The sequence below is a fragment of the Rhizobium phaseoli genome (assembly GCF_010668805.1).
Taxonomy (GTDB): domain Bacteria; phylum Pseudomonadota; class Alphaproteobacteria; order Rhizobiales; family Rhizobiaceae; genus Rhizobium; species Rhizobium phaseoli_A.
On sequence record NZ_WUFT01000027.1, the window covers coordinates 1 to 57671 of the forward strand.

Below are 57671 nucleotides of genomic sequence, written 5' to 3' on the forward strand. Positions count from 1 at the left end.
GGCCCATGAGCCCAAAACAACGAAGGAGAAACGCAGGACCTTGACCACTACGACCAGCACAAACGATACCTAAAGGCGGGTCACTTCTCGGTGGAAACGCCGGGTCAGCTCTCAGTGGAAATCAACACTGTCCGCTCTTGATCTTGAGATCGAGCGGGTTGACGCTGCTCGCCTTGACGCGGACGAGAACCTCCCCCGCCGCGGGAGCCGGGCAGACCATGCGCGCGCGAACAAGCTCCGAGTTCCTTTCAGTGAGGACGAGTGCGTCCATTTCTATAGGCGTGGTGGTCTTCATCAGTCTGCCCTTCATGCTCCGCTGCCGACAATCCGGCGACGGGCAGAAGATTGCAGAACAGCTTGGTCTCCAGCCAGTGAATCGTGGTGAAATCTTGTGATGGGCGGCGTAACCGCCATGCGCTCCGTCACAAGGCCGTTAAGACATTTCTGCCAACATGGCCCTGGCAGACTTCAGGTCGGCTGTTTCGAAACCCTCGGTGAATCTGAAATAGACGTTCGCCAGAAACTCCCGTGCACCTCGATTGTCGCCCCTTTGGCGAGCCGAGCGTGTCAAACTCATCGCGGCTCTCAGCTCTAGGGAAAGCGCATCCTGGCGCCCTGCCATCTCCATCGACTGAAGATAGCACCGTTCGACGAGGTCCGGCGGCTCACCACAGCCGGAAAGGACGTCACCCTTTAGGCGGTAGAGCTCCGTGATGTACCAAAGTTCATTCTTTTCCTGGCTCGAAGCAATGGCGGTCTCCACGAGTGCGCGCGCTTCGGTGTATTCGCCAAGAGATGCATGGCCTTCTGCCAGTAGGCCTACAAATCTGACGATGTAGAGGTTGAAGAGTTTCACCTGGCGGAGTTCAGCCAATCCGTTCCGGAGAAGCGGAACACCTCGCTCGGGAAGTCCCCTCTGAATGAGAAGGGCCGCTTTCCAGCAACGGCCGAACACCTCCCATGGACCGAGCCCGTTGAGCTTAGCGAGGTCCAGCAGCTCGGTTATCGCCTCATCGGCCGCTGTCAGATCACCGACATGAACCAGGATCGGGCATGACCATCGCGCCAACGCTTCGCAAAGGGAGATTGCGTGTCCGGAGGCGCGCGCCGCAGCTACTGCCGTATCGGCTGCGCGAACAGCCTCATCCGGAAAGCCCTGCATCCAAAGCAGTTGCGCGGGCTGGATTCTCGCAGAGACAGACTGACCGAACCTGAATCTCACCGCTCCCCCCGGGGGAAGGTCAGTGGCGACATCGTGCGAAAGCATGAGATCGGCGTGACGGCGAGCACCACGGAGGTCTCCCATGCAAAACAGCGTCATGCTCAGCATGCGGTCGGCAATGAACTGATCGAGACCGTTTCGGGCAAGCGACATGAAGCGATCCGCGCTTTCCAGCGATGCCCGGTATTCTCCCATACCCACCTGCGCGACCCACAGTCCCCAAACGGCTTCTGCTTGGGCCTCAAGGTCGTCCAGCGCTTCGGCGATCTCCAACGCCTTGGCGAAAGCTGCTGGGGCTTGAGGAGCGAAGCCGACCTTGAACGCCTGCGAGAGACCGAGCGCCCTGTAGAGCTGCATGATTTCACGGGCGTGCGTGTCTCGCCGCTCCCCGGGGTGGATGCCGAGCAATGCGCGCTGAACGCTAGTCAGGCACTCGTCGACAAGAGAGAGCTGGTACCATAGAGGAACTGCGGCGACGGTCACCGCAAGACCTGTTTCGGGATCGCCGCTCTCTGAGTAGGCCCATTCAAGGACGAAGCGCACGTCGTTGATGTGGGTGCCATATTTGAACAACCAATCGTCACTGGACAGGGTCTCGACTTCCGCCTGGGAATTCCCGAGTGCGTCGCGAAGAAAGGACGCAAGACGTCTTGCGCTGAGGTCAAGCTCACCGCTCTCCTGAAGTTTTTTCAGAACGAAGGCCCGCGTCGTATCCAGCAGACGGTAACGCGCCGCTTTGCCCTGTGCATCGACCGCCACCAGCGATTTCGCCACTAGACGAGCCAGCAGCCCGGGAACGTCGTCTTCGGAGGCCTCTGCGCCAAAAGCGACGGCAGCCGCAGCTTCTCGGTCGAAAACACCCGAGAACACCGCGAGCCGGCGCAGAACCTCCTGCTCAACCGAAGGAAGCGCCCCGTAGCTCCAGTCGATCATTGCCGCCAGAGTCTGATGGCGAGGCAGTGCCGTGCGGCGTCCGCCCGTGAGCAACCTTAACCGATCATTCAGAAGTTCCGCGATGCCACGGGTGCCGAAAGCTTCCACCCTCCCCGCGGCAAGCTCGATCGCGAGCGCGATCCCGTCAAGTTGACGGCATATATGCGTGACGATCGGAGCCTCGTCGTCATCGAACGTGTACTCGCTCCCGAACGGGCGGCGGTCGTACGGTCTGGTGCTGCAGGCTTTACCATCGGAACGGCGGCTTTCAATGGCGCTTTTTCTGGCAGTTCCGATCTGCGGTCGGAGATCGAGGCGGAGATCAACGTTCTCGAGCGGATTTACGCTGACGCGGATGGTATTGCACCATCAGTATTAACCCGCACCTGAATCGGAGCTTCACCGATCATTAATTGCCGACTTTACGATTTGGCGACAAGGTGAGTTTCTAATTTGGAGACCCGACAAATGGATTTAGCGACATTCGCCCCCTCCCCTGGCTTGGCAGCCACCACCACTCTTGAGATGCTGGAAACGCCCTGTCTGGTTCTGGATGCGGACCGGATGGACCGCAATATCAAGCGGCTCAGAACCCGGCTCGATGACCTCGGCGTGTCGCTGCGACCGCATCTGAAGACGGCGAAGTCGATTGACGTGGCCCGGCGGTTCATGGGTGCGCCAGAGGGACCGGCGACCGTCTCGACACTGAAGGAAGCCGAGCAGTTCGCGGCCGCAGGCGTTCGCGACATGATTTATGCGGTTGGTATCTCCCCGGCAAAGCTCGCGCGTGTCGTCGATCTGCTCGCCAAGGGTGTCGATCTCGTCGTCATCCTGGATACGGTCGAGCAGGCGCAGGCGGTCGCCGAGGCATCCCGGAACGCCGGGATGCCCATCCCGGCCATGATCGAGATCGACTGCGACGGCCACCGCTCGGGTGTGCGACCCACTGACCGAGCCCAGCTCTTAGAGATCGGGCAGGTGTTGGCGGCAGGTGCCGATCTGCGTGGCGTTCTGACCCATGCCGGCGACAGCTATAAGGGTGGGGGCGTCAAGGCCCAGCAGCTTTATGCGGAAGCGGAGCGATTGGCAGTTGTGGAAGCCGCGCAGCTTCTGCGCAGTGGGGGCCTGCCATGCCCGGTCGTCAGTGTCGGTTCGACGCCGACGGCCCATCACGCGAAGGATCTTGCCGGCGTGACTGAAGTCCGCGCCGGCGTGTTCGTGTTCTTCGATCTGGTGATGGCAGGCATCGGCATTTGCCAGGTCGATGACATCGCGCTCAGTGTTCTTGCGACAGTTATCGGACACCAGCGCGAGAAGGGCTGGATCATCACCGATGGCGGATGGATGTCGCTGTCGCGGGACCGTGGTACCAGCAAGCAGGCTGTCGATCACGGCTATGGTCTGGTCTGCGACATTGACGGGAATGTCTATGGTGACATCATCGTTGCCGATGCGAACCAGGAGCATGGAATTATCGCCGTACGGCCAGGGTCGGACGCGCCCCTGCCCGAACTTGCGGTTGGAGACCGGGTGCGGATCCTGCCGAACCATGCGTGCGCGACCGCTGCGCAGCACGCAGCCTATCATGTGGTGCGCGGCGGCTCGCATGCCGTTGAGGCCTGCTGGCCGCGTTTCGGAGGCTGGTGATGTCCAAATCAATTACTGTGAGTACCGATCGTGCGCCCAGCCCTGCGGGTCATTACGTCCAAGCGAAGCTGGCCGGTCAGCATCTTTATATTTCCGGGCAGCTCCCGATCCGGGCCGGTGGGGAGCCGCTTGCCGACGACAGTTTCGAGACCCAGGCGGGGCAGGCCATCGACAACATGCTGGCGGTCCTGGAAGCCGCAGGCGGAACAACGGCCGATCTCGTCAGGGTGACGGCCTATATCGTCGGCGTTGGCAACTGGCCACGCTTCAACCAGGTCTATGCAGCACGGCTGGGGGATGCCCGTCCGGCGCGCACCGTCGTTCCGGTGCCCGAACTCCACTACGGCTATCTCGTCGAAGTCGATGCGATCGCCGTGCTCGCCCAAAATGCTCCTGCAAGACAGGCAGAAAACAGCTCCGACTAATCAACTCAGGTCAGCCACGATGTCACCACTCCTCAAACGCATACCGAGCGATCAAGAGCTTCCCACTAAGGCGGACGTCGTCGTCATCGGTGGCGGCATTATCGGCGCGTCGGCGGCATTTTTTCTCGCAGAGCGGGGGCTCTCCGTTGCTTTGGTCGAGAAGGGCTATATCGGTGGTGAGCAGTCCAGCCGAAACTGGGGCTGGTGCCGCCGGCAGAACCGCGATGAGCGCGAACTGCCGCTCTCGGGAATTTCCATGCAGGCGTGGGACCAGTTTGCAGCCAAAATCGAGGAAGACGTCGGCTTCCGCCAATGTGGTCTGTTCTATGCGACAGACAACCCGGAGCAGCTGGCGGAATGGGAACAATGGCTCGATCTTGCCCGGCAATTCAACGTCAATACTAAGATGCTAACTGCCCGGGAGGCGCATGACAGAATTCCCGCGCAAGGCCGCCGCTGGCTGGGCGGCGTCCATTCAGTCGATGATGGCAAAGGTGAACCCGCCATTGCGGCGCCGACCATCGCGAATGGTGCCCGAAAGTTCGGAGCGACTATCCACCAGGAATGCGCGGCCCGCGGCCTTGATATCGTCAATGGCGCAGTTGCTGGCGTGATCACGGAAAAAGGGCTTATCAAGTCGCATGCCGTTCTCAACGCCGGCGGTGCGTGGACATCCTTGTTCTGCCGCCAGCACGGCGTTCACTTCCCGCAGGCAAGTGTGCGCCAGACCGCGATCCGTACGCGGCCCACAACCAATCTCGGCGAGGCGATCTATACGCCGGTGTGCTCGTTGACCCGCAGGTTGGATGGCAGCTACACGCTTGCTATCAGCGGCAGGGCGACGCTCGATATCACGCCGCAGGGCGTCCGCTATGCGCGCTGGTTCATGCCGATGTTTCTGAAGCGGCTAAAAGCTGTCCAGATCGGCGTGGGGAGATCCATGTTCAAAGGACCGGAAGCGTTCGCGAGCTGGAACAAGGATACGCTTTCGCCTTTCGAGCGGATCCGTGTTCTCGACCCAACACCAAGCCGCCGGACGATCGCGGCTATTTTGAAGGGTGTCACCGAGCAGTTCCCGGCGCTGGCGGGCATCGAGATTGCCGACAGTTGGGGTGCCTATGTGGATTGCACACCGGACGCGGTACCAGTGATCTCGCCATCCGATCATGTGAAAGGCCTTTATTTGGCTGCTGGCGGCTCCGGCCATGGCTTTGGGATTGGCCCAGGCATCGGCCGCCTTGCCGCTGATCTGGTTGCTAACGATAAGCCTTGCGTTGATCCTACGCCCTTCCGTCTGTCGCGCTTCTTTGACGGCTCCAGAGTCGAGGTAGGCGGGCTCTGATTGTAACGGATAGGCGGGGATGTGGGACAGAAGTGCCTAGCCGACACTGTCCAGCATCTTGTAATACATTCCGACCAGCGGCAGGAACCACGGGGTTCCGAAGTGTCCCGGGACGGCTGGCCATTCGAGCCCCGCTATTGGATTGCGGTCCGGCCGGCCGAGGATCGCGTCGGCGATCAGCATTCCGAGATGGGTCGAAAGCTGGGCGCCATGGCCGGAGTAACCCATGGCGTACCAGACGCCGTCATGACAGCCTGCGCGCGGGAACCGATCCTTGGTTATGTCGACGAGCCCGCCCCAGCAATAGTCGATCCCGACACTGGCGAGTTGCGGGAAGATTTCTGCGAGGCTTGTCTTTAGGGTCGCTCCAATCTTGGCGTCCGAACCGTGGTCGGAAGTTGCCGAGAAGCGCGCGCGGCCTCCGAAGATCAGCCGGTTGTCGGGCGAGAGCCGAAAATAGTTGCCGATATTCGTGGACGTAACGCAGGTGCGGTTGCCGGGCATGGTCGCCGCGATCTCCGCTTCGGTAAGCGGCCGCGTGGCAATGATGAAGCTGCCTACCGCAATGATCCGTCGCCGGAAATAGCCAAATGTCGAAGGTGTATAGGCGCCGGTGGCAACAAGCACCGCATCGGCAGTGACGCTGCCGCGACCGGTTTTCAGATGATGACGGCGGTCCGCCTGCCGATGGCCCATGACGGCCGCGTTCTCGAAGATCGTCGCGCCATGACGCTTCGCTGCTTCGGCGAGCCCTATGACGTAGCGACCCATATGCACCATCGCGCTCTTCTTCGAGAGCATCGCGCCGTGGAAGGGCGAGCCGATTTCCTGCTTCAGGTCGTCTGCGCTAAGCAACGCCGTGTCCGGATCGACTTCGGCGTGCACGGCTTCGAAGTTGCGCGCGATCGCTTGGAAATGCTGGGGCTTGGAGGCGAGCTTCAGCTTACCGGTGCGGCGGAAGCTGCAATCAATTTTCTCCTCTTCGATTAGAGTCTCGATGGTGTCGATCGAGTCGTCCAGCGCCTTGTAAAGCGCAATCGCGCGCTCCTTGCCAAGCTCCGCCTTTGCCGCCAGATAGCTGTGCGCAAGTCCGTTGTTCAAGTGACCGCCATTGCGGCCGGACGCGCCCCAGCCCACCGCCTCGGCTTCCAGAACGACGACTTTGGCACCTGCCTTTGCTAACTGCCGGGCGGCGCCAAGACCGGTGAAGCCGCCGCCGACCACCGCAACGTCGTAATGGCCATCGATCGGACCCTCATCGGCCCCGGCAAAAGCCGGAGCAGTGTCGTGCCAGTAGGATAAAAACTTCATGGTAGCGCGCCTTGTCTCTAGAGATTGGATCGCCCGGAGAAGGGGCGAGGAGCTTATCAGAGCCTATGGTTGAAACAGCTTCGTCAGCGGCAGTTGCGCCCTGCGGATCGGCGATTTCAGCACGACGTAGCTGAAATACTTGTCAATACCGACGTCCAGCTCGATCAGCCGCTCCATGATCTCCTGATATTCGTCTATGCCGGTAGTCACGAATTTCACGAGATAATCGTAGCCACCGGAAATCACATGGCACTCGATGAGCTGCTCAATCTTCTCAATAGCAGCCAGGAAGCGTGCAAAGTCGGTCTGCCGGTGGTTCTTCAGCGTGACCTCGGTGAATACCGTTAGCGCCTGCCCCAACTTGGCGACATTGATCTGCGCTGTGTAGCCCTCTATATAGCCCTCCGACTGCAGTTTCTTGACGCGCATGAGGCAGGGGCTCGGCGATAGATTGACCACCTCCGCAAGCTCGACATTTGACATTCGGCCATTCTGCTGCAGCACGTGCAGGATCTTGATGTCGGTCCGATCGAGTTTCATGGACTTAGCTTTCGCTGATGAACATGGCGCAAGCATATTCGGCTGCCGAGGCAGCCGATGTCACGCCTATGAAACGGTCTTGAGTGCGGCTTCCATGGTTTCGAGAAACCGATCCACATGCTCCGCCTGGCAAATCAGTGGGGGCCGAACTTTCAGCGTATCCTCGTTGGCGCCAGTCGTGCTGATAAGAACGCCATCGTCACGCACCAGGTTTACAATCTCCAATGCCATGGCACGCCGGCTGGCCTCTCCCGTTCCATCCAGCCCGATGTCGATGCCGAAGAACAGACCGGCATTTCGAATGCCGCGGATACCGTCGTGCAGCTTAGCAAGATGCTCCAACCCCATTTTCAGGCGTTCACCCATAGCATGCGCATGCTCAAGCATGCGATCTCGGTACAAAATGGTCAGGACGGCGTCAGCGGCCGCGATCCCGACGGTGTTGCCGCCGAAAGTGTTTGAGTACCGCGCAGTTGCGCCAAAGCGATCCATCGGTGCCTTGCGGCCAACAACCGCGCCGATTGGAAATCCATTGCCCATAGGCTTGCCGAGAGTGACGAGGTCAGGCACAACTTCGTGACGCCCAAAACCCCACATGTGTGTGCCCGTCCGTCCAAATCCTGGCTGAACTTCATCGGCAATCACGAGGCCACCTGCTTCCCGCACCGCTCTAACTCCACCGGCGATGAAGCCAGGAGGGTCAACCCAGACGCCGTCGCTGGAGAAAATCGTGTCGATGAGAAGGGCCGCGATGCCAATCCCACGCCGGTTCAAATCAGCGATTGCGGAGCGAACCTGTTCTTCAAAGAATGCCGCAGCTTGCCGCTCGGGTATGCCCGAGGGACCGTGCAACGACACCATGCGCACGGCAGGGCTGAGCTTGATGGCATCGCCCAGATTAGGCGACACCATTGCGGTGGCCGCACTGGTGCCGTGATAGGCATGGGAAGAGACGATCACGCCCTCGCTGCCGCTGGCCAGCCTTGCAATCCGGAGCGCCAGGTCGTTCGATTCGCTACCCGTGCAGGTAAAGACAACGCGGTTCAGCTCCTGGGGAAAGGTGGCCACGAGCCGTTCGGCATAATCGACCAGCCTCGGTTCAAGATAGCGCGTGTTTGCGCTAATTCGGCTGGCTTGTTCTGCCATGGCAGCGTTGATTTCGGGATGACAATGCCCAAGAGAGGGCACGTTGTTATAGAAATCCAGATAAGGACGTTCGTCCGGATCGTAGAGCCACATGCCCTCGCCCCGAACGAAATGAACCGGCCGGCGGTATTGGAGCCTGTAGGAGGCTCCCAGTACGCTGTCGCGCCTGGCGATCAGCTCAGATTCACGCGGGGGAATTGGGGCCTCCCCTGGGGTAAAGCGGTTGGGCATGAGATCGGTGGACATTGCTTTGATCCTGCTTAAGTTTTCTTTCGCGAGAAAGTTTCGACTTACTAACGCAACGTTTGAGTGCGTCCAGAAACCCGGGCTAAGGCACTGCGCGACGTACAGCCATCTCGGCCTCCCCCACATCCAACCTCGATAGAATAGAGAGTCCGCGTTCGGCCCTGGCCACGTTTTTCTTGATATATGCTGCCTCGGCCGGAAACAGCTTGGCTCGCCAGTAGTTGATAAGGATCAGCGCGCTTTGCCGCGCCGTTATGAGTCCGACGAGCAGTTTCTCCTCAAGCGCGGAAAGTGGAAGCACCGAAGCATAACCAGCGATAAGATTTTCTGCACCTCCCAGAGCCAAAGACGGATCCGTCACCACGTGGCCTGCCGCAATCGCCAAATCCTGGATCCGTGGACCCCAGCAGCCGTCGCCGAAATCAATGAAGGCGATCCCATTATCGGTCAGGAATGTGTTGAACGGGCTAGGGTCATTGTGCGTAACCTGCCAGGCGACCTCGCGCAGTCGTGGCTTGATAAGCTCGATAAAAATGCTCATGGCAGAACGGACGGATTCTGCAACAGGCCCCGAGGGCAGATGCTCCTCCAATTCCATTAGCTTCGGCCAGCATGCGACGTGCCAAAGGACTGGGCGATGCATGGCGGGCAGCTTCAGAGGCTCGAGAGCCAAACTGAGCCTGCCAAGCGCCTGGCCGACCCGGCAAAGGACGTCGGGAGTGGCGGTGGCCTGGTGCAGAGGCACCCCTGAAAGTTGGGTCTGCAGGTAGCCGCAAATCTCCTCCTCTTCGAACATCAGCGTACCGGCGCCGGTACGCACCAGATGAGGTGCTGCGAAACCGGAAGCGCCTTCCAGCCCTGCAAGGGCCGCAACCTGGAAGCGGAAACTGTCTCGTCCTTCCGGCCGCGCTGAAGTTTTGAGGATCAACCGATCGCCGCTCAACAGAGTGACCTCGGCGGTACATTCGACTTCCGAGGACAGAACCCTGATCGTTCCCGTCAAACCGTAGTGGCGCAGTAGCAGCTCACAGGACACGTGCGCCTCGGCAGGGCTCGGCTTAGTCGCCAGAATAGCGGCAGCGCCCCTGAAATATGCTTCGGTGAATGGCTCGCCGACCGACTGGTTGCCGTCGAGATGACCCCCGCCGTCGTCTGGAACCGCATCGTTACAAGCACCCACGATTGAAACCCTCGCACTGTTCGGAGCCGGACGGCGATGGTCAAAAACGACCGTCGGTATGGCATCCAGTCCGCTGCGGCCAACCTCCGAGAAGGATGGCGATGCTACTGAAGGCGCTGGAACCACTGTCCCCGCCTTGAACACGCTTGTCCTGGCCCGGCATTGTTACCTCGCCCGTGCCGGGATCCATGAACGCGCCGCCGAACACGGCGGCACCGCAATGCCTCGGCCCTTTACCCTCCGGCAAACCGCGGTTCGCTGTCGAACCGGTGGAAGAGAGATCTTCAGATGTATCGGGCTCCTAAAGCCCGACAACGCCCGGCAAGTCCGAGATGGCGGCAATCTCGGTGTAGCCGTAATAGGGATTGGCAGGCTCGTGACCGCGATTGACCCAGACCTTGTTCTTGATCCCAAGGTCGTGCGCGGACATAAGATCGTAACGGAACGAAGAAGAGCAATGCAGTATGTCCTCCGGTCCGCAGCCAAGCATATCGAGCATATATTCGAAGGCCCGGAAGTGCGGCTTATAGGCCTGAGCCTCTTCGGCGGTGTAAACCGCGTGGAAAGGCGCGCCGAGCTTCTCGACGTTAGACATGATCTGGGAGTTCATTGCATTCGAAAGGATGACCAGCGGAATTTCCTTTGCCACCTTGGCAAGACCGGCCGGAACGTCGGGATGCGGCCCCCAAGTGGGAACGCGTTCGTAAACCATCTGCGCGTCTTCGTTCTTGAATTGGATGCCGTTGCGTTTGCAGGTCCTCGCCAATGCGTTATGCACCACCTCCGCATAGGGCTTCCAGTCGGCCATGACTTCATCAAGCCGGTACGCAGAGAAGTCGGCGATGAACTGCAGCATTTTCTGCTCGCTCATGCGCTCGGCGTAGAGATCGCGTGCCGCCTCCGCCATCTGAAAGTTGATCAGCGTGCCGTGGCAATCGAACGTGATGTATTTCGGGCGGAAAGTGGTCATGCGCTTCGTCCTTGCTTTGCGGGGAGCTGTTTAAATTATGACCAATCATAGCCCGGCGCTCGCATCCGAATTGCCCGGAGATTGCGGAACATCAGCACAAAATGCTGGAGGGAAACATCATTTCCGCTTGTGAGTGCTGGGTCACAGTGATCCGCGGTCGATATGCCGGACGCGCCACACAGATACTGCTCCAGTCAACCGACTAGCCATGCCGGAAACGGAAGTACACCTGCGGAGTATGGGGGCTTGCATCGCAAAGATCCCGCGTCGCGGAAAGGATTCAATCCCTGGAAAAGCTCGGCATTCGGCATCCTACGCGACATCGAGTAAGTTCGACTGGATCAGCTCCCAATTCTTCGCCGATGTCAGCATTGAAGGTGGCCGGATATTTCCAACACACCGCCCAAGCTCCGAAAGGCGCCTGCCGGTACTCTCTGCCAAAATCGCCATGCGATATAAAACAATCTGCTTGGGGCTACGCGAATACGGCCAATAGACTCACAGCGGGCCCAATATGATTAGTGCGGGTCAGGTCGTGATGCGCCGATGCATCCGACGAATTGAAGTAGAGGTCACGCATGAAAACGCTGCTGCTCAAGAAGAATGACGTAGGACGGCTTATCCGCATGACGGAAGTCATCGGCGCGGTCGAAGAGGCTTACCAGGCCTTCAGCAGCGATCAGGTGGAACAACCCGACTATATCGGGATTCATCTGCCCTCGCTGCGTGGCGAGATCGACTTCAAGCTTGGCTATTATAAGGTCGCTGAAATCATCTCCATGAAGGCGCATTCCGGAGGGTTCACCAACAACCCGGTAGAACACGGCGTGCCGAACAGCATGGGCACCATTCTCCTGTTTGATGCCAAGAGCTGTGCGTTGATTTGTATCATGGATGGTAGTTTGATCACTGGCCTCAGAACCGGGGCGGCGGGAGCCGTCTCCGTCAAAGCACTGGCAAGAAAGAACGCCAGGACGATTGCGTCAATCGGCACAGGCAATCAGGCAAGAATGCAAATCCGTGCGATCAACGAGATCCTGAAGATCGAAGAGATCTATGCCTGGGACAGCACCTACGAAACAAGTTCCAAATACAAGGCGGACATCGAGCGCGAATTCGGCATTCCCGTCACCGTCGCAAGCTCGAAGAAGGAGGCGGTCGAGCGGGCCGACATCTTGATCACAACGACCCGAGGGAAAGGGTCGCTCGTAGAAGCGGAATGGGTAAAACCCGGTACGCACATCGTCGCAATCGGCACGGATCAACGGGGCAAACAGGAGCTGGATCCGGAGCTTTTCCGAAACGCCAAAATCATCGTCGACTCGCTTTCGCAATGCACCGAAAAGGGCGAGACCTGGCACCCGCTGGACAAAAATATCATTACCAAGGACGACATCCACGGTGAAATCGGCGAGGTATTATTGGGTAGGAAGCCGGGACGAGAAAGTGATGCCGAAATCACCATTTTCGACTCCACGGGGATGGCCATACAAGACAATACGACAGCCAACAAAATCTATCAGAACGCAATAGCCAACAACGTCGGCACTTTCTTCCCGTTTTTTGAGTGATGTCCATGCGCAACTACCCCACCATTCAAGACATTCGTGAAGCTCAGGAACGGCTGAAACCGCACATCAGGCACACGCCGCTATTGCGCGCGGAAAAGATGGAAAGCGCCGCTGGGTGTGAGCTCTATCTCAAGCCGGAAACCCTGCAGATTACTGGTGCATTCAAAATTCGCGGCGCCCTGAACAAGGCTCTCTCGCTATCGCGGGAAGAGATCGCAAACGGCATCATCGCAACGTCGTCGGGCAATCATGCCCAAGGGATTGCCTATGCTGCCAGGTTGCTCGGCGTAAAAGCAATTTTGGTGCTTCCGGTCACCACGCCCAAAATTAAAATTGAAAACACAAAGGCACTCGGGGCAGAGGTCATTCTTTTCGACGGCGACACTGCCGCCAGGTGGAAAAGGGTGTATGAAATTGCTGAGGAAAACAAATACGCAGCTGTTCACGCTTTCGAGGACCCGGTAGTGATGGCCGGCCAGGGCACGATCGGTTGTGAAATACTGCAGGATCTCGCCGATGTAGATACGGTCATTGTTCCCATTGGCGGCGGCGGGCTAATCTCGGGAATCGCGACTGCCATCAAAGAATCGAAACCATCGGTGCGCGTCATTGGGGCGGAACCTGCCCTGACGCCGAAGTATTTTCAGAGCCGTATAAACAAGGAGCGCACTTCGCTTCCTTTGAAAAACACTATTGCGGATGGGCTGAGGATAAGCGTTCCGGGCCAGAATCCTTTTCCGATTATCGAAAAGTATGTGGACGAGATTGTTCTTGTTGAAGACGAGCATATCATCGCCGGGATGCGCGCTCTTGCCAAGGACGCGAAACTCATAGCTGAACCCGCCGCTTCCATCGGCGTGGGAGCACTGTTGGCGGGCGCTATGGACGTCAAGCCCGACGAAAAAGTTTGTGTCGTGTTGTCTGGCGGAAACTGGGATCTATGCGACCTTGCCGAGATATACAATGCGGAGAGGTGATCGCTACTCGCGATCACCTCAGAGTACAGACATACTTATTATGTTTCGCCCACAGACATTGGACGTGCTATCAAGGGACTTCCGTCGGTCTCAGCCAATAGCTTGGCTGGCCAGGCAGAAAGTCTGAACCACTGGTGTTTGAGAGCGACCCGCAGCGCCTCGAACCATCGCAACGACTTCACCCTCTTGAGGCATCCCCCAGTCTTCGAGCGACGAGGAAAGGCCTGTCTGTTCAGGGATGTCGATCCGTACGAAGCGACCCTCCTTGCCTGAGAGGATGAATGCCAGCAAGTCCCTCGCCTGTTCGAAGTTTTCCGCAACGACCGGCCCGACGACTTCGCCCTTGCCGAACAACCGCGTCGATGCGAACGCGACGATACGATCACCGTTCCGGATGGCTGCGAACGTTCCCTCCTTCGCCAGGACATCGATTAACCTATCGCGGGAGGCTCCGAATGCGGCACCATCGACCGCTTTGATTTCCGGCAGCGCGTCGGGCGTGACCCACTCGACATTTTCAGGAGCATCGACTTGACTGGCGACCCCTTGGTGGCGGACGATTTGGTGCGTTGCGACGAATCCTATCTTTTCATAAAGAGGCAAGCCGTCACTCGTCGCAGTCAAACGGCATTGGCGATCACCGGCGAGTTCCAACACGGCGGTGGTCAATTTTCTTCCCAATCCCCGGCCGCGCTGGCTTTCGTCGACAATGATCATGTTGATGGCTGAGCAGGTGTCGCCGAAGGGAGTCATGAGAGCGGTTCCCACAACCCGGTCGCCCGCGAGTGCAACGCGCCCTTGGCTCAGCGACCATATCATTTCCCAGTCTTCTCTCCTGTGAGCCCAACCCGCCGCGCGCGACAGCGCCACCGCATCATCCAGATGGTGAGCCTCGAAAGGCGCAAGAACGATCGATTCCGTTTGCATGAGTTCATCCATTTCGTGGGTCTCTGCTTTCACCTCGAAACAACGGCGGCGGGTTTTGGTGAAACAGGTGCGAAAGACAGACGTCTAGGCCGAACCGCGACCTTGGTATACAGGCCTTCGAGTTTGGAAGTGAGCATGGGCGGATAAACCGCCCATCCGATTTCGGGTCGAAGCAATCCAAAGGCCCTGCCTGCTGGATCGCCCCATTTCCGCCCCGAAATCGATAGTTCGCATGATCAGGTGACGGTGACGAAGATTTTTCGCACCGTCTCTATAGTCTTCCAAACGCCGACATAGCCAGGCTTCATCACGAAGCTGTCACCTGCACGATAAGTGACAGGCTCCTTTCCCTTCTCGGTCAGTTCGATGACACCGTGGACGAGATGGCAAAATTCAAAAGTCTCACCCTTGATGGAGTGCGTTTCGCCGGGCGTGGCCTCGAAGACACCGGTATTGACTGTGCCGTCCTTGGCGGTGTCCTGCAACCATGTCTTGAAGGCGGGGCTGCCCGCGATGAGGCGATCCGGCTCGGCAGTTTTATGCTTCGGCTCGAACAATGGATTCGGGTCGATGGTTTTCAGTAGCGACATGTATCTCTCCTAGTTCTGGCTTGAGCCACCCGCGTCACCTTTGGATGGCTTTGAGCCGGCTTGACTTCCGCACGCCATTACCATGGCATGGCGAAGCGTAGCTGCGTTGATCGCGCCCCTACCAGGCGGCGGCGATGTATTTCGTTTCGAGATATTCGAGCATGCCGTGGTGGCTGCCTTCGCGTCCAAGGCCGCTCTGCTTCATGCCGCCGAACGGCGCGGCAGCGTCGGAAACAACACCTCGGTTAATTCCCACCATGCCGCTTTCCAGCCTGCCCGCGACAGCAAGCGCGCGCTTGAGGTCACGGCTAAAGACATAGGACACCAATCCATATTCGGTATCGTTGGCCAGTTCGACGACCTCGTCTTCAGTATCGAACGCAATGATTGGCGCGACCGGACCGAAGATTTCTTCGCGAAGTATCTCAGCGTCTGGAGAGACGTCGGCCAAGACGGTTGGCAGATAATAGAAGCCCTCGCCGCTCAATCTGCTGCCACCGGTAACCAGGCGGGCTCCCTTGGCAATTGCGTCGTCCACGAGGCGCTCGACCTTGGCGACCGCGGCTTCGGTGATCAGTGGGCCAAGCTGCTTATCCGCAGCCAGGCCTGGTCCTACTTTGAGTGCGGCCATCTCTTCCGCGAAACGACGCGTGAAGTCAGCCAGAATCCTCTTTTGCACGTAGAAGCGGTTCGCGGCTGTACAAGCCTCACCGCCATTGCGCATCTTGGCGACCATTGCGCCGGCGACAGCGGTTTCCAGATCGGCATCGTCGAAAACGATGAACGGCGCATTGCCGCCCAGTTCCATTGAACAACTGACGACTTGGTCCGCCGCCTCGTGCAGCAGGATCCTGCCAACGCCTGTCGAGCCGGTGAACGACAGCTTCCGTACCCGCTTGTCATGCAGCATCGCGCTGACAACAGGGCCCGCTTTCTTCGTGGTAACAATGTTGACCACTCCGGCGGGAACACCTGCCTGTCGCATGAGTTCTCCGATCGCCAGCGCTGTAAGAGGGGTCTCGGCTGCGGGTTTCAAGATGCAGGTACAGCCCGCGGCCAACGCAGGAGCAATTTTGCGCGTAGCCATTGCTGCTGGGAAATTCCAAGGCGTTACCAATACGGCGATACCAATCGGTTCATGGCTCACGATGATGTGGTTCGCGCCGGAAGGTGCAGGTCCGAATTCACCGGGAGATCTCACTGCTTCTTCGGCATACCAGCGGAAAAACTCGGCCGCGTAGGCGACTTCCGATCTTGCGTCGGCAAGTGCCTTGCCATTTTCAACTGTGATCAGTTGCGCCAGCCATTCTGCCTGTTCGAGGAGAAGGTGAAAACACTTCATCAAAACATCCGAGCGCCGGCGCGGCGGAGTTGCTTTCCAGGCCGCAGCCGCCTCTGCTGCCGCGTCGACGGCCGCCATTGCGTCCGGGATGTCGGCGTCACAGACGGTGGCGATTGCATCAGCAGTCGAGGGATCGATCACATCAAAGGTCCGGCCGCCTTTCGCGGCGACCCATTGGCCGCCGATGAACAGTTGGCTGGGAGCATCGCATGCTACAGCAGCCGCCTGCGAAGGAGCAACACGGGTTGTTTCAAGTGTTGGAGTTGTTTTCACGTTCACCACCATTCGCTACCAATCAGGATCGTCATGCGATCAATATACAATTGGTTTCACGATTGGTGTCAATATAGATCAAATTGGTTGCGCAGATTATTTTCCAAGTTCGAAAACTGGGGATGCGACGATGGGGCTGGGTTCGTTGAAAGAACCGCGAGCGCCACAGCATTTCACGGTCGATGGCAGCATTAACGCGACAAAGCCCGGCTGCAATCGGGCGGTGACAACAACCGGACGCGGACGTCATGCCGACATTGTTTTGCAGTCGGTTGATAATTCCCTTGTCAGAAAGGGCCGCCACGCTAGCAACGCGTTGCACCAATTTTCCGAGCCGACATCCTCAAGCGTATCCAATCGAGAAACTGCGGATGCCGCTCGAAAAAACGGCCCTGCACGAAAAAGGACGGTCGGCCAAAACGTTCTGTCGCCGGACTGCATTTCTCACCGCCCCCATATCAGGCGCGCTCGACTGGCAAAGATCGCCTGCCATTAACTTTCAAAAAGCGTCCCCGCGCGGTGCGCTTCGGCGCGCGCAAACGCAAGCGTGGCAATGGCCGTGTCCTGAACACCGGTTCCTGTAAGATCGGCAATCGTGATCTCCGAGACACTTTTGCGGCCCGTCTTGGCGCCTGTGACAATCTGGCCCAGTTCTGCAAACTCCGCATCGCCCGAGACTAGGCCGGCTTCAATGGCATGGTGGAGTTCACCCAGTCTCCGCGTTTGTTTGAGGCTGTCGGCCACATAAACATCTGCGCGTTTGATGGCCGTCGGGTCGATTTCGTTCTTATGTTCCGCATCCGAACCCATAGCTGTCAGATGCTGCCCGGGTTCAAGCCAAGAAGCATCGACAATTGGCCGGTTCGCTGGTGTGGTCGTGACGATGATCTGGGAACCGGCAATTGCCTTTTTAGGATCGTCAAACGCGGAAATTGAAAGGTTTCGTTTGCCGGCGAATTGTTCGACGAGCGACTGCGCCTTGCGAGGATCACGCGCCCAAACACGGATCTCTCGAACCGGCCTCACCAACGTGAGGGCTTCAAGTTGCAGCCTCGCCTGAACGCCTGCTCCGAAGACCGTCACGATCGACGCATCCTTCTGCGCCAGATGGTTTGCCGCAACAGCGCCGGCGGCAGCCGTGCGAACATCCGTGAGATAGCCATTATCCAGCAAAAGAGCCTGTACCAGGCCGGTTTTACTCGAAAGCAAAACCATCATCCCATTGGTGCTCGGTAGTCCGATCTTCGGATTGTCGAAGAAGCCGGGACTGATCTTGATGGCAAAGCCGCTTACGCCCCGAATATACGCAGTCTTCACATCGACTTCGCCCCTGCTGTCAGGGACGTCGAGACGCAGAATCGGCGGCATTTTAACTGCATTCTCCATCGCCAGCGCGCGGAAGGCATTTTCAACACAATTAACCGCATCGATGTCGAGCGGCACGATCGACCTGAGCTCCGACTCAGTCAATATTCTTATTGTCGGCATTAGCTTCCCTCACCAATCGTATTGAGCCCGTTGACCACGTTCCTGTGCAACGCCATGTCGATGTTTCCGCCCGAAAGGATTGCCGCGATCGGGCCTTCAACGTGCGCCAATTTCTCTGAGAGCAGCGCAGCAATACCGACCGCGCCAGCACCCTCGACTATCTGACGCTCATATTCATAAGCGTGGCGTATGCCGGCCGCTATTTCACTCTCGTCGACGAGCACCACTTCGTCGAGAAGGATTTTGCACATTTGGAACGTCCAGGCGTTAGCCAATCCAATGCCGCCACCGAGCGAATCGGCGAAGCTTCGATGCTCTTCGACCTGGACCGGGTGGCCCGCATCAATGCTGGCCTTCATCGCCGCTCCCCGCTCCATGGTAATGCCGATCACTTTGATCTCCGGCCGCACCGCCTTGACGGCCGCCGCGACACCTGCTGCCAAACCGCCGCCCGACAGGGGAACAAGAACCGCCGCGACTTGAGGCATCGCCTGGACGATTTCAAGACCAAGGGTACCCTGGCCGGCGATGATCCGGGGGTGGTCGAAGGGCGGGATCATGCTGAGGCCTTCCTCCGCGACCAGCCGATCAACCTCCTCTTGCGCATCATCTTGCGAAGACCCGACGATCCGCACCGATGCACCTAGCCGGCGGATTTCAGACACCTTGTTTTCGGGCACAAGTCGCGACATGCAAATGGTCGCGCGGGAGCCCATCGCCTGAGCGGCGTAGGAAAGCGCGCGTCCGTGATTGCCGGTGGAAGCCGCGATAATGCCTCGATTGCGCTCGGACTGGCTGAGCTGCAGAATGGCATTGGTCGCCCCTCGAAGCTTGAAGCTTCCGGTCAGCTGGTGATGCTCCAGCTTCAGGCTGACTTGCGTTCCGATCAGTTCGGACAGCGCCGCCGACATCACGAGAGGCGTGCTGCGGATATGCTTAACAATGCGCTCGCGCGCTTGCTCGATCGTTTCCAGGCTAATCATGTTTTTTCACTTGAAGCTCGGCCTCACTATCCGTGACCCACTGTGCTACGCTCTGCACCTCAGCTTTTCTGGCGACGGCGCAGCGTCTTTCTGTCGTGACGCTCATACAGCGAGTAAACAATAGGAATGAACCAGGGTTTGCCCTTAAAGAATGGCACGGCCCTAGGAGCTGAGTCGAAATCGAATGCGGAGCGCGACTGTTCCGCGTCGCCCAGGATCTTGAACGCAGCCTTCTTGCCTAGCCATCTGGCCCATACGACACCAGAGCCGCAATAGCCGGTCGCATAGACCGTATTCCCTCGCGAGAACATGCGAGGGATCATGTCGCGGTTCATGGCCACATAGCCGAACCAGCTATGCGTAATGTTTATCCCCGCGAGTTCCGGGAAAAGCCTTGCAAGTTCGGTTTGCAGATGCCTGGTCGGAGCCGCCGGATCTCCCTCGGTCGTGCCATCGCGTCCGCCAAACAAGATTCGGGAACCATCGTGCGACGGCCGATAATAGTAGCTGAGCTTGCGCATGTCGCCATACATCATGCGCGGTGGCATCAGCAGATCCATCATCTCCTTATCCAGCGCTTCAGTTGCAATGATCCTGCTGCGGACAGGAACAAGGCGTCGACGCAGCCACGGGTCGAAACCGTCGGTGTAGCCGTCGGTGCAGACAAGAAGCTTATTGGCGAAAACATCGCCACGCTCGGTTTGAACTCGCACGCCACCAGCCTCGTTGACCGAGCCAAGGACTGCGGTATTTTCATGAATGACCGCGTTCGATGAGCTTATCAGGGCGATCATGGCCGCAAGCAGTTTTGCCGGCTGCAGACCACCAACATCCTTACGTACAAACCCTCCGATATAAAGGTCTGTCCCGATGAACTTCCGGACGTCGGCCCTTTCCACCGGATATGCCTCGACACCGAGGTTCTGTTGCAGGAAGTCTGCCTGACGACGGAGTTCTTCGGCCTCGTCAGTCGTCATGGCGCCGCTGAAGACCCCAGACAGGGAGAAATCGCATTCTATATTTTCCTCTCTCAGGAAGCGCCAAAGATCCTCTCGCGCCGCCTTGCCTTCGAGGAGAATGGCTTGTGCCCTCTCCTGCCCGAACCGCTTGATGAGATCCTTGCGCCCCGGGCGGATACTTCCGCTGGCCATGCCTCCATTTCGGCTGGATGCCGCCTGGCCAAGAGCCTGGCGGTCGAACAGCTGGACATGCTTGCCGGCACGGGCAAGTTCGAGTGCAGCCGACAAACCAGTATACCCGCCGCCAACGATCGCCACATCACATGTCTTTTCCACGTCTCGAGCTGGCAGGGACGGCAAGCGGCAGTCCTCCCACCAGTAGGGCGTTGACTTGATTGGATGTCGTTGAGCTTGGGTCATGAGCAGGTAGGTTCCGGAAAGATGACTTGACGTGGTGATGACTTAATCTCGGGAGACCCAGAGCTTGCGCGTCGTTTCGATGACCCGCCAGGTTCCAACGAAACCCGGATGCATGGCGAAAGCGTCGCCGGCCACGATGCGTCGCGGCACGCAGCCGTCCTCGATCAGGTCGGAAACACCCGAAAGAATGACGCAAAATTCGAAGGTTTCGCCCTTGATCGAGCGGTATGCGCCGGGTGTTGCTTCCCATACGCCGGAGCGAACAACACCATCAGTTGTCTGTGCGATGTCCCAGCTCAGGAACTGCGGGTTGCCCTCGACAAGTCTGTCAGGCGCTGGCTGACCCTTGCGCGGTTCAGGAAGATTGTTCTGATCGTGAGATTGGACATGCTATTTCCTTTTTGGAGGTGATTATCGGACGAGCGACAAGCGTCGTTCGAGAAGTTTCAAAGCGGTGAGAGCAACGACGTTCATGGCGAGATAGAGGGCAGCGGTGATGATGAAGATGTCCATGATCGCGAAGGTCTCGCTCATCAATCTCTTGGCATATCCAGTGACTTCCAGGACAGTGATTGTCGATGCGAGGCTCGATTCCTTGACGATAATGGCCGCCTCGCTGCTGTAGGCAGGCAAAGCCTGGCGCAATGCCAACGGAAATTTCACTCGTGCGAAGACATGCCAGGGGGACATGCCGCAGGCTTCGGCCGCCTCGATAAGCCCCTTGGGAAGAGAGAGGAAACCCGTGCGGAAAATTTCACCGGTGTAGGCGCCGGTATTCAGCACGACGGCGAGGATCGCCGCGTGCAATCCATCACCAATCATCCACCACAGCACCGGGTTTTGACGGATGAAGCTTACCTGCGCCAGTCCGTAGTAAATGACGAATATCTGAACCAACATCGGCGTCCCGCGGAAGATCGCGCAGTAGGCGTCGCAGCTGTTGCGTAAGATCCTGTTCTTCGAGCCGCGGCCAAGACCGACAGCGATACCAAATGGGAATCCGAAGCCAATTCCGAACAGGGCGATCAGCAATGTCGTCTTGGCGCCGAAAAGCAAAAAGGGCACGGCATATTTGACAATCTCGGGATCCATGTCATCACCCTCCGAAGCCGCGATTCAGCGCACGTTCCGCCCGGGAGAACAGGCTTTGGCTGACCGCTGTCATACCGAAGAACAACGCCGCGGCGATGCAATAAAAGAGGAGAGGAGAGCGCGTGATCCCAGCCGCGATCGCTGCCGTTCTCATCAGTTCCTGCAGCCCGACAACCGAGATCAGGGACGTGTCCTTGATCGTCATCTGCCAGACGTTGTTGATCCCTCCGAGCGCCAGTCGTAGAGCCAGTGGAAACGTGATACGGAAGAACGTGACCGTGCCTGGCAAGGCAAGCGACCGCGCGGCTTCAATCAGTCCATGCGGCACCGCCTGAAGTGCACCGCGGATCACCTCGATGGAATAGGCGCACGAGATTGCGGCTATGGCGATCACGCCGATGATATACGGGTAGGCATTGTCGACCGAGTCCTGATAGCCGAAAGCGGTCGTGGCGGTTTTGACCCAGTCGACGGAGCCGAAAAACAGCAGGTAGATCACCAGCAGCCCCGGAACACCACGAACGACGATGCTATACGCATCGACCAATTGCGAAACCACGGCGACTTTCTGCCAACGCAATACAGCCAATGGGGTGGCAATAACGAAACCCAAAGACATTCCGAGAAGACCGATCGCGATCGTGATGGCACTTCCCCGCAGCAGAGCAAGCGCCCAGCCTCGCTCCACCATCAATATCCAGAAATCAGCTAGCATGGACACCATCCCAATGACCTGCCTTGGACCAAGCCAAGACAGGTCTCATCGTCAAAGATCACTTCTTGCAGGGAATGGTATAGTCGTCCTGGAACCAATGCATCGAGGCTTCTTTCACTTTGCCATTGTTAATCATCGTGCAAAGCGCGGCGTCGACCTTCGCCTTTAGTTCAGTGTTGCCCTTGCGCATCCCAACGCCCATCCCGTGTCCAAGAACGTCCGGATCATCCATGGCCATGATCTTCACGTCGATCTTCGTGAAGTTTGCGCCATCGGGCGTGGGAAAAAATCCATCCAGGTCGGCGAATCTCCGAAAGCGACGTCGATACGGCCGCTTGCAAGGTCGGCGGTTTGCTGAGTGACAGCGTCGTATGTCTTCAGGTCAACGCTTGGCATCCGCTTTTCAATGAATTTGGCGTAGGTCGTGCCGGTGACGACGCCCACTCTTTTGCCTTCAATAGCCTTTTCAATTTCCGCCAGGCTCTTGAGACCGGCGAGCGGAGAATCCTTCGCAACGACGAAATAGAGAGGAGTTGTTGCATAGGGGATGGAGTAGTCGATCTTTTTCTGGCGCTCGGCGGTGATCCCGAGGCCGGATATAATGACGTCGAACCGATCGGTATCCATGGACGGGACAAGCGAACTGAACGTCTGCACAACAAACTCACACTTTAACTTGAGCTCGGCGCAGATGCCATTGGCGATGTCTGCGTCAAAGCCGGTGACATTACCGTTCGGATCAGCCATGCTGAACTTCGGCGCATCGCCCTCCGTGCCGATGCGCAGGACCCCGTCCTTAGCCGAAGCGGCCGTGGCCAGAGCGGAGACGAGCAGGCTGGTAGCAAGCGCTGACTTGATGATTTTGCTGATGATCATGTCTGTTACCCTTTTATCGTTGTTGTTGTGGCCTGATGCCTCTAGGCGCAGGCCGGCATGACGCCTGACAGGAAACGCTTGACCCCTTCTGTCGCGGGATTTCGAAGTAGTTCTGTCGGCGTGTCGTCCTGCTCAAGGCGGCCCTCTTGCAGGAATATCATCCGGTTCGATACGTCTCGTGCGAACCGCATTTCGTGTGTGACGAGGAGGATCGTGGCACCCTCTTCGGCCAGTGTTCTAATAACCTTCAGCACTTCCCCGACGAGTTCCGGGTCGAGTGCGGACGTTGGCTCATCGCACAACATCAATTTCGGTCGCATCGCCAGCACACGTGCGAAGGCGACCCGTTGCTGCTGCCCACCAGATAATTGATGTGGGTAGCGCTCGCGGAAATTCGCCATGCCAACCTTCGACAAAGCGGACGACGCAACCTCTTCGGCCTCCTTTTTGCTCATGCTCAGCACGTAAATCAGGGCCTCGGTCACGTTGCCGAGGACGGTGCGGTGGGGCCAGAGGTTGAAGTTCTGAAACACCATGCCGATCCGCTGGCGAAACCCTCTGATATAGGAAGCGTTGACGATCTCGCTCTCACCACCCTTTTTGCAATTGACAGAGATCGCCTGGCCCATGAACTCGATCTGCCCGGATGTCGGCGTCTCTAGGAAGTTGATGCAGCGAAGGGCGGTGCTTTTTCCACACCCAGATGATCCGATTAGAGAAATTACCTCACCTTCACACATGCGGAAGCTGATCCCATCCAGCACCTTCGTGGATCCGAACGTCTTGGTGAGTTTGTGGACCTCCAGGACCTCGCTCATGCGTGATAACTTTCCAGCCAATTGATCATCCACTATCGCGCCACTGCGCCTTGAGCGTCCAATTCCTTCATCACCTCGTCGACGGCGGCTTTCGCGATCGCGACCATTTCATCGATTTCGGCTTCCGTCATGACCAACGGCGGAGCAAAGCCCAAGATGTCCCCGTGTGGCATCGCCCGGGCAATCAGGTTGCGATTGCGGGCCGCTTGGGAAATGCGCGCTCCCACTTTGAGACCCGGATCGAACGAAGACTTGGCGCCACGGTCGGAGACGAACTCGATGGCCGCCAGCATGCCGACACCACGGACTTCCCCGACGATCGGATTCTGCTCGAATTCTGCCCTCAACCGCTGCAAAAGATAAGCGCCTTTGGTCGCGGACTGGCCCGCCAGGTTCTCCCGCTCAACGATATCAAGGACTGCGTTTGCGGCCGCTGCGCCGATCGGATGGCCGGAATAGGTGTAGCCGTGTGAGAAGGATCCCACCCGAGGCGTCGCTTCCTCCATGACCTCATAGACTTTCTGCGAAATGATCGCGGCCGACAGCGGCACATAGGCAGACGTCAAGCCCTTGGCGACGGTGACTAGATCGGGCTCGATGCCATAAAGGTCCGACCCGAACATGGCGCCAGTGCGGCCAAACCCGCAGACGACCTCGTCGGCAATCAGCAACACGTCGTATTTCTTCAGCACCGCCTGGACTTTCATCCAGTATCCCGCCGGCGGCGGTATAATGCCCCCCGTCCCAAGGACCGGCTCCGCTATGAAGGCGCCGATAGTGTCCGGCCCCTCGGCGAGAATAAGCGCTTCCAGCTCTTCGGCGCGGCGCTGTGAAAAGGTTTCTTCGGTCTCCCCAGGCATCGCACCACGATAGAAATGTGGGACGCCGGTGCGCAGAATTCCCGAAACCGGCAGATCCATGTGATCGTGATAGAAGCTCAGGCCCGTCATGGAGCCGGAAACCACTGAACACCCATGATAGCCACGCTCGCGCGAGATGATCTTCTTCTTCTGCGGTTTTCCGCGAAGATTGTTGTAATACCACACGATCTTTGCCTGCGTCTCATTCGCATCCGAACCTGACAGCCCGTAGAAGACCTTCGACATGTTGCCGGGCGCCATTCGCACCAGTCGGTCGGAAAGACGTGCGAGCTCCTCCGTCGTGTGCGCGGCGTAGGAATGATAATAGGCAAGCTTGTAGGCCTGACGGGCGATCGCCTCGGCGACTTCGGTGCGGCCGTAGCCGACATTGACGCAATAGAGGCCTGCAAACCCGTCGAGGTATTCCCGGCCGGACGCGTCCCGGATACGAACGCCTTTTCCAGTCTCGATGATGGTAGGTTCAGTCTCGCCCGCCGCGTAATCCTTGAGGTAGGTGAACGGGTGCAGAACTGTCCTACGGTCCATGTCTGCTAATTCAGCGATATTGGTCATCGTTATTTCCTCATGCGGCCGTCAAAACAAACGCACCGTATTTCATATTGGCCTGCCGGCCTTTGCGGGCGAATCCGGAGCGTGTCCGACCCCAACCGAAACACATCGGTGAAAAACGCTGCGTCCCGCTGGCCAAGTATCGCGACGCCTATTCGCGCGTGGAGCCAAGCTGCGACCGATGAGCGAGATCGCCGCCCCGAGTATGTCGCACTGTCGTCCTCCGCTTGAACATTTTTGTCGCCTCACTCCCTTGCAAAATGAAGCGTAAGGCCATTCGCACGCCGCATTTCCCGATAAATATTGATCTCACGAAGAAATCCTGCTTTGTGAGACGGCCAAACGACGAAATTATGCGGATTTACCCATGCAGCTTGACCGCCTTGATGCTCGCCTGCTCAGCATCGTGCAAAATCACAACAAGCACAGCAGCGAAGAACTAGGCGCGATGGTTGGTCTATCGGCCACTGCGGTGCAGCGCCGCCTCAAGCGGCTGCGTGAGGCGGGTGTGATTGAGGCCGAAGTGTCGATTGTGAAACCCAAATTCATCGGGCGGCCCATCGCGATGCTTGTGCTGGTGACGCTCGAGCGCGAAAGAGCAGACATTGTTGACCGCTTCAAGCAATCGATACGGCAGATGCCGGAAGTCATGAACGGCTATTATGTAACCGGAGACGCAGACTTCGTCCTGATTGTCACTGCTCAAAGCATGGAGGACTATGAGGTCTTTACCCGCAAGTTCTTCTATGAAAATCCCGATATCAAAGGTTTCAAGACAATGGTTGTCATGGATCGGGTCAAGACGGGCTTTTCAGTTCCGATCGACTTTGATCAGTTCTCCTAGAGATCCGGCCCAGAGGCGTCTCTCTGGCTGAAACACAGCTGCCATTTTGACGGATTGCCCCTGAAGCAAAATCGGCTTTCCTCGGCTGGACCATTTTATCCGTTCGAGTTCTCGCGCGGATGGGGCGGCACACGGCAAGACGGCAGCTGAATGAGCAAAATGCACGGCAGATTGGTCTGTTTGTACCGTTCCGACTGAGCGATCCGCATCTGATGATATGCGCACACATCGCTTAACCGGAGGGTACCACGTGAAAATCTACAACATTGCTCTAATCGGATTTGGTGGCGTCAACCGCGCGTTGGCCGAACTCATCACGATGAAGAACACGCGGTGGGAACGGGATCTCGGTTTCCGCCTGAACATCGTTGCTGTCAGCGACCTTTATCTCGGTTCCGTAATTTCGCCGAACGGCCTCGACGCCAAGACACTCATTGAAGCGAATTTCGCAAAGGGCGGTTTGGGCGGGCTTTCTGGAGGAAGCGCGGAAGCCGACAATGAGATGATCATCAAGACAGCGCCTGCCGACATCGTCGTAGAAGCGACATTTACAAACCCTACGGACGGTGAGCCGGCTGTTTCGCACTGCCGCTGGGCTCTCGAATCCGGCAAGCACGTCGTCACCACCAACAAGGGGCCTGTCGCAATCGCGGCTCAGCAACTAAAGGCCCTTGCCAAGGCCAACGGCGTTCATTTCGAATATGAGGGCTCCGTCATGAGCGGAACCCCCGTCTTACGTATGGCAGAGAAGACCCTTTCAGGCGCAGAGATAAAAGGGTTCGAAGGAATCCTGAATGGCACATCAAACTTCGTCCTCGGCCGCATGGAGAATGGTCTCGACTTTGCCAGCGCCGTCGCAGAAGCGCAGGCACTCGGCTTTGCCGAAGCCGATCCGACCGCCGACGTCGAAGGTTTCGACGTCCGCCTCAAGGTGGTGATCCTCGCGAACGAGCTGCTGGGAGCAAACCTCAAGCCGGAGGAAGTCTCCTGTGAAGGCATTTCCAAGCTTTCTCCTTCCGACATCGATGCAGCGGCAAAGGCCAACAGCCGTTGGAAGTTGATCGGATCGGCCCTTCGCAATGCCGACGGAACGATAACCGGCAGCGTTGCTCCCAAGCAGCTGCCGCTCGAGCATCCGCTCGCGGGGGTCAACGGCGCTACCAACGCAGTCTCGCTGAACACCGAACTGCTGGGCTCTGTCACTGTCACGGGTCCCGGCGCCGGCCGGACCGAGACCGCCTATGCGCTGCTGTCCGACATTGTCGCCATCCATAATGCCCGTTCTGACATCCTTGGGAAGGAGGCTGCGTGATGGCAAGCTTCGCCCTGTGCAAAAAGACGTCTCCAGCCGAGATCATCGTCAGCAATCCCTTCGATGGCAGCTTGGTCGGTGTGGTCTCGAAGACTGGTTCGGACGCGGTGAACCTGCTGCTCGAGCGCGCCAATCGCGGCGCGAGGATCGCCCGATTGCTTCCCCGCCACCAGCGCTCCGCAATTCTCGATAAGGCTGCAGCGACCGTTGAAGCCCGCAAGGAGGAATTTGCGCTCCTGATAGTGCGGGAGGCCGGGAAGACAATCACGCAGGCGCGCAAGGAGGTGACACGCTGTGTCAACACTTTGAAGCTCTCGGCGGAAGAGGCCAAGCGAAACGCCGGCGAAGTCATTCCGTTTGACGCCTATGCCGGATCGGAATCCCGTCAAGGCTGGTATACCCGAGAGCCACTGGGCATCATCACGGCGATCACGCCTTATAACGATCCGCTTAATCTCGTGGCCCACAAGCTCGGCCCCGCCATCGCCGGCGGCAATGCGATACTCTTGAAGCCTTCCGAGCTTACCCCTCTGTCGGCCATCAAGCTGGCGGACGTGTTGATTGAAAGCGGTCTGCCGGAAGAAGTCATCACGGTCGCTGTCGGCGGGGCGGACTTGGCAAGGCGCTGGCTTCGGCTAAAGAGGTTCGAATGATCTCCTTCACGGGCGGCTTTGCAACCGGCGAGGCCATCGCAAAATCCGCCGGTATCAAGAAACTCGCGATGGATCTCGGTGGAAATGCACCCGTTATCGTGATGGAAAACAGCGATGTTGACGCCGCTGTTGAAGATTGTGTGTCAGGCGCTTTCTGGGCGGCGGGTCAGAACTGTATCGGTACGCAGAGGATTCTAGTCCAGCGCCCGATCTATGAGCGGTTCAAGACCGCGTTCGTGACTCAGACCCTCGAGCTGAGAACCGGCGACCCGATGGAAGCTGACACTGACATGGGTCCGATGATCACCGAAAAGGCGGTCGACCGCGCCGCTTCCATGGTCGAGCGGGCGATCGCAGCCGGCGCCGCGCTGCTTTGCGGCCACAAGCCCTCCGGTACACTCTATCCTCCGACCATCCTCGAGAATGTGCCGGCGACGTGCGACGTGTTGAATGAGGAAGTCTTCGCACCGGTTGTCATCCTGCAGCCGTTCGACGAATTGGATGAAGCAATACTACTTGCAAACAACCCGGAATATAGCCTGCATGCGGGCATCTTTACCAACGATCTCGATGCCGCCAAGAGGATCGATGCCGGGGGTATAATGATCAATCAGTCATCCGACTACCGATTCGACGCGATGCCCTTTGGAGGTTTCAAATACGGCAGCATGGGGCGCGAAGGCGTGCGCTTCGCTTACGAAGACATGACCCAACCGAAGGTCATCTGCATCACCCGGTTGCAGCGCTGACCGGCCAGCCAGTCCAAGACCATCGTTGCCTCCGGATATTGATATGTTCCAATGATCTATCACCATGCTTGCCCCTTCCCCGATCGTAAAGTCGAGAGGCTGCGTTTGGCAGCCTCATCAGGCAAATCGCGGTCAGGGTTTGCTCTGCGGAACCTCGGGAAAAAGCCCAACGCTTAGCCATGAAAAATACAAGCGCGTCGTCGAAATGGCGATCGAGACTTCATATGGCCGCGTGGGCGGCATACGCGTGCATCGACCGATACTCCCCAGTTCTATTTTCGAATTACGGAAGAGAGTGCAAAAGAAGTCAGTGTGTCGCGCACACCGGGCATCTCGGCTATTAGGTGCCAAATTTGCGTTATGCGGTCTGCCTTGGAAGACTCTACCCTGACAAGGAGATCGAAATCGCCGGTCATCACATCGCAAGCGACCACCTCCGGGATTTTCCGAAGCGCCTGAATAACATCCCCGCCCTTCATGCGATCATGGCGATAGACGAAGACGAGCGCGGTCGTCACGTTTTGGCTAGTTGCTCCATCGCCGGTGACGATCGTATATCCCTTGATGAAGCCTTCTCGCTCAAGTCGCTCTATCCGCACCCGCACGGCGTTGCGCGAAAGATTTACCTTCGCCGACAACTCGGCATGCGAGGTTCGAGCGTTGGCCTTCAATGCGGCTACTATCTGTTCGTCGATCCGATCAAGAAGATTTTTCATGGAGTCGGAGCCGATCAATTACCTAGAATGTCCGAAATTGCCGAACGATAAGCTAACACGGCCATTTCCGGTAGGAAGCTTCTTTCCTTCTGGCTGGCAAACCGTCTAGCTGTGGACGCCATGATGAAGCCTGGTAAGGCTTCCTTTTCGGGGGCGGTCAGTTGTCGAACCCCTTCATAACCCTGAAGCAGCGCACGTGCCCGATCCTCGTTCAGTTCTCCGCCGGATTCCGCCACCCAGCCGACCAGCACATCTGCAATCTCCGATACGAACGCATCGTCGTGGCGAAGCCTGAAGTTAATGATCCCGCTCACGTCATTTCCAACGAAAAAGACATTCGCCTGGGCCAACGCGCCGTGAACGGTCCCGGTTGGAAGGGCTGGCGCCAGACCCTTTGTCTTCCGTTCAAGAACAGAATGGATTTGAGCCATCGTGCGGCCCAGGCTTCGGCACTTCGCCGGGCCTGCAAGGGTGGACGAGGAGCCTTGGACAAAGCTGACGGTAGCAACCAATCGGTCGGCAGCCCGACACGTGGCATGGCCTTGGAGCGTGCGCAGCGGCCTAGGGCACGGCACGCCATTTTGAAAGAGCGCCTCCATGGTCTCGAAGGCTCTTTCCAGATCAAGAGGCTGGACTCCGTTTTCGAAAAGCGTCACGATGAACTCGCCTTCCTGGGCGCGAAACAGGTAGGTCGTATCAGTGTCGCCATCGGCGATGCCGATCACGGACGAGAGCGATGTAAAACCATAGGCTGCTGTGATCGATTGGCGATCACCGTCAGAAAGCTCGGTAAAAACAGCCATTTTCGCTCCCTTGTGATGGCCGATGATTTGGCGCTCGAACGAACTCCCACGAGCCGCGAGAACTCCCGCATTGCTGCGAGCGATTGCCTGGCAAAACGCGCGGCGGAAAATACTCTCTTCCGCTGCGGCGCAGGCGATTGCTCGTTGTCTCCCACGGACGCCCAGCAGTTACATGACCGTCACGTAGATCTTACGGACGGTTTCCACGGTACGCCATGTGCCGACGAAACCGGGCTTCATCACGAAACTGTCACCCGCTTTGTAGGTAACCGGTTCTCCGCCAACCGGCGTGATTTCCACGACTCCCTGAAGGATGTGGCAAAACTCGAAGGTCTCGCCCTTGACGGAATGCGTCAGTCCCGGAGTTGCTTCCCAGACGCCGGTGTGGATCATTTCACCTCTCGCTACGTCCTGGGCCCAGGACTTGAACGACGGATCGCCGGAAATAAGACGCTCCGGCCCGGGCTTGGATTCACGCGGAGCTTCTGTGCTGTTCGGTACGATGGTCTTTAGGAGGGACATGTTTTCTCCTTGCTCTCCTGGTTGCAGCTCAATAACCGCGGTCGCGATCGACGAGCCCGATCAGGTCGAGGCCGTCGCGATGGCGCTTGATGTTGTCGATGACGGCGCGGGCCGCCGTTTCTGGTTGAGTAACGCTTGCGATGTGCGGCGTTAGAATAATCTTTGGATGTCGCCAGAAACCATGCTCGGGAGGCAAGGGCTCAGGTTCCGTGACGTCGATGACCGCGCCCGACAGATGCCCCGCGTCGAGGGCCGCAATGAGCGCGTCGTGATCGAGTTGGGCACCGCGCCCCACGTGGATGAGCGCCGCGCCGGCTGGAAGCGTCTCTAAGAGCGCGGCGTCGAGCAGTCCTTGTGTCTCTTGCGTCAGCGGCAGGAGACAGATCAGGATGTCTGTACGCGCCAGAAACGGGGTGAGGCCGTCCGGACCGTGAAAGCAGTCAACATCCTCCACCTGTCGCTCCGAGCGGCTCCAGGCGGCAAGCGGAAAGCCGAAGGGTTTCAGTCGCTCGACGACGGCCTGGGCGAGCAGGCCGAGGCCAAGGATACCGATCCGCTGCTGGGCGGCTTGGCACGTGGGAAGGGGGAGCCAGGTGGCGTCGGCCTGTTGGCCAATATAGGCCTTCAGCTTTCGGTGAAGAGCGAGCACCGCGAGCGTTACATATTCTTGCATCATCCGGACGATGCCGTCCTCGACCATGCGGACGAGCATGACGTTCGGGGGTAGAGTTTGCGGCTTGAATTGGTCAACACCGGCGCCGATCGAGAAGACGACTTCCAGGTTCTTGAAGCGATGAAGATCGGGCGGCGCCGTCCAGGTCAGGATGTAGCGTATGTCGTCTGGATTGCGTTCCGAGATATCCATGACGAAAGGAAGATCGGGCAGATCGCGCGCAAAAGCATCCGCGAAGACGCGGCCTCTTTCTCGATCCGAATTGAACCAGAAAACCATAGTTCCCTCTCAGTCTCGCAGGGTTTCTGCAAACCGCAAGATCATTTCCTCGCAGGCAATAAGTTCGTCGAGGCGGATGAATTCGTCGGCGCGATGGGCGCGGGCGATGTCCCCCGGCCCGCAGATGATCGCGTCGATGCCAGCGGCCTGATAGAGCCCGGCTTCCGTGCCGTAGCTGACGGCAGCCAAGGCCGGCGTGCAGGTCACCCCCTCGATCAGCCGGGCGAGCGGCGCGTCGGCATCAAGCGAGAGTGCGGGGTAGGTGCTGCTGGTCTCCCATGTTATGCGGAAACCATCTTTCTCCAACGCCTCGGCAACTGCCTTGATAGGTTCCAGCAGAACCGTTGGCGACACGCCAGGCACGGCGCGGGCTTCCAATTCCAGAGCGCAGAGATCAGGGATGATGTTGACGCTGCGGCCGCCCACGATCGTGCCGATTTGCAAGGTGGAATACGGGGGTTCGAAGGTCTGGTCGTAAGGACCGCTCTGCAGAGTCTCGATAGTCTTCATAGCCGCGGTCATCACCGCAGTCATCGCATGAATGGCGTTGAGGCCCCTGTCGGGGCGCGACGAATGGCCGGTCGTGCCATGGATCTCGACGCGGGCGGCCGCCTTTCCCTTGTGACCTCGGATCGCCACCATACTGCTCGGCTCGCCGATAATTGCGCCCAAGGGCGGGGCGCATAGGTTCCCGATCTGCCGTAGCATGTGCGGCACGCCGCGGCAGCCGGCTTCCTCATCATAGGAAAAGGCGAAGTGGATCGGACGGCTCAATGGCATCCGCGCCATTGCGGGAAGTCCCGCAAGGGCGGTGGCAAGAAAGCCCTTCATGTCGCACGCCCCCCTGCCGAAGAGCCGATCGCCCTCTGCCCGCAGGCGGAAGGGATCCGACGTCCAGGTGGGTTCGGACGCGGGAACCACATCCATATGCCCGGAAAGAATGTAGCCGGGCTTGTCTTTCGGGCCGATGGTGGCAAAAAGATTTGCTCGATCTCCCTCCGGTCCTGGCAAGACAGTCACGGTGGCGCCATGACTTTCGAGATAGCCCTTGACCCATGCCACGATGTCGCCGTTCGGAGTCCCGACGACGGATGGAAAGCCGACCAGCTTTTCGAGTATATCCTTAGCATTCATCGCGGGCTCTCCATCATGACTACGCCCCCAGCGGCGGTTTAGCTCTGGAGGGCATTTTCCCGCTCCCCAAGACTGGTCGCCGCGGCCAAACGGGCGGTCGGAGTCGAACGACACTTCATAAATCCGATCTCCAATTCGAAATTCACCTTGTCGCCAAACCCTAAAGATGGCAATTAATGAGCAGTGAAGGTTCCATTAAGGCATGAATTAATGCTCACCTCGGATGATCTCGCCTTCTTTTCGGTCCTTACTGCCTCGAAATCTCTCGCGGAAAGCGCGAGAAAGCTGAATGTGACGCCTCCCGCGGTCACCCAGCGCCTGCGCGCGCTCGAAGAGAAAGCCGGCGTACGGTTGATCGACCGGTCCGGACGCCGGCTGCGCCTCACTGAAGAGGGCTCATTGGTCGCTTCTCACAGCGTTATCGTCAGCGACGCCATAGATTCGCTTGCCGAGGCATTAGCTGATCGCAGGGGTGCAGTTCGCGGACACCTCAGGGTCGCAGCACCACACGGATTCGGAAGGCTTTACGTGGCCCCGGTCGTGGAAGCGTTCGCTAGAGAGCATGGCGGAGCGACGGCTACCCTGCAGTTGTCCGACCATCCCTCGGCTCTAATCGTTGAAAGCTATGAGGTCGTTGTTCACATAGGGGCATCCGCGCATCTAGACCAAATCGTGACGACATTAGCGCCGAACGATCGAATTCTCTGCGCAAGTCCGAAATACCTGGCCTCGGCTCCGCCCATTTCTGCACCCGCCGATCTTGCTCCACATCGCTGTCTTGCTGTTCGAGAGAACGAGGAAGACGTAACGCTCTGGCGCTTCAAGGGACTGCGGCAGGAAAGTGCGACAGTGCGTATTAATCCGGTCATGTCGAGCAACGATGGTGCAGTCATAAGGGACTGGGCGCTGGCTGGTCAGGGTATCATGATGCGTTCCGAATGGAGCGTTGCAGAAGATCTCGCCGAGGGACGACTGCGGCAGATACTTCCCAACTGGAAACTCCCGCCGGCCGATATCGTCGCCATCCTTGGATCGCGGCAGGGGCGAAGCGCGCGGACTGACGCTTTCCTAACGATGCTTCGTCAATCGTTGAAGCCACTGCCCTGGCGAGCCGACCGCGCCGCGTCACCTCGTCAATAACCGAGGATGGACTTCGTCTCGAGATATTCTTCGAGGCCGTATACGCCGTATTCGCGGCCGTTACCCGAGCGCTTGTACCCACCGAACGCGGCCGCTCCGTCCCAAGCTGGATAGTTGATATGAACCTGGCCGGCACGAAGGCGCGCGGCGATCCGCCGTGCCCGCTCCGGATCCGAAGACTGGACATGGGCGCCCAGTCCATAGACGGTGTCGTTGGCAATCGCGATTGCCTCTTCCTCGTCCGTGTAGGGCATGATCGAAAGCACGGGGCCGAAGATCTCCTCACGAGCTATGCGCATGTCGGACGTCACCTCGGAAAAGATCGTCGGCTGTGTGAAGAAGCCGGTTTCGAGACCGGCCGGCCTACCCAATCCACCGCACAGGAGCTTGGCGCCGTCATCGATACCGGCCTGGATCATGATCTGTACCCGCTCGAATTGGGCACGATTGGCAATTGGTCCCATGTTCGTCGCCGGCTCAAGCGGAGCGCCGACGCTGATGGCACGCGCGGTGGTGCTTGCCAGTTCCTCCACTTCGGCCAGCCGATGTGCGGGTACCAGCATGCGCGTTGGGGCGCTGCACGACTGGCCGACGTTACGCATGCCGGCGAGGACGCCCTTCGCGACCGCCTCGCTGAAATCGGCATCGTCAAGCAAAATGTTCGGGGACTTGCCGCCGAGTTCCTGGACCACCCGCTTCACCGTCGGTGCGGCCGCCTGCGCCACGAGTACACCCGCGCGGGTCGATCCAGTGATCGAAACCATGTCAACGTCCGGATGGCTAGCGAGCGCTGAGCCAACGCTCTCGCCAGTGCCGTTGACCAGATTGAATACGCCTGGCGGAGTGCCGGCGTCGTGCATCAACTGGGCAAAGAGCAGAGCGCTATAGGGTGACAGCTCACTGGGCTTTAGTACGATGGTGCAGCCTGCCGCGATTGCGGGGGCGACCTTGGCGGTGATCTGGTAGAGCGGCCAGTTCCATGGCGTGATCAGGGCGCAAACCCCAATCGCCTCCTTGGCGGTCGCGGTGTGCCTATCAATCGTCACAAACCGGTATTTCTCAAGAGTTTCCATCTGGACGCGGATGTGCTCCGCAGCGAAAGGAACCTGGGAAGCCCTCGCGAAGCTGATCGCCGCCCCCATTTCCATAACGAGGGCTTCCGCGAAGCTTTCCGCTCGTTCCTTCAGGAGCGAATGCATCCTGCCGAGCAGAGCGGACCTTTCGGACACAGGCGATTGAGAGAAGGCGGGGAAGGCTTTGCGCGCCGCTCTAACCGCGATGTCGACGTGATGAGCATCGCCCGCAGCAAGATGTCCAACAACCCGTTCCGAGGCGGGATCCACGACCGGCAGATGGGTTGCATCCGCAAATTCCTGCCATTCCCCGCCAAGGTAGAACTGGTTTTCTCGTTCGGTCACCATAGTTTCACCTCGCGTCAAAACGTTGCGGCCATTCCGAGCTGCCAGAGGAAGATGCCCGCAAAGACTAGAAGATGACAATTCATGTCGTCTGAATGGTTGCTTAAGACGCGTGTTAACGAGGAAACGCGTCGTCGGACCTGACGCAGATGGTATCGGCCTTACCGCCCGCATGTCCGTTCAAGCTCGGAGGTGGGCGTGGCGGCACGCTCGGCGTTAGCCGACCGAGTGTTGAGTCCTGTCAACAGGAAAGCAACACCCCTGGCTTGCCGCACAAGTCGACCGCAACAGCTCGGACCTCGACGAGGTCGCCAAATTCTTTGCACCCAGGCGGGGCTTTTCAAGTTGACTGTATTGGCTTCATATAGGCTTACCGATTGGTATGCTTTCGGAAATGGGGGAAACAGACATGATTTCAAAGGGCGCAGAAGAAGCATTCTCCCCGACGGTGTCTGCTTGCGCATCACAGGTCTCTAGTGCGGCTGCTTTCGAACAGAAGATGGCAGACTTCAACTTGGAGCTTCACGCTCGCCCGTCGATTTATTTTACCGGTCCGGCGATCGTCGAGCACGTTGCTTTCATGCCGTTGGATGGCGTGATCAAGGAGTTCCACGATAGTCTCGAAGCCGACGGTAGGATTTCAGTCAGAGTTGAACGGCACACTGAGTTCGTGACGGTCACGCGGGTCCGAAAATTGGCCAGCGAGCCCGAGGGTTGGCCGGAAACTGACCTTTGTGAAGGTGATTTTGCGCGGCTAGCAGGGTTGAGCTCTCCTCTGCTCGTTTGCCACGTGAGTATCCTTGTCCTCGGAAACCCTCCTGATCAGCTGGGAACGGTTCTAAAATCGCTCGACTTCGGCGATACCGCCGCGTCATCAATCGGCGGCGGGGGGGCACAGATTTGCTCCGATTTTCGCGTTCGAGGGGACAATTCAAGCAGAATCATCCTGTTCAACAAGGACCTGAATGCACATCGGCTTGGGCGCATGGTACGGCGGATCTTTGAAATCGAAACCTATAGGTCAATGGCGCTGCTCGGATTGCCGGAGGCGCGTCGTCTTGCCCCGCTTCTGGGCGGATATGACGCGGAACTCGTTCGGCTGACCAATCGAAACTTGAGTACGCCTGCACATCAGCACAAGCAATTGCTCGAGGAAATTACTCTTCTCTCGTCGCATATCATTTCAGCCACCGCGGAGACCAGAAACAGGTTTGGCGCAACCGCTGCCTACGCCAAAATCGTTGAAGAGAGGATCGCCCTTTTACGCGAAACCCATGTCCCCGGCTTTCAACGTTTCGGTACCTTCGTGGAGCGCCGGTTCAAGCCTGCGGTGCGTACCTGCGAAGCAACCGCGTTGAGGCTTGAGCACCTTTCAAGGGCTGCGATGCACCTGCTCGATCTGCTACAAACCCGAATCCAGGTCGAGATTGAGTTCCAGAACGCTACACAGATCCAGGCGATGGCTGATCGGGCCGCGACGCAGGTCAAGATCCAGCGCGCGGTCGAAGGCTTTTCGATGATCGCGATTAGCTACTACTTGCTGAGCTTGCTGAAATTTATATATGAGACAGCAGACCACGCAGGAATTCATTTCGATCCGGTGATCATGCTCGTCGCTGTTCCGGTGGTTGTAGGATCTGTTGTGATTACCATCCTCCGCGTCAAGCATGCCCTAAAGGCAGAGAGCTAGAGATAGCGCAGCCCGACAGTGTGGCAGCATGGACACCTGCGCCTCGATGCAACGCGTCCGACAGGTTACGATCAGGCGTTTCGGAGATAGCCTCTCAGCGGAGTTCACAATAATGGCACGAAAGGCGGTCTAAGGACGACCTCCCGTGGGCGGGTGTGTTTCGGCGTGCAAAGTTGACCCTCTTGGCGGGGTAATTGGCGTCCAATTTTGACCCCGCTCAGATTTCATCTGACCATCCGGCTTTTAGCGGCGGATGGAGTGGGAGTTGAAGCGAGTGGATACGATTGCGCGTGTTCGACGGGCCTTCCATGTGCAGGGCTGGTCGGTGAAGAAGATCGTCCGGGAACTCCACGTGTCGCGCAACACGGTTCGCAAGATACTGCGTTCCGACGAGACCGATTTTGCCTATGAACGCGAGCGACAACCGCTGCCCAAGATCGGAGCCTGGAAGGCCGAGATCGAGCGGTTTCTGGTTGCCAATGAGGGCAAGTCGTCGCGTGAACGGCTAACGCTGATCCGGATTTACGAGGAGGTTCGGGCACTCGGCTACGATGGCAGTTATGACGCGATCCGGCGATATGCCAAGACCTGGGCGAAGAACCGGGGAGCCGTGACCGCGGAAGCCTATGTGCCCCTCTATTACGCGCCAGGCGAAGCCTACCAGTTCGACTGGAGCCACGAGATCATTCTGGTCAACGGGGTGACGACGACCGTGAAGGTCGCGCACGTCCGGCTCTGCCACAGCCGGATGATGTTCGCCCGAGCCTATATGCGCGAGAGCCAGGAGATGGTGTTCGATGCCCATGACAAGGCCTTCGCCTTCTTCCGTGGCACCTGCACGCGCGGCATCTACGATAACATGAAGACGGCCGTCGAGGCCGTGTTCGTCGGCAAGGAGCGGCAATACAATCGACGTTTCCTGCAGATGTGCAGCCACTATCTCGTCCAGCCGGTGGCCTGCACGCCTGCATCGGGATGGGAGAAGGGACAGGTCGAGAACCAGGTTGGTCTGGTGCGAGAACGCTTCTTCACCCCACGCCTACGGGTCAAAAGCCTGGAAGAGCTGAACGTCTGGCTGCTCGATAAGTGCATTGCCTACGCCAAGGCACACCGCCATCCCGAGCAGGCCGAGCGGATGATCTGGCAGATGTTCGAGGAGGAGCGCGGCAGCCTGGTGCATTATGTCGGACCGTTCGACGGTTTCCATTGCGTTCCCGCCTCGGTGTCAAAGACGTGCACGGTCCGCTTCGACAACAACAAATACTCCGTCCTCTCGGACTGCGGTCGGCCGCCCTGTAGAGGTTCACGCCTATGCCGAGAAGATCGTCATCAGGCAGGACGGCGTGACAGTCGGTGAACATCCTCGTTGCTTTGGCCGTGGCGAGACGATCTACGATCCCTGGCATTATGTCCCTGTTCTGGCTCGCAAACCCGGTGCTTTGCGCAATGGTGCGCCATTCGAGAATGGGTCCTACCCGCAGCGATGGAGAAAGTGCGCCGGCGGCTGAAGAGCGTCCATGATGGTGATCGGCAAATGGTCACTATCCTCGGCTGTGTTCCCACCGACGGTCTGGTGGCTGTCGATGCTGCCTGCCAGGAGGCTTTGGATCACGGCGTCTGCTCGGCCTCGGTGATCATCAACATTCTCGCCCGCAGCCGTGATCCGGCTCCGGCCGCAACCCTGCAAACCCCGGATGCGTTGCGGCTTACCCATGAACCGGTCGCCGACTGCGCACGCTATGACAGCCTCAGAAGGGCAAGCTGATGGAACGCACACAGGTTCTCGAACTGATGAGCACGCTGAAGCTCTATAGGCATCAAACGGCAGCACGAACCGCCGCGCATCGTTGGCGATCTGTTGCAGTCGGAGATCGCCGAGAAGCAGGCCCGCTCGATCCGCTACCAGCTCAGCATCGCCAAGCTGCCGCTCGCAAAGGACATCGATGACTTCGACTTCGCCGATACGCCCGTCAATGAACCCCTGGTGCGGGAGCTGCCTACCGGTACCTTCGTCGCCGATCAGCGCAATGTCGTTCTCGTCGGCGGCACGGGAACGGGAAAGAGCCACCTTGCCATCGCGATTGCCCGCGCGCTGATCCGCAATGGAACACGCGGGCGCTTCTTCAACGTCGTCGATCTGGTCAATCGGCTAGAGACGGAAACGCGCAGCGGCAAGCAAGGGCGGACGGCCGACTATCTCAACCGTCTCGACTTCATCATCCTCGACGAACTCGGCTATTTGCCATTTGCCCAGGCAGGCGGTCAGCTCCTGTTCCATCTGATCAGCAGGCTCTATGAGCGCACGTCGATCATCGTCACTACGAACCTGGCCTTTGGAGAATGGCCGACGGTGTTCGGTGACGCCAAGATGACGACCGCGCTCCTCGACCGTCTGACCCATCACTGCGAGATTGTCGAGACCGGCAACGAGTCCTGGCGCTTCAAGAACCGCTCTCAAAGCTGAAGTCGAAGAACCCCATCACCCGCGCTTGGCCTACCCTCTGCAACCCCGGCCAGCGCCGGGCAGGCCAAGCGCTGATCTGCACCACCGGGGGGGCAAAATTGAATGCCGATAAGGGGTGAATTTTGGACGCCGATTGACATCCCTGCTGAGCAAACTCTACGAGCGCACAAGCGTCATCATCACCACCGATCTCAGCCTCAGCGATGGGCCGGCGTCTTCGGCGCTGCAAAGATGACCACTGCGCTGCTCGACCGGCTAACCCACCACTGCCACATCCTCGAAACCGGAAACGATAGCTTCCGCTTCAAGACAGCTCGGCGCATGAGCCCAAAACAGCAAACGAGAAAAGTAGGAACACGGGACCAAAATCTTGCACCTTTTTCAAAAAGACATGGCATCAGTATTCACAAGGCAGCGTTCCGGGTCCGACGGATGTACAAGCAGCCTCACAAAGCTCCCTGGCTCGATGCCACCGAAATCGATTCCTCTCAGCTGGACGGGCTTCTCGAAGGTACCGCGGTCTTTGATGAAATAAGAGACGACTGCCGTTGGATACGCGTTTTCGCCGCAGACGATATAGCGCGTGGATAAAACGCTGCCCCGAATGTGATGCCAGCTTTTGCGCCGGAAATGTAACAATGCAGAGTCCACGCCGCAAAGGACAAAATATGCAGCAACGGCTACGCCGATCCCGTGGATTTCCATTCCCCATTGTTCCTCATCGCCGATAAGACGCCAAGGCTATGTATGAACCTTAGCGTCTCGATCCCGGGGCAGACTAACGGACGATCATTTGGCGTTGGTCTTCTTCCACTCTTCGTAGCGCGCCTTGTTTTCAGCATTAGCGGGATAAAGACCGGGAAGTGCCGCACCCTTGTTGACTTCCTGCATGATCCAGCCTTCGAGACGCTCCTGCTCGGTAGCGGCGTCGAGGATGTCGTCGATCATGGCAGCCGGGATGACAACGGCACCGTCGTTGTCGATGACGATGACGTCGTTAGGGAATACGGCTACGCCGCCGCAGCCAACGGGCTGGTCCCAGTCGACGAACGTCAGGCCAGCCACGGACGGAGGAGCGGCCGCGCCAGAGCACCAAACAGGAAGGTTCGTACCGAGTACGCCGTCGAGATCGCGTACCACGCCGTCCGTAACGAGCGCCGCTACGTTCCGCTTAGCCATACGCGCGCAGAGGATGTCGCCGAAAATGCCGGCGTCCTTGATGCCCATGGCGTCGACAACCGCGATGCATCCTTCCGGCATCGCTTCGATAGCGGCGCGGGTGGACTTGGGGGAAGACCAGGATTCCGGGGTAGCTAGGTCTTCGCGGGCCGGGACAAAGCGAAGAGTGAACGCACGGCCGACGATGCGACCTTGACCCGGCTTGATGGGCATCGCTCCGCGCATCCAAACATTGCGCAAGCCCTTCTTCAAAAGGATGGTCGTGAGCGTAGCGGTGGTAACTGTCGCGAGGGTGGATTTGATTTCTGCATCGGTTGCCATTGGCATTACCTCTCGTTTTTTTCGTTGTCAGATACTGGCAATCATGCCGCCGTCGATGCGGACGATGCTTCCGGTGATGAAAGAGGCGCGGTCGCTTGCCAGAAAGGCTACCGTGTCTCCGTATTCTTTCGGCTTGCCGTAGCGACCCACCGGGATGGTCGCAGTGCTTTCGGCAGCAACATCCTCGACTGAACGTCCTTCCCGCTTCGCCTTCTGCTCATCGAGGAAGGTGATCCGTGGAGTTGCTATGCGGCCTGGCAATACGATATTGGCCGTAATGCCTGCGCCGCCGACTTCCTTGGCCAGCGTCTTTGACCAACCGACGAGCGTGCTGCGCAACGCATTAGAAAGCCCAAGGTTCGGGATCGGGGAGACGACCCCCGAAGATGTCGACGTGATGACGCGCCCCCAGCCCGATGACTTCATTCCGGGGAGAACGCGGTCTGTCAGTGCGATTACCGAGAGGACCATGGACTGGAAGAATTTCGACCATTGCTCGGATGCCTGACCCGAAACGGGGGTCGGCGGCGGGCCACCCGTGTTGTTGATCAGGATTGACACGATCCCGAAGCGACTCTCGATAAGAGAGACGTTCTGGTCGATCACGGAGAGATCGCTGATGTCCCACTTGATCGAAAAAGCTTCGCCACCCTTGGAGGTGATCGACCTGGCCGTCTGTTCGGCAGCATCCAGATCAATGTCCGCAACAACGACCTTCGCGCCCTCGCCAGCCAACGCTTCGGCGATCGCGCCACCCAGGCCTCCGCCAGCGCCCAGAACCAGCGCGCACTTACCTGCAATTCCCAAATCCATTTCTCAATCCTCGCTATTTACTTGAGCGACGCGCATGCGTCTGCGATCCTCTCGCAGGCATCGCGAAGTCGATCCGTCGATGTTGCAAAGGAAATTCGAAAATACGGTCCGAGACCGAAGGCGGATCCAGGAACCACGGCAACGCCAACGGACTCCAGAAGGTGTGTTGCGAAATCGACGTCGTTCTCAAGCACCTTGCCGTTTGGAGCTTTCTTGCCGATAACGCCGGAGCATGATGGAAAAAGGTAGAAGGCACCGTCGGGCGTCCTGCAGCTCAAACCGTCAGTGCCGTTGAAAGCGGCTAGGCAGAGATCGCGACGCTCTTGAAAGACAGCGTTGCGTTCGGCCAGGAAGTCCAGGGGTCCGGTGAGCGCGGCGACCGCGGCCGCCTGCGACACCGAACTCGGGTTTGTCGTACTCTGCGACTGGATGGTCGCCATGGCTCTGATCAGATCAACCGGACCGCCGGCGTAACCAATACGCCATCCGGTCATGGCGTATGCCTTGGAGACGCCATTGCACGTGAGGATACGCTCGCGAAGGCGCGGCTCTACTGCGGCGATCGTATTGAATTCCCAGCCGTCATAACGGATATGCTCGTACATATCGTCGGTCATGACCAAAACCCGGGGATAGCGAAGCAAAACCTCGGCGATGGCCTTCAACTCTGCGGCGGAATAACCTGCTCCGGTCGGGTTGCTGGGTGAATTGAGAACCAGCCATTTGGTTTTGGGCGTGATCGCGGCCTCGAGCGCCTCCGCGGTAAGTTTGAATCCCGAGTTTTCGCCGCAAGAAATCGTTATCGGAACACCGCCTGTGAGCAGCACCATATCTGGATACGATACCCAATATGGGGCCGGGATGATAACCTCGTCACCCTGGTCCAGTGTTGCCGACAAAGCGTTGAAAATGACCTGCTTGCCTCCGGTGCCGACGGAAATGTTGGCTGCCTCGTAGTCAAGCCCGTTTTCGTTCTTGAACTTGTCGACGATCGCGCGCTTCAGGGCGGGCGTACCGTCGACGTCGGTGTATTTCGTTTCGCCGTTGTCGATAGCGTTTTTGGCAGCGATCTTGATGTGATCCGGTGTATCGAAGTCGGGCTCGCCCTGTGAAAGCGCGATGACATTCTTTCCGTTTCGACGCAGCTCCGCGGCAAGCCTCGTAATGGCGATTGTCGGCGAAGGTTTTACCGTCTTCAGCCGTGCGGAAAGGCTTTCAGAGTTGAATTGCAGAGTCATCGTATTCCCTCAGGTCGATAGATCGAGGAAAGATTGACATTATCGCTGACATTAGAAAATATGTGTTTTCATGATTTTGAAACACAGGAAATGTTAACTTGGAGACCCGTTTCCTAAAGACGTTCCTCAATGTCGTCGAGCTAACATCGGTTGCTGCCGCCGCTCGATTGGAGTCGTTGACCCCGTCGGCCGTAGTTCAGCGGATCAGGGCCTTGGAGGCTGACGTCGGGGCGGTGCTGCTTCGACGATCCGGACACTCGACGCGGCCGACCGAGGCGGGGGTAGCGATACTCGAAATGGCCCGCACGCTGATCGAAGGAACGGAGAGCCTAAAGGCGATCGCCACCCGCAACGAGGAGGTGGGAACGATACGGGTCGGCGTCATTCATTCGATGATCACGGGGCTTCTGCCGGAAATACTGATCGCTATGAAGGAGGCACGCCCCGGAATCCTGGTCGACGTCCAACCTGGTCAGTCTGTTGATCTCTATCAGAAAGTGCTGGACGGTACGCTCGACGCGGCAATCCTGGTGGAACCCCCTTTCGCCATATCCAAAGAGCACGTCTGGCGGGAACTTCGGCGCGACCGGTTGATCGTTCTCACGAGTTCGACGGAACAGGAGACGGACGTCCTGACCATCTTGCGGCAGGCTCCGTTCATTCGCTACGATCGCAAGCATTGGGGTGGACGCACCGTGGAAGGCTATCTCCGGCGGGAGAAACTTTCTCCCCTGGATCGCTACGAGCTCGATTCCCTGGAGGCGATTGTGGTCCTTGTGGACCGCGGGCTCGGAGTATCGCTGATCCCGGATTGGCTGCCACCCTGGCCTGAGGGACTTCGGTTGCGGAAGATCGCCGTCGACCGGGCCCCGACTCGAAATGTCGGGGTTATCTACAGGCAGCTTTCATCGAAGGACAGGCTGGTCGAGGCCTTTTCACAGGAAGCCTGCAAGGCCGCAAAGGCGAAAGAGCTCACGTTGCGGCTTTGAAACGACGGTGTGGGTTCAGACGACGAGTTTCGTTGCAGAGACAAGGTTGTCGTAGAGGCGTTCGCTTGTCGCGTTGATTTCGCTCATGGCGGCGTATGCCTGCCGGAGGAATTTCTCGTAGGAGCCCTTCCCTTTGCGAGCCTCGAAGAGGTCGATGTAGCCGGGAGTTTGCGTCCACGCCATCAGCGATTGCGCGCCGCACTCCGAATGAAACTGCGTCGACAATGCGTGTTCGCCGACGGCGAGGACCTGTATAGGCGAAACTTCCGAACTGCCGAGAATTTGTGCGCCGGGCGGCGCGTCGGAGACTTCGGCCATATGCCATTGGACGACCTTGTGACGTTGGGAGAGCCCCGCCACCAACGGGTTGGGATGGTGCGGGATATCGATATTGAAGACCCCGTGCTCGCCGACATCCGAAAGGCCGACCTTCCCACCGAGCGAGCTTGCCAAGAGTTGGTGACCGAGGCAAACGCCGAAGTATGGTTTCGCCCGTTCTGAGACCCATTCCCTGATCGCCTGTTTTTCCATGCGCAGCCACGGATATTTATCCTCTTCCCACACATCCTGCGGCCCCCCAAGCACGAACATGAGATCATGGGACGCAAGGTGGGGCACCTCTTGACCCGCCCACAGCCGAACGATGGTTGGCTCGAAGCCGTCTCTCGCGAAGGACTCAAGATACTTGCCGGGAGAGTCCCGGTCCACATGCTGAAGGATGAGAACGCTTTTCATCGGAAACCGGCGGCCTACAGTATCTGCTTCAAAAATAGTCGCGTGCGCTCATGCTGTGGATTGTCAAAGAACTCGGCCGGCGAATTCTCCTCGACGATCTGGCCCTGGTCCATGAAGATGACGCGGTTGGCCACCTGGCGGGCAAAGCCCATTTCATGGGTGACGCAGAGCATGGTCATGCCTTCCTCGGCGAGGCCCACCATGGTGTCGAGCACTTCCTTGATCATCTCGGGATCGAGCGCCGAGGTCGGCTCGTCGAACAGCATGATCTTCGGGTTCATGCACAGCGACCTGGCGATCGCCACGCGCTGCTGCTGGCCGCCGGAAAGCTGTCCCGGATACTTGTTGGCCTGCTCGGGGATCTTGACGCGCTTCAGAAAGTGCATGGCGACCTCTTCCGCCTGCTTCTTCGGCATTTTGCGCACCCAGATCGGCGCCAAAGTGCAGTTTTCGAGGATTGTCAGGTGCGGGAAGAGGTTGAAGTGCTGGAACACCATGCCGACTTCGCGCCGCACCTCGTCGATCTTTTTCAGGTCGTTGGTGAGTTCCGTGCCGTCGACGATAATGCGGCCCCTCTGGTGCTCTTCCAGGCGGTTGATGCAGCGGATCATCGTCGACTTGCCCGAGCCTGACGGGCCGGCGATGACGATGCGCTCGCCGCGCATGACCTTGAGGTTGATGTCGCGCAGCACGTGGAAATAGCCGTACCACTTGTTCATCCCGACGATTTCCACTGCGACATCGGATGCGCCGTCGAGCGCCGCTTGTTTTGGTTCCGCCATAGTCATCGCTTGTGCCCCCTGTGTAGTCTTCTTTCGGTATATTTCGCATAGCGGGACATGCCGAAGCAGAATACCCAATACATTAGCGCCACCGCGAGATAGCCTGTCGCAGCGGATGTCGGCGTGGCCCATTTCGGATCCCGCAACGTGGTCTGTACGATCCCAAGCAGGTCGAAGACCCCGATGATCAGCACCAGCGTCGTGTCCTTGAAGAGACTGATGAAGTTGCTGACGATGTTCGGGATGGAGATTTTGAGAGCCTGGGGCAGGATTATTTTTATCATCATGGGCCAGTACCGAAGACCAAGGGCGGTTGCCCCCTCGTACTGTCCTCGATCGATCGCCTGGATGCCACCGCGAACGACTTCCGCCATGTAGGCCGACGAGAAAAGCGCTACTCCGATCAGCGCGCGGAGGAGCTTGTCGAACGACATGCCCGGCGGAAGGAAAAGCGGCAGCATCACGCTCGACATGAACAGCACAGTTATCAGTGGAACTCCGCGCACGATTTCGATGAAGCCGACCGAAAGCGTCCTCACGAAGGGCATGCTTGACTGCCTGCCGAGCGCCAGCACAATCCCCACCGGCAGCGACGTTATGATCCCAACCACGGCGACGATGAGCGTAACGAGGAGTCCGCCCCACTGGGCGGTGTCTACGGTCGAAAGCCCGAAGTCATGATCCAATGCCGCCATGCCAGCGAATACCGACGCCGACACCGCAAGCAGGGCGAACCCCTGCCCCAGACTCATCTGGCGTCGCATCGCCAAGGCCCCGACGGCAACCGTCACGAACACCGCAATCAGGCCCGAAACGGAACCGAGCACAGCCATCGTCGAACCTGTTGCTGCCAAGACGGCGACACACAGGGCAGCAGCCAGCGCGATCCCGGTGGCAAGTACACAGAGCCGATTTGTTCTCAGAACTTCTTCGATCCCGGTTGACGCGATTGGCACAGCCACGGTCATCAACAACAGACAGACCGCGACGGTGATATATGACCCCGGTCCGAACGCGAGGTTGCCTCCGGAAAGGAGTATCCCCACACTCAGTGGGAGGGCTGTCACCAAAAGCAAAGCGTTTACGCGCTTGAACGGCAACGCCGGGACGAGCATGGGTATGCCCACCGCGACGAGGAGCGCGAAACAGACGTTTGCCCGCCACCGCTGATCGATCGAGTAAAAGCCGTATATCCACTGGCCGATTTTTTCCCTCACCAAAGGCCAGCAAGCGCCCGTCGGGCTGGCAAGACAAGCGTTACGATCAGCGCCGTCCCAGATACCCGCGAGGACCGCGAACTTCAGCACGGTCCAGCCGAACCACAGAATGGTCGCTCCGAACAACAACGTCAGGACGGTCTGGCCCGGTCCTGCGAAGAGATTGAGCCGAAGCCAACCCCAGATACCCGAAGCGCTGGGCGGAGGCGGCAAACGTGGACTATCTTCGGTTCTGACAAAGGCGACCATCAGCGTTCCACCAGTTTGGAGTTCGCGTTGAGCCAGTTCATCAGCAGGGAGGTTGCGAGGCTCAACGATAGATAGACGACCATCCAGATTGTAACGATTTCAATGGCTTTTCCCGTCTGGTTGAGAATCGTGCCCCCGGTGGCAACGAGGTCCGGATAACCTATGGCGACCGCGAGCGAGGAATTCTTGATAAGACCGAGGTAGGTGGTGCTCAACGGTGGAATGATGATGCGCATTGCCTGTGGGACGACGATAAGCCTCGTTGTCCTGAGGGGGCCAAGCCCGAGTGCGGCGGCCGCCTCTACCTGTCCCCGGTTGACGGCCATTACGCCTGCGCGCACCGCTTCGGCGATGTAGGTTGCCATGTATACCGAGAGAGCGAACAGCAAAGCGATCAGCTCGGGAATGATCGTAATGCCGCCGGAGAAGCTGAATGCCGTTTTCGTCGGCGCTTCCAGTTCGAACGGGCGACCCATGACCAGGACCAGCAGCGCTCCGATGGCGAGAAAGAGGAGGGACAGGCGCAATCCCCTTTTCGCTTTCGCACCCTCGTCCGGGTGAACCAGCCGCGAGATGATCAGGATCGCAACCCACACCAGGGCGATTGCCGCCAGGAGCCAGATGACAGCGCCTTTGTCGGGTGCTCCCGAAAGCGACGGGATCATCAGCCCGCGGTTGGAGATGTAGGCATAGCCGAAGACGGTCCAAGCCTCGCGCGGGGACGGAAGCGTCTGGACAATGACGACCGAGTACCAAACGAAAACCTGAAGGAGCAACGGAATATTTCGGAAGAACTCTATGTAGGCAGCCGCCACACGTGACACGATCCAGTTCTTCGAGAGCCCCATGATACCGACTGCAAAGCCAAGGACGGTCGCCGCGACGATACCAAGAACGGAGACCAAAACTGTATTCGCCAGACCCACCACTAACGCACGCCCGTAGGTGGAAACGCTTTTGTACGGGATCAGGGTCTGGGAGATCTCGAATCCCGCGGATCTGCCGAGAAACACGAAGGAGAGCTGTTGGTTCAGCTTTCCCAGGTTCGCGGCGGTATTGGCCGAGATGACACAGGCAACAAGAAACAAGGCCAACCCGAGTGTGATCTGGAAGGCCTGGGCACGGCGCTTGGGATTGCGCCAAAACCCGCGGTCGCTGCGGCTAATCGTTTTTGCGGACGTCACTGGATTCACCTGTGCGTAATGGAGCCCTGCAAGCCCGATGCGGCGGCCCGACAGGGCCGCCGAACTGGCGGTTACCGGATCGGCGGCGCGTACTGCAGCCCGCCGTCCTTCCAGAGCGCGTTCTTGCCACGTGCGATTTTGAGTTCGGACTTGTCGCCCAGGTTCCGGTCAAACATCTCTCCGTAGTTGCCCACGCCCTTCACGATGTGCGCAACCCAGTCTTCGTCGACGCCGATACCGCTACCGAAGCCCGCGGCGGTGCCGTCGGCGTTTTTGGCGCCGAGCAAGCGCTGAATTTCCGGGTTCGTGGACTTCAGCATCTCGTCCACGTTCGAACTTGTGATGCCGTCTTCTTCAGCGGTCAGGAGAGCGAAATAGGTCCACTTGACGATGTTGAACCACTGGTCATCACCTTGACGGGTTGCCGGACCAAGCGGCTCCTTCGAAATGATTTCGGGAAGGACAACGTGATCGTCCGGCGCTTTGAGCTGAAGACGCTCGCTATACAGCACGGACTGGTCGCTCGTCAGCACGTCGCAACGGCCCTCCTCGTACGCCTGGCGCAGTTGGTTGGAGTCGTCGATCGCAACGCTCGTGAACTTCAGGCCTTTGGCATTAAAATAGTCGGAGACGTTCAATTCCGTGGTCGTACCCGTACCAGCGCAAACCGCCGCGCCGTCAAGCTTCAGCGCCGAGTCGACCCCAAGGGACTTCTTCACCATGAAGCCTTGTCCGTCGTAGTAAAGCACGCCCGCAAACAACAGGCCCATCGAGGTATCGCGGCTCATCGTCCACGTAGAGGTGCGCGAAAGTATGTCGACCTCGCCCGACTGAAGGGCCGTAAAGCGTTCTTTCGCGGAGAGAGGGGTGAACTTGACCTTGTTCGGATCGTTGAATACCGCGGCCGCCACCGCGCGGCAAAAATCGACGTCCATTCCGGTCCAGTTGTTCTGCGCATCCGGCAGCGAGAAACCGGGGCTGCCCTGGCTTACGCCGCACTGGACAAAGCCCTTCTGCTTGACGCTCTCCAGCGTTGTGGCGTTGGCTGGCGCGCCCAGCATTGCCGCAAGCGCACCGATCAATAGTCCGGTATTTCCGATAATCTTCATCTGCTGTTCCCTCCGGTTTTTCTATTCGATGTCCAATCCATACGATTGTGCGAGAACCGAGGGTGTGCGTTCGGGTCGCCAAAAAACGTACGACTTGTCACTGTCAAGGAGAGGGCACCGCCTGCTTGAACACCCACCGTCAAAGACCCAGTGCCTCTCGAAGGCGGAATGTGACACAGGAGTGAAAAACGATAAACGTATCCTTCTTCGGCTTCGAAAAGCGAGAAAACTTCACTTCGAGGGAGTCTTCCGGGTTCTGGCGCGCTCGCTTCATGTTCTCGCCGATAATCCCCGGGTGCCTGCGACCGGTCCTGCAGGCGAACAAGCGCGGAGCGCCGGTCTTACGAACCTGACCCGCGTCACCACGATTTCCAAGGATGGCGAGCACTTTCACCTGACTGGTGCCTGATTGAATACCCGAGGGAGCAGGAAGCCGATCTTGACCGTCACCTGGAGAGGGGTAACCTTTTCGGTGCCATTAGCGAGAAGAAGGTCGATGGGTATTACTTCGTGAATGAGTAGTTGCTCCTGGCAGCTTCTGCGAACGATCAGGCGACCATGGGGCGCAGAGTCCAGGATTTATGGGATAGTCCACACGTATGTGGCGCTGCATACTTCCGAGGGCGATCCCGCACTCCGCCGCGAGGCTAAGTGCGGGAGTTGTTTGATAGCGGCTTAGGCCACTTGGCGCATTGGCGCATTTTCGGGAATAATCCCGGCGACCTTCAGATCCGTCCACAGTTCAGCCGGGATCGCGGTTCCCGACGATGCGAGGTTTTGCTTCACCTCTGCAACGTTCTGCGCGCCGAGCACGACCGTCGCAACGGCGGGGTGCATCAAGACGAACTCGATTGCTACCGAGCTCAAGGGAACCCGATATTTCTCGCAGATTTCCTCGATGGTTCTGACTTTGCGCACGACCTCTTCAGGCACGGAACCATAGTCGTAGGTTGCCCCCGCGCCCTTGACGCCCGTCGCGAGAATGCCGGAATTGAAAACGCCGCCCGCGATAACCGAAACGTTGCGCTGCTGAAGCTCGGCGAAATCGCCAGCGAGTGGCCCTTGGTTCAAGAGTGTGTAGCGACCCGCAATGAGCGCGCAGTCGATGTTGAACTCTCGTGCCACAGTTACCACGGCTTCCGTTTCGTTAACGCCGAGGCCGAGCGCGGATACCGCACCGCCGCTCCGAAGTTGGTCGAGCGCCTTGTATCCGCTTTCCCTGATCTGTTTCCAATAAACATCAGCCTCGTCGCCATGCCACGCCCGGCCGAGATCGTGAACAAGGAGCACGTCGATATAGTCCAGGGCCAACCGGACCTGGCTGTCCTCGAACGACCGCATGACACCGTCGTAGGTGTAGTCGTAAGTGTCCAGGAAAGGCAAGGGATCGACCCACTCGATTCCGTAGACGGTATCGAGTTTCTTGACCCTGCTTGCGGCCTTCATAACGCGTCCGACCTTCGTGCTGACGACCACGTCGTTGCGAATGCCGAGTTCCCGCAATGCATGGCCAAGATAATATTCGGCTTTACCGAATCCATACATCGGCGCGCAGTCAAAATATCGCACGCCACCGTCATAGGCGGCTTTGATAACGGCCTCGAATTCCGCATAGGATGCCTTGGCTTTGAACCCAGCCAACGGCACGGTGCCGAAGCCTACCGGCGTAACTGCGACTTTTGACTTCCCCAGTTGCCGGGTCGGATATTTGCCTTCTGAATTACCAGTCACTCTCGAAACCTCCCTATTGGTCATGGTTGATTGATATGGGCGACCGCCACGCCAAGCGTGCTTAGGCGCACGCCGACATCCAGCCGCCTGCAGATTGTCAGATTCACTGCTAATGCCCTGTAGCGATCGATACACTTATTGGAAATGTTCGGTTCGGGCAAGGTCACACGACCGATAAAATCCGACCAACCGCGAGCTCTTTAAAGATCGATACAGATGGATTATGTACGGTACTAAAAGCACGGTTCGTGAGAGCATCTGGAGAATTCGATGATCCCCCAGCATCAGAGCAAAGGGAAGCCAAGGACGTTTGACCGCGAGGCGGTCCTGAAGAAGGCCCTCGGGGTTTTCTGGAAGCGTGGCTACGAGCCTGCATCGATTGCCGAACTGTGCGAGGCAATGGAAGTCAACCCACCAAGCGTTTACGCAGCCTTTGGCAACAAGGCCCAGCTTTTCATGGAAGCTGTCAATCACTATGAAAACGTCTACTGGAACGACGCGTGGGAACGGCTGGAAGATGAACCGGATGTCCGAAAGGCGATGGCGGGCTTCTTCCGGGACGCCGCAGTCATTCTCACGTCCCAAGACGCCCCTTGCGGCTGCATGGTCGTCCTCGGAGCCGCCAACGTTTCCAAGGACTCGCAAGACGTTAACGATGCGCTCAAAGCATTGCGCGAAGAAGGGAAGGAATGCTTCCTCGTTCGCCTAAAAAGGGGCGTCGCCGATGGAGAGTTTTCCGAGGGGGTCGATATCGACACGCTGGCGTCGACCCTCAACACGATGTTTCACGGTATGTCGATCCAAGCCCGGGACGGTGTCTCGCATGAAGAGCTGGAGCGCGTGGCCGCAGTCGCTATGACCCTGATTCCGCCGGCACCCGCCCGTCCCAAGCGACACAGCGCTTAAACAGCTAGAACCGCGCCTCAACATTTTCCCCGCCCTGTTTGCTCGATGCTCCTTTGCGTCGGCCCAGGAGGAGCAGTCGTGCGAAATGCCCGCAACGCGCGTTTTTCCTTTCCGACGTTTGATTCTGATCGTTGAGATTGCATCATTGTCAGATTGTCTGTTAAATAATACGATGGCCCTCAGAAAATAGTTGACGGTCTGTATCACTCGCTATTAACGTCTATAGCAACCACTACAGAAAAATAGAACTCGCCGAAAAGGTAGAGGGGAATTTAGCATGCAACAAGTGAAGGCAGGCGGGCTCCCCGCCGTGTCAACGAACCTTGACACCCGTAAGACCAGCTTGTGGGGTGAACGCAGGTTCCGCAAAGCCGCCGGATCTGCACTTGTTCTGTGCGTCGTCCTGCTTTTGGTCTCCTTGCCATTCGCCCTGATCGGTCCGTCGGTCGAGCGCCTCGTGATCCTCGTGCTAATCAATGTCGCGGCTGTTGTCGGGTTGAACATCTACACAGGAAACTCGGGCATTCTGACGGTCGGTCACGTCGGTTTCTTCGCGGTCGGTGCATATACAACGGCGCTTCTCACGACCCCGCCGGAAATCAAGGCCGATTCACTGCGGCACCTCCCCGCGTTTCTCGCTAACTCAAATGTGGGGCTTGGTGAATCTCTTCTGATCGTAGCCGTTATCTCCTTGGTCTTCGGTATTCTGACGGGGTTGCCACTCTCGCGACTGCGGGAGACGTCGGCGATCGTTTCGACATTCGGGCTGCTGGTGATCGTCAACTTCGTGCTCAAGGGTGCAACGAACATCACCAACGGGACGAAGGGCATCTATGGAGTGCCCGAACTCGTCAATCTGCCTACGGCTTACGTTTTCGTGTTTGCCACGATCGCTGTTGCCTTCGCTTACAAGGTTTCCCGGCTGGGCTTGCAGCTCCGCGCCTTTCAAGACAACGAGGTGGCGGCGACATCGAGCGCCATCAATCCGAACCGCAGATTGCTGGAAGCGTGGGCACTCAGTGCCGTGGTGCTGGGTCTCTGCGGCGCGCTGTTCGCCCATGTAATCGGCGCGTTCCAGCCCCATGACTTTTACCTTACGCTTACATTCGAGCTTATCGCCATGCTGGTCGTCGGCGGCAAGCGGTCCATATCCGGCGCGGTAATCGGTACGCTTCTCATCACCGCCCTGGTCGAGATCGTTAAACCCATCGAAAGCGGCGGCGGCATTGCCGGAATCAGCTTTCCGCCGATTTGGGGCCTTACCCAAATCCTGCTCAGCTTGATGATCCTCGTTGTGATGTATAAAGCCCCGGCTGGAATCATGGGAAGCCGCGAGCTGTCGCTTTCCATGTTCAAACGTCCCAGACTGTCCGAGTCGACCATCGACGTTGCGTCCCTTCCTGCGGTAGCAAGCCGTTGGGAAAGACCCGCTGCCACGCTCGAAACGAATGCCATCGCAATCGATTTCGGGGGTGTGCGCGCACTTAACGATGTGTCGATCAAAGTCGAAACGGGCAAGATCGTTGGCCTCATCGGGCCGAATGGCGCGGGCAAGACGACGCTCATCAACAATCTGACCGGTGTCCATCACCCGACCCGCGGACAGGTAATTCTGGACGGGCAGGAAATAGTCGGATGGCCCTCGAGCCGGATCGCCCGTGCAGGCCTCGGCAGAACCTTTCAGAACATCCGCCTCTTCAGCGAAATGACCGTCCTGGAAAACGTGGTCTCGGCCGCGCTCGCGCGCGGCCACCTAGCGACGGGGGTGGAAAGCTACGCCTTGTCCCTCCTCGAGCATTTCGATCTGGCAAAGCTCGCCGACACGAAATCGTCTGCCCTGCCCTACGGCGCACAACGCAGACTGGAGATCACGCGCGCGCTGGCTCTGGAGCCGCGTTTCCTTCTCCTCGACGAGCCCGCAGCCGGAATGAATCCGAAAGAGACAGCCAGTCTGATCGAGGCAATTCTGTCCATCCGCGAGAAATTCGCGCTCGGCATCCTTATCGTGGAGCATGATTTGCATCTGATTATGCGCCTCTGCGACGAGGTCTACGTCCTCAACAAGGGCGAGATGATCGCTTCGGGTTCGGCCGAGAAGGTCCAGAACGATCCGAACGTGATCGAAGCATATCTTGGCAGCCAAGAGGTCCGCGCCGCCAGGAGAAAGAAACCGACCTGAGGGAGTTTCCCGCAGGCCGAATGGATCACGAACAACCAAAAAGAGGGTTTCAAATGACTGGGTCAGATCACAGGATTGCTTCGCACGTCAGCCGCAGAACCGTCCTCGCCACAATGCTCGGCGGTGTCGCCGCAGTCGGTATTGCCGGCGTTTCGCCCGCGTTCGCCGCGGACAAGACAGTGCGCGTCGGCTTCTCGCTGGCACACACGGGCTGGGCTGCCGCTTACGACGTCGGTTATGCCCTCGGCCTTCGCATGGCCTTCGACGAGGCGAACGGCAAGGGCGGCGCTGGCGGCAAGTACAAGATCGAAGTCACCGAGGGAACGGATACCGCGTCGAGCTCCGTGGAGGCGATCAAGTCGGTCGACGCTCTGCTTGAAAAGGGTGTCGACGTGCTCTTCACGAGCTGTGATGCAACCAGTTCCGTTGCGGCGGGTCGGTCGGGCCAGAAGAAGGGCGTGTTGATGTTCGCAGGAACATCCACCCAGGTCGACGTCCCCGCGAAGGTCGGCGACTGGATGTACCTCGCCAACTTCAGTGACAACGTCAGTGGCGGCTCCACGGGCGTCTTCGCAGCAAAGGACCTCGGCATCAAGACCGCCTACCTTCTCAAGTCGTCGGATAACACATACACGGAATACGTTCCGGAATACTTCGCCAAGACGTTCGAAAAGTACGGCGGCAAGGTCGTCGGCAAAGGAAACTTCACTTTCGAACAAGCCGATTTCGGGGGTATCATCGCCGAGATCAAGGCGCTGCCCGCGGAACCCGACGCAATCATGACCGCAGCCTTCGAACCGGACTTGCCGGCGTTCCTACGGCAAGCGCGAGCTGCAGGGATCAAGTCGCGCATCGTGGGAGCCGACGGCATCGACTCTCCATCGTTCTACGCCCTTGGAGATTTGGTCGAGAACACGATCGTCCTGTCGAACCGTATGCCCGTCGAAGGAAGCAAATACCAGGACATCGCCACAGTCTTCGGTAAATCGCATCCTGACCAGGTCGACAACTCCGCATGGATTGTCGGTTACGACGCTGGCCTCGTCCTGATCGAAGCGATCAAAAACGCCGACGCTACGGATTCGGCGTCCATCCGCGCAGCTCTCGACAAAATTAAGGATTTCGACGTTCCCAACGGCAAGGTTTCATATGCCGGGTTCGAGCGCCGTCCCATGGTGCCGATCTCGTTCCTCGAGATCAAAAGCGGCAAGGGCGTCTTCATGAAAGCCGCCACGATCGACACTGCCGATATCCCTGCTCCGATTATGTAAGGTCACGTCATGCTCCGCGTTGAAAATCTGGTCGTTCGATATGGACCGATCGAAGCCGTCAAGGGGATCAGCTTCGAAGTGGGCCAAGGCGAGATCGTCTCTCTCCTGGGTCCTAACGGTGCCGGCAAGACCTCCACTCTTGCTGCACTGATGAAGCTGATCGTACCGCAATCGGGTACGATCACCTTGGCTGGTGAAGACATATCGGCAGTGGGAGCGGCTCAGATCGTTCGGCGGGGCATGACTCTTTCTCCGGAAGGGAGGCGCGTTTTTCCGAGATTGAGCGTTGAGAAAAACCTCCTTCTAGGCGGCATGGTCCTCAAGGACTGGCGCAACCCAGAGGTCCTGAACCGGATGTACGCCCGGTTCCCGATCCTTCATGAGCGTCGCAACCAACTCGCGGGAACCCTTTCGGGTGGAGAGCAGCAGATGCTCGCTATCGCGAGAGCGTTGATGTCTTCCCCCAAGGTCCTTCTTCTCGATGAACCATCTCTTGGAATCGCGCCGAAGATCGTGGCCGAGAATTTCGATCTGATCTGCGAATTGCGGGACGAGGGATTCACCATCTTGCTCGTGGAGCAGAACGTCTTCCAATCCCTCTCGATCTCCGACCGGGCATACGTGCTCGAGAGCGGACGTATCGTGGCGAGTGGGGATTCGGACGACATCCTTAAAAGCGATCTCGTCCGGCACTCATACCTCGGGGTCGCTGACCCGATCGAAGCGGCATAGGTGCGACCATGGAAATCTTCATTCAATATCTCATCAACGCCTTAAGCCTCGGCGGTGTCTACGCGCTGATCGCCCTTGGACTGGCAATCGTATTCAGTATTTTCGGGTTCATCAACTTCGCCCACGGGGAGCTTCTCACGCTCTTCGGCTATGCGTTGTTCTATTCGCTGGGTGCGGGCATACCGTTTCCGTTGGCGGTAATCCTCTCCCTGATCGCTTGCATGGTCGCCGCGGTCGCAATGGAGCGCATCGCGTTTCGACCATTGCGCGGGGCTAGCCCCATGACGCTTCTGGTTACGAGCTTCGCTATATCCGGGGCTCTCCAGGTGATCTTCCAGGTGGCGTTTGGCGCGCTGCCCAAGCCCCTTAACATGCCCGGCTTCCTGACCGGCGCTTTCAATGTGGGAGGCGTTTACATCGGCGCTGCGCAGTTAATCTCAATCGTCACCGTTGCGCTTCTGGCCATCGCACTCAACCTTTTCCTGAACCGCACGCGGTTCGGTCTATCGCTCGTCGCATCGGCCCAGGACTTCGACGTCGCGAGATTGATGGGCATCAAGGTGAACACGGTCTACGCCATAGCGTTCGCGCTGTCCGGCTTGCTGGCTGGCGTCGCCGCCCTGCTGTGGGTTTCAATGCGCGGCTCGGTAACCCCGGACATGGGCTTCACGCCGCTGGTAAAGGCATTCGTCGCAACGATCGTCGGCGGTATGGGCAGTTTGACGGGCGCGGTGGCGGGAGGGTTTTTCCTCGGAGTAATGGAGGTTGCCCTCCAGATCGTGCTTCCGTCCGATTACCTGATATTCCGGGATCCTCTGATCCTGTCGATCCTGATCGGGTTTTTGCTGTTTCGGCCTCGCGGCCTGCTTCCTGCCGCGGCGATGCCGGTCAAGTAAGCAGGTATCCGCGCCTTCTTCCGGCGCGGAACTGGTTATGAGCAGAACCGAGGTCGCTCGATCGAAGCGGGCGGCCCCTCCTCACGGCTATCAGGTGCATTACGTCGAGCCAGGACGGACACATGTCCACCTAACGTTAGCGACTGGGAAACAGATTGACCGGAGATGTTCTCGCAACGTCTCGAGTGGCACGCCGCCCATCGCCTGCTTCCACAGGTTCTCGGCCCTGACCGCGACCGTTTGTCGGCGGGTCACGGAGCAGAGCCGCTGACAAGCATTGCCCTTAATCTGTTTCCCCACCTTGTCTGCACGGACATGAT

49 protein-coding genes and 7 pseudogenes are annotated in these 57671 nt (G+C 58.4%); 21 read left to right on the plus strand and 35 right to left on the minus strand.

What is annotated here, in order from left to right; all coding sequences use genetic code 11:
- Positions 1 to 121: 121 nt before the first annotated feature.
- Together GR197_RS28510 and GR197_RS28515 are read right to left on the minus strand one after the other, a co-directional pair.
- Positions 122 to 310: a hypothetical protein gene (locus tag GR197_RS28510; protein WP_246724712.1), complete on the minus strand. Its 189-nt coding sequence runs from the start codon at positions 308 to 310 to the stop codon at positions 122 to 124.
- Positions 311 to 433: 123 nt separating this feature from the next.
- Positions 434 to 2263, minus strand: a complete 1830-nt coding sequence (locus tag GR197_RS28515) for an ATP-binding protein (protein ID WP_246724713.1) — start codon at positions 2261 to 2263, stop codon at positions 434 to 436.
- Between the two features lie 54 nt (positions 2264 to 2317).
- Between GR197_RS28515 and GR197_RS28520 the strand changes: the two genes are divergently transcribed.
- The 4 genes from GR197_RS28520 to GR197_RS28535 all read left to right on the plus strand — a co-directional run bounded on the left by GR197_RS28520 (position 2318) and on the right by GR197_RS28535 (position 5569).
- Positions 2318 to 2545 (plus strand): hypothetical protein, encoded by a 228-nt coding sequence (locus GR197_RS28520; protein WP_246724714.1) that lies wholly within the window; start codon positions 2318 to 2320, stop codon positions 2543 to 2545.
- 78 nt (positions 2546 to 2623) lie between these two features.
- Positions 2624 to 3802 (plus strand): alanine racemase, encoded by a 1179-nt coding sequence (locus tag GR197_RS28525; RefSeq protein ID WP_164015701.1) that lies wholly within the window; start codon positions 2624 to 2626, stop codon positions 3800 to 3802.
- On the plus strand, positions 3802 to 4227 hold the full coding sequence (locus GR197_RS28530) for a RidA family protein (protein ID WP_164015704.1): 426 nt from the start codon (positions 3802 to 3804) through the stop codon (positions 4225 to 4227). Before GR197_RS28525 ends, GR197_RS28530 begins: the two co-directional genes overlap by 1 nt.
- Positions 4228 to 4246: 19 nt before the next feature.
- The gene (locus GR197_RS28535; protein WP_164015706.1) at positions 4247 to 5569 is read left to right on the plus strand and encodes an NAD(P)/FAD-dependent oxidoreductase; all 1323 of its coding nucleotides are present in this window, start codon (positions 4247 to 4249) and stop codon (positions 5567 to 5569) included.
- 36 nt (positions 5570 to 5605) lie between these two features.
- Here the strand turns inward: GR197_RS28535 and GR197_RS28540 are convergent, their stop codons facing one another.
- The 5 genes from GR197_RS28540 to GR197_RS28560 all read right to left on the minus strand — a co-directional run bounded on the left by GR197_RS28540 (position 5606) and on the right by GR197_RS28560 (position 10962).
- Positions 5606 to 6880 carry an NAD(P)/FAD-dependent oxidoreductase gene (locus GR197_RS28540; RefSeq protein WP_164015709.1) on the minus strand — a complete coding sequence of 425 codons (1275 nt, stop codon included), beginning with the start codon at positions 6878 to 6880 and terminating at the stop codon, positions 5606 to 5608.
- A gap of 63 nt (positions 6881 to 6943) precedes the next feature.
- Positions 6944 to 7420, minus strand: a complete 477-nt coding sequence (locus GR197_RS28545) for an Lrp/AsnC family transcriptional regulator (RefSeq protein ID WP_164015712.1) — start codon at positions 7418 to 7420, stop codon at positions 6944 to 6946.
- A gap of 66 nt (positions 7421 to 7486) precedes the next feature.
- Positions 7487 to 8812, minus strand: coding sequence for an aspartate aminotransferase family protein (locus tag GR197_RS28550; RefSeq protein WP_164015715.1), 1326 nt, complete (start codon positions 8810 to 8812; stop codon positions 7487 to 7489).
- A gap of 82 nt (positions 8813 to 8894) precedes the next feature.
- The gene (locus tag GR197_RS28555; protein ID WP_164015719.1) at positions 8895 to 9992 is read right to left on the minus strand and encodes a phosphotransferase; all 1098 of its coding nucleotides are present in this window, start codon (positions 9990 to 9992) and stop codon (positions 8895 to 8897) included.
- A 301-nt stretch (positions 9993 to 10293) separates the two neighbouring features.
- Positions 10294 to 10962 (minus strand): haloacid dehalogenase type II, encoded by a 669-nt coding sequence (locus tag GR197_RS28560; RefSeq protein ID WP_164015722.1) that lies wholly within the window; start codon positions 10960 to 10962, stop codon positions 10294 to 10296.
- A gap of 578 nt (positions 10963 to 11540) precedes the next feature.
- On the opposite strand from GR197_RS28560, the gene GR197_RS28565 reads away from it, so the two are divergent.
- The gene (locus GR197_RS28565) at positions 11541 to 12533 is read left to right on the plus strand and encodes an ornithine cyclodeaminase family protein (RefSeq protein WP_164015724.1); all 993 of its coding nucleotides are present in this window, start codon (positions 11541 to 11543) and stop codon (positions 12531 to 12533) included.
- Complete coding sequence (locus GR197_RS28570) at positions 12533 to 13510, plus strand: threonine/serine dehydratase (RefSeq protein ID WP_204330444.1); 978 nt, start codon at positions 12533 to 12535, stop codon at positions 13508 to 13510. The genes GR197_RS28565 and GR197_RS28570 overlap by 1 nt, the downstream gene beginning before the upstream one ends.
- 90 nt (positions 13511 to 13600) lie before the next feature.
- Here the strand turns inward: GR197_RS28570 and GR197_RS28575 are convergent, their stop codons facing one another.
- The 12 genes and pseudogenes from GR197_RS28575 to GR197_RS28630 all read right to left on the minus strand — a co-directional run bounded on the left by GR197_RS28575 (position 13601) and on the right by GR197_RS28630 (position 25426).
- The gene (locus tag GR197_RS28575) at positions 13601 to 14449 is read right to left on the minus strand and encodes a GNAT family N-acetyltransferase (protein WP_246724715.1); all 849 of its coding nucleotides are present in this window, start codon (positions 14447 to 14449) and stop codon (positions 13601 to 13603) included.
- A gap of 224 nt (positions 14450 to 14673) precedes the next feature.
- A complete protein-coding gene (locus GR197_RS28580; protein WP_018068425.1) occupies positions 14674 to 15027 on the minus strand; it encodes a cupin domain-containing protein in 354 nt (117 codons plus the stop codon).
- 118 nt (positions 15028 to 15145) lie between these two features.
- A complete protein-coding gene (locus tag GR197_RS28585; RefSeq protein ID WP_164015731.1) occupies positions 15146 to 16654 on the minus strand; it encodes an NAD-dependent succinate-semialdehyde dehydrogenase in 1509 nt (502 codons plus the stop codon).
- Between the two features lie 480 nt (positions 16655 to 17134).
- A complete protein-coding gene (gene eutC / locus GR197_RS28590) occupies positions 17135 to 18130 on the minus strand; it encodes an ectoine utilization protein EutC (RefSeq protein WP_164015733.1) in 996 nt (331 codons plus the stop codon).
- Entirely contained in the window at positions 18130 to 19113 is a 984-nt protein-coding gene (gene eutB, locus GR197_RS28595) for a hydroxyectoine utilization dehydratase EutB (protein ID WP_164015736.1), read from the minus strand. Before eutB ends, eutC begins: the two co-directional genes overlap by 1 nt.
- A 59-nt stretch (positions 19114 to 19172) precedes the next feature.
- Positions 19173 to 20390 (minus strand): FAD-dependent oxidoreductase, encoded by a 1218-nt coding sequence (locus tag GR197_RS28600; protein ID WP_164015739.1) that lies wholly within the window; start codon positions 20388 to 20390, stop codon positions 19173 to 19175.
- A gap of 144 nt (positions 20391 to 20534) precedes the next feature.
- Positions 20535 to 20867 (minus strand): annotated as a pseudogene (locus GR197_RS28605) (cupin domain-containing protein); the annotation flags it as partial.
- A 36-nt stretch (positions 20868 to 20903) separates the two neighbouring features.
- Positions 20904 to 21584 (minus strand): ABC transporter permease, encoded by a 681-nt coding sequence (locus GR197_RS28610; protein ID WP_164015742.1) that lies wholly within the window; start codon positions 21582 to 21584, stop codon positions 20904 to 20906.
- Positions 21585 to 21588: 4 nt separating this feature from the next.
- On the minus strand, positions 21589 to 22299 hold the full coding sequence (locus GR197_RS28615; RefSeq protein ID WP_164015745.1) for an ABC transporter permease subunit: 711 nt from the start codon (positions 22297 to 22299) through the stop codon (positions 21589 to 21591).
- Between the two features lie 58 nt (positions 22300 to 22357).
- Positions 22358 to 23175 (minus strand): annotated as a pseudogene (locus GR197_RS28620) (transporter substrate-binding domain-containing protein).
- A 41-nt stretch (positions 23176 to 23216) separates the two neighbouring features.
- Positions 23217 to 23993, minus strand: a complete 777-nt coding sequence (locus GR197_RS28625) for an amino acid ABC transporter ATP-binding protein (protein ID WP_164015749.1) — start codon at positions 23991 to 23993, stop codon at positions 23217 to 23219.
- Positions 23994 to 24025: 32 nt separating this feature from the next.
- Positions 24026 to 25426: an aspartate aminotransferase family protein gene (locus tag GR197_RS28630; protein WP_164015752.1), complete on the minus strand. Its 1401-nt coding sequence runs from the start codon at positions 25424 to 25426 to the stop codon at positions 24026 to 24028.
- Between the two features lie 364 nt (positions 25427 to 25790).
- Between GR197_RS28630 and GR197_RS28635 the strand changes: the two genes are divergently transcribed.
- From GR197_RS28635 to GR197_RS28645, 3 genes and pseudogenes are all read left to right on the plus strand, one after another.
- Positions 25791 to 26267 carry an Lrp/AsnC family transcriptional regulator gene (locus GR197_RS28635; RefSeq protein ID WP_164015754.1) on the plus strand — a complete coding sequence of 159 codons (477 nt, stop codon included), beginning with the start codon at positions 25791 to 25793 and terminating at the stop codon, positions 26265 to 26267.
- 250 nt (positions 26268 to 26517) lie between these two features.
- Positions 26518 to 27579, plus strand: coding sequence for a homoserine dehydrogenase (locus GR197_RS28640; protein ID WP_164015757.1), 1062 nt, complete (start codon positions 26518 to 26520; stop codon positions 27577 to 27579).
- Positions 27579 to 28981, plus strand: a pseudogene (locus tag GR197_RS28645) (aldehyde dehydrogenase family protein). The gene GR197_RS28640 and the pseudogene GR197_RS28645 overlap by 1 nt, the downstream one beginning before the upstream one ends.
- A 272-nt stretch (positions 28982 to 29253) precedes the next feature.
- On the opposite strand, the gene GR197_RS28650 reads toward GR197_RS28645, so the two are convergent.
- The 5 genes from GR197_RS28650 to argE form a co-directional block, all read right to left on the minus strand.
- Positions 29254 to 29697 carry an Lrp/AsnC family transcriptional regulator gene (locus tag GR197_RS28650; protein ID WP_164015760.1) on the minus strand — a complete coding sequence of 148 codons (444 nt, stop codon included), beginning with the start codon at positions 29695 to 29697 and terminating at the stop codon, positions 29254 to 29256.
- Between the two features lie 14 nt (positions 29698 to 29711).
- A complete protein-coding gene (locus GR197_RS28655) occupies positions 29712 to 30500 on the minus strand; it encodes a phosphotransferase (RefSeq protein ID WP_164015763.1) in 789 nt (262 codons plus the stop codon).
- A 168-nt stretch (positions 30501 to 30668) separates the two neighbouring features.
- Complete coding sequence (locus GR197_RS28660; protein WP_018068409.1) at positions 30669 to 31022, minus strand: cupin domain-containing protein; 354 nt, start codon at positions 31020 to 31022, stop codon at positions 30669 to 30671.
- A gap of 28 nt (positions 31023 to 31050) precedes the next feature.
- Positions 31051 to 31974 (minus strand): 2-hydroxyacid dehydrogenase, encoded by a 924-nt coding sequence (locus GR197_RS28665; protein ID WP_164015766.1) that lies wholly within the window; start codon positions 31972 to 31974, stop codon positions 31051 to 31053.
- Positions 31975 to 31983: 9 nt separating this feature from the next.
- Positions 31984 to 33108: an acetylornithine deacetylase gene (gene argE / locus GR197_RS28670; protein ID WP_164015769.1), complete on the minus strand. Its 1125-nt coding sequence runs from the start codon at positions 33106 to 33108 to the stop codon at positions 31984 to 31986.
- 210 nt (positions 33109 to 33318) lie between these two features.
- Here argE and GR197_RS28675 point away from each other — a divergent pair, with 210 nt between their 5' ends.
- Positions 33319 to 34248, plus strand: coding sequence for a LysR family transcriptional regulator (locus GR197_RS28675; protein WP_164015770.1), 930 nt, complete (start codon positions 33319 to 33321; stop codon positions 34246 to 34248).
- Here the strand turns inward: GR197_RS28675 and GR197_RS28680 are convergent.
- On the minus strand, positions 34242 to 35669 hold the full coding sequence (locus GR197_RS28680) for an aldehyde dehydrogenase family protein (protein ID WP_164015772.1): 1428 nt from the start codon (positions 35667 to 35669) through the stop codon (positions 34242 to 34244). The two genes, GR197_RS28675 and GR197_RS28680, sit on opposite strands and share 7 nt — an antisense overlap.
- Positions 35670 to 36075: 406 nt before the next feature.
- Here GR197_RS28680 and GR197_RS28685 point away from each other — a divergent pair, with 406 nt between their 5' ends.
- The 4 genes and pseudogenes from GR197_RS28685 to GR197_RS28700 all read left to right on the plus strand — a co-directional run.
- Positions 36076 to 37356 (plus strand): DUF3422 domain-containing protein, encoded by a 1281-nt coding sequence (locus GR197_RS28685; protein WP_164015774.1) that lies wholly within the window; start codon positions 36076 to 36078, stop codon positions 37354 to 37356.
- 265 nt (positions 37357 to 37621) lie between these two features.
- A pseudogene (gene istA / locus GR197_RS28690) lies at positions 37622 to 39115 on the plus strand (IS21 family transposase); the annotation flags it as partial.
- Between the two features lie 5 nt (positions 39116 to 39120).
- Positions 39121 to 39820 (plus strand): annotated as a pseudogene (gene istB, locus GR197_RS28695) (IS21-like element helper ATPase IstB).
- Positions 39821 to 39944: 124 nt separating this feature from the next.
- Positions 39945 to 40165, plus strand: a pseudogene (locus GR197_RS28700) (ATP-binding protein); the annotation flags it as partial.
- Positions 40166 to 40201: 36 nt separating this feature from the next.
- Here GR197_RS28700 and GR197_RS28705 read toward each other — a convergent pair.
- The 4 genes from GR197_RS28705 to GR197_RS28720 form a co-directional block, all read right to left on the minus strand.
- Positions 40202 to 40525, minus strand: coding sequence for a hypothetical protein (locus GR197_RS28705; protein ID WP_164015698.1), 324 nt, complete (start codon positions 40523 to 40525; stop codon positions 40202 to 40204).
- A gap of 84 nt (positions 40526 to 40609) precedes the next feature.
- On the minus strand, positions 40610 to 41320 hold the full coding sequence (locus tag GR197_RS28710) for a ribonuclease activity regulator RraA (RefSeq protein WP_164015776.1): 711 nt from the start codon (positions 41318 to 41320) through the stop codon (positions 40610 to 40612).
- A 27-nt stretch (positions 41321 to 41347) separates the two neighbouring features.
- Complete coding sequence (locus tag GR197_RS28715; RefSeq protein ID WP_164015779.1) at positions 41348 to 42133, minus strand: SDR family oxidoreductase; 786 nt, start codon at positions 42131 to 42133, stop codon at positions 41348 to 41350.
- A gap of 17 nt (positions 42134 to 42150) precedes the next feature.
- Positions 42151 to 43371 carry a pyridoxal phosphate-dependent aminotransferase gene (locus tag GR197_RS28720; RefSeq protein ID WP_164015780.1) on the minus strand — a complete coding sequence of 407 codons (1221 nt, stop codon included), beginning with the start codon at positions 43369 to 43371 and terminating at the stop codon, positions 42151 to 42153.
- 98 nt (positions 43372 to 43469) lie between these two features.
- Between GR197_RS28720 and GR197_RS32900 the strand changes: the two are divergent.
- Positions 43470 to 43640, plus strand: a pseudogene (locus GR197_RS32900) (LysR family transcriptional regulator); the annotation flags it as partial.
- A 27-nt stretch (positions 43641 to 43667) separates the two neighbouring features.
- Positions 43668 to 44360, plus strand: a complete 693-nt coding sequence (locus GR197_RS28725) for a LysR substrate-binding domain-containing protein (protein ID WP_246724716.1) — start codon at positions 43668 to 43670, stop codon at positions 44358 to 44360.
- 15 nt (positions 44361 to 44375) lie between these two features.
- On the opposite strand, the gene GR197_RS28730 is transcribed toward GR197_RS28725, so the two are convergent.
- The 6 genes from GR197_RS28730 to GR197_RS28755 form a co-directional block, all read right to left on the minus strand.
- Positions 44376 to 45095 (minus strand): type 1 glutamine amidotransferase, encoded by a 720-nt coding sequence (locus tag GR197_RS28730; protein WP_164015784.1) that lies wholly within the window; start codon positions 45093 to 45095, stop codon positions 44376 to 44378.
- 14 nt (positions 45096 to 45109) lie between these two features.
- A complete protein-coding gene (locus GR197_RS28735; RefSeq protein ID WP_204330447.1) occupies positions 45110 to 45877 on the minus strand; it encodes an amino acid ABC transporter ATP-binding protein in 768 nt (255 codons plus the stop codon).
- Positions 45878 to 45879: 2 nt separating this feature from the next.
- The gene (locus tag GR197_RS28740) at positions 45880 to 47343 is read right to left on the minus strand and encodes an amino acid ABC transporter permease (RefSeq protein WP_164015788.1); all 1464 of its coding nucleotides are present in this window, start codon (positions 47341 to 47343) and stop codon (positions 45880 to 45882) included.
- Entirely contained in the window at positions 47343 to 48527 is a 1185-nt protein-coding gene (locus GR197_RS28745; RefSeq protein WP_348643308.1) for an amino acid ABC transporter permease, read from the minus strand. The genes GR197_RS28740 and GR197_RS28745 overlap by 1 nt, the downstream gene beginning before the upstream one ends.
- Before the next feature lie 71 nt (positions 48528 to 48598).
- Positions 48599 to 49636 carry an amino acid ABC transporter substrate-binding protein gene (locus GR197_RS28750; protein WP_164015791.1) on the minus strand — a complete coding sequence of 346 codons (1038 nt, stop codon included), beginning with the start codon at positions 49634 to 49636 and terminating at the stop codon, positions 48599 to 48601.
- Between the two features lie 675 nt (positions 49637 to 50311).
- A complete protein-coding gene (locus tag GR197_RS28755; RefSeq protein ID WP_348643309.1) occupies positions 50312 to 51367 on the minus strand; it encodes an aldo/keto reductase in 1056 nt (351 codons plus the stop codon).
- A 270-nt stretch (positions 51368 to 51637) separates the two neighbouring features.
- Between GR197_RS28755 and GR197_RS28760 the strand changes: the two genes are divergently transcribed.
- From GR197_RS28760 to GR197_RS28780, 5 genes are all read left to right on the plus strand, one after another.
- The gene (locus GR197_RS28760; protein WP_204330448.1) at positions 51638 to 52273 is read left to right on the plus strand and encodes a TetR/AcrR family transcriptional regulator; all 636 of its coding nucleotides are present in this window, start codon (positions 51638 to 51640) and stop codon (positions 52271 to 52273) included.
- A 277-nt stretch (positions 52274 to 52550) separates the two neighbouring features.
- On the plus strand, positions 52551 to 54452 hold the full coding sequence (locus tag GR197_RS28765) for a branched-chain amino acid ABC transporter ATP-binding protein/permease (RefSeq protein ID WP_164015795.1): 1902 nt from the start codon (positions 52551 to 52553) through the stop codon (positions 54450 to 54452).
- 20 nt (positions 54453 to 54472) lie between these two features.
- Positions 54473 to 55723 carry an ABC transporter substrate-binding protein gene (locus tag GR197_RS28770; RefSeq protein WP_164015798.1) on the plus strand — a complete coding sequence of 417 codons (1251 nt, stop codon included), beginning with the start codon at positions 54473 to 54475 and terminating at the stop codon, positions 55721 to 55723.
- 9 nt (positions 55724 to 55732) lie between these two features.
- Positions 55733 to 56455 carry an ABC transporter ATP-binding protein gene (locus GR197_RS28775; RefSeq protein WP_164015799.1) on the plus strand — a complete coding sequence of 241 codons (723 nt, stop codon included), beginning with the start codon at positions 55733 to 55735 and terminating at the stop codon, positions 56453 to 56455.
- Positions 56456 to 56463: 8 nt separating this feature from the next.
- A complete protein-coding gene (locus tag GR197_RS28780; protein ID WP_204330449.1) occupies positions 56464 to 57351 on the plus strand; it encodes a branched-chain amino acid ABC transporter permease in 888 nt (295 codons plus the stop codon).
- Positions 57352 to 57671 lie beyond the last annotated feature (320 nt).

Coding starts and splice junctions, on each gene's coding strand:
- GR197_RS28510 (WP_246724712.1), bottom strand. CDS start 310: ATGAAGGGCAGACTGATGAAGACCACCACGCCTATAGAAATGGACGCA.
- GR197_RS28520 (WP_246724714.1), top strand. CDS start 2,318: ATGCGTGACGATCGGAGCCTCGTCGTCATCGAACGTGTACTCGCTCCC.
- GR197_RS28525 (WP_164015701.1), top strand. CDS start 2,624: ATGGATTTAGCGACATTCGCCCCCTCCCCTGGCTTGGCAGCCACCACC.
- GR197_RS28530 (WP_164015704.1), top strand. CDS start 3,802: ATGTCCAAATCAATTACTGTGAGTACCGATCGTGCGCCCAGCCCTGCG.
- GR197_RS28535 (WP_164015706.1), top strand. CDS start 4,247: ATGTCACCACTCCTCAAACGCATACCGAGCGATCAAGAGCTTCCCACT.
- GR197_RS28540 (WP_164015709.1), bottom strand. CDS start 6,880: ATGAAGTTTTTATCCTACTGGCACGACACTGCTCCGGCTTTTGCCGGG.
- GR197_RS28545 (WP_164015712.1), bottom strand. CDS start 7,420: ATGAAACTCGATCGGACCGACATCAAGATCCTGCACGTGCTGCAGCAG.
- GR197_RS28550 (WP_164015715.1), bottom strand. CDS start 8,812: ATGTCCACCGATCTCATGCCCAACCGCTTTACCCCAGGGGAGGCCCCA.
- GR197_RS28560 (WP_164015722.1), bottom strand. CDS start 10,962: ATGACCACTTTCCGCCCGAAATACATCACGTTCGATTGCCACGGCACG.
- GR197_RS28565 (WP_164015724.1), top strand. CDS start 11,541: ATGAAAACGCTGCTGCTCAAGAAGAATGACGTAGGACGGCTTATCCGC.
- GR197_RS28570 (WP_204330444.1), top strand. CDS start 12,533: ATGTCCATGCGCAACTACCCCACCATTCAAGACATTCGTGAAGCTCAG.
- GR197_RS28575 (WP_246724715.1), bottom strand. CDS start 14,449: ATGGATGAACTCATGCAAACGGAATCGATCGTTCTTGCGCCTTTCGAG.
- GR197_RS28580 (WP_018068425.1), bottom strand. CDS start 15,027: ATGTCGCTACTGAAAACCATCGACCCGAATCCATTGTTCGAGCCGAAG.
- GR197_RS28585 (WP_164015731.1), bottom strand. CDS start 16,654: ATGGTGGTGAACGTGAAAACAACTCCAACACTTGAAACAACCCGTGTT.
- eutC (WP_164015733.1), bottom strand. CDS start 18,130: ATGCCGACAATAAGAATATTGACTGAGTCGGAGCTCAGGTCGATCGTG.
- eutB (WP_164015736.1), bottom strand. CDS start 19,113: ATGATTAGCCTGGAAACGATCGAGCAAGCGCGCGAGCGCATTGTTAAG.
- GR197_RS28610 (WP_164015742.1), bottom strand. CDS start 21,584: ATGGATCCCGAGATTGTCAAATATGCCGTGCCCTTTTTGCTTTTCGGC.
- GR197_RS28615 (WP_164015745.1), bottom strand. CDS start 22,299: ATGCTAGCTGATTTCTGGATATTGATGGTGGAGCGAGGCTGGGCGCTT.
- GR197_RS28625 (WP_164015749.1), bottom strand. CDS start 23,993: ATGAGCGAGGTCCTGGAGGTCCACAAACTCACCAAGACGTTCGGATCC.
- GR197_RS28630 (WP_164015752.1), bottom strand. CDS start 25,426: ATGACCAATATCGCTGAATTAGCAGACATGGACCGTAGGACAGTTCTG.
- GR197_RS28635 (WP_164015754.1), top strand. CDS start 25,791: ATGCAGCTTGACCGCCTTGATGCTCGCCTGCTCAGCATCGTGCAAAAT.
- GR197_RS28650 (WP_164015760.1), bottom strand. CDS start 29,697: ATGAAAAATCTTCTTGATCGGATCGACGAACAGATAGTAGCCGCATTG.
- GR197_RS28655 (WP_164015763.1), bottom strand. CDS start 30,500: ATGGCTGTTTTTACCGAGCTTTCTGACGGTGATCGCCAATCGATCACA.
- GR197_RS28660 (WP_018068409.1), bottom strand. CDS start 31,022: ATGTCCCTCCTAAAGACCATCGTACCGAACAGCACAGAAGCTCCGCGT.
- GR197_RS28665 (WP_164015766.1), bottom strand. CDS start 31,974: ATGGTTTTCTGGTTCAATTCGGATCGAGAAAGAGGCCGCGTCTTCGCG.
- argE (WP_164015769.1), bottom strand. CDS start 33,108: ATGAATGCTAAGGATATACTCGAAAAGCTGGTCGGCTTTCCATCCGTC.
- GR197_RS28675 (WP_164015770.1), top strand. CDS start 33,319: ATGCTCACCTCGGATGATCTCGCCTTCTTTTCGGTCCTTACTGCCTCG.
- GR197_RS28680 (WP_164015772.1), bottom strand. CDS start 35,669: ATGGTGACCGAACGAGAAAACCAGTTCTACCTTGGCGGGGAATGGCAG.
- GR197_RS28685 (WP_164015774.1), top strand. CDS start 36,076: ATGATTTCAAAGGGCGCAGAAGAAGCATTCTCCCCGACGGTGTCTGCT.
- GR197_RS28705 (WP_164015698.1), bottom strand. CDS start 40,525: ATGGAAATCCACGGGATCGGCGTAGCCGTTGCTGCATATTTTGTCCTT.
- GR197_RS28710 (WP_164015776.1), bottom strand. CDS start 41,320: ATGGCAACCGATGCAGAAATCAAATCCACCCTCGCGACAGTTACCACC.
- GR197_RS28715 (WP_164015779.1), bottom strand. CDS start 42,133: ATGGATTTGGGAATTGCAGGTAAGTGCGCGCTGGTTCTGGGCGCTGGC.
- GR197_RS28720 (WP_164015780.1), bottom strand. CDS start 43,371: ATGACTCTGCAATTCAACTCTGAAAGCCTTTCCGCACGGCTGAAGACG.
- GR197_RS28725 (WP_246724716.1), top strand. CDS start 43,668: ATGGCCCGCACGCTGATCGAAGGAACGGAGAGCCTAAAGGCGATCGCC.
- GR197_RS28730 (WP_164015784.1), bottom strand. CDS start 45,095: ATGAAAAGCGTTCTCATCCTTCAGCATGTGGACCGGGACTCTCCCGGC.
- GR197_RS28735 (WP_204330447.1), bottom strand. CDS start 45,877: ATGGCGGAACCAAAACAAGCGGCGCTCGACGGCGCATCCGATGTCGCA.
- GR197_RS28740 (WP_164015788.1), bottom strand. CDS start 47,343: ATGGTCGCCTTTGTCAGAACCGAAGATAGTCCACGTTTGCCGCCTCCG.
- GR197_RS28750 (WP_164015791.1), bottom strand. CDS start 49,636: ATGAAGATTATCGGAAATACCGGACTATTGATCGGTGCGCTTGCGGCA.
- GR197_RS28760 (WP_204330448.1), top strand. CDS start 51,638: ATGATCCCCCAGCATCAGAGCAAAGGGAAGCCAAGGACGTTTGACCGC.
- GR197_RS28765 (WP_164015795.1), top strand. CDS start 52,551: ATGCAACAAGTGAAGGCAGGCGGGCTCCCCGCCGTGTCAACGAACCTT.
- GR197_RS28770 (WP_164015798.1), top strand. CDS start 54,473: ATGGATCACGAACAACCAAAAAGAGGGTTTCAAATGACTGGGTCAGAT.
- GR197_RS28775 (WP_164015799.1), top strand. CDS start 55,733: ATGCTCCGCGTTGAAAATCTGGTCGTTCGATATGGACCGATCGAAGCC.
- GR197_RS28780 (WP_204330449.1), top strand. CDS start 56,464: ATGGAAATCTTCATTCAATATCTCATCAACGCCTTAAGCCTCGGCGGT.